At 60.6% G+C, this 54,610-nt stretch carries 54 protein-coding genes; 10 read left to right on the top strand and 44 right to left on the bottom strand.

The features are described 5' to 3' along the window. Positions 1-68 precede the first annotated feature (68 nt). The 3 genes from AC07W4_RS24055 to pap form a co-directional block, all read right to left on the bottom strand. The gene (locus AC07W4_RS24055) at positions 69-1,028 is read right to left on the bottom strand and encodes a DMT family transporter (protein ID WP_495034248.1); all 960 of its coding nucleotides are present in this window, start codon (positions 1,026-1,028) and stop codon (positions 69-71) included. A gap of 247 nt (positions 1,029-1,275) precedes the next feature. Further along, positions 1,276-2,460, bottom strand: a complete 1,185-nt coding sequence (locus AC07W4_RS24050; protein WP_495034247.1) for a thiolase family protein — start codon at positions 2,458-2,460, stop codon at positions 1,276-1,278. A 102-nt stretch (positions 2,461-2,562) separates the two neighbouring features. Beyond that, positions 2,563-4,083: a polyphosphate:AMP phosphotransferase gene (gene pap, locus AC07W4_RS24045; RefSeq protein ID WP_495034246.1), complete on the bottom strand. Its 1,521-nt coding sequence runs from the start codon at positions 4,081-4,083 to the stop codon at positions 2,563-2,565. Positions 4,084-4,236: 153 nt separating this feature from the next. On the opposite strand from pap, the gene mnmC reads away from it, so the two are divergent. The 5 genes from mnmC to AC07W4_RS24020 all read left to right on the top strand — a co-directional run bounded on the left by mnmC (position 4,237) and on the right by AC07W4_RS24020 (position 11,668). Further along, complete coding sequence (gene mnmC, locus AC07W4_RS24040) at positions 4,237-6,216, top strand: bifunctional tRNA (5-methylaminomethyl-2-thiouridine)(34)-methyltransferase MnmC2/FAD-dependent 5-carboxymethylaminomethyl-2-thiouridine(34) oxidoreductase MnmC1 (protein ID WP_495034245.1); 1,980 nt, start codon at positions 4,237-4,239, stop codon at positions 6,214-6,216. A 170-nt stretch (positions 6,217-6,386) separates the two neighbouring features. Further along, positions 6,387-8,159: an N-acetylglutaminylglutamine amidotransferase gene (locus tag AC07W4_RS24035; RefSeq protein WP_495034244.1), complete on the top strand. Its 1,773-nt coding sequence runs from the start codon at positions 6,387-6,389 to the stop codon at positions 8,157-8,159. 3 nt (positions 8,160-8,162) lie between these two features. Beyond that, positions 8,163-9,911, top strand: a complete 1,749-nt coding sequence (gene ngg, locus AC07W4_RS24030; protein ID WP_495034243.1) for an N-acetylglutaminylglutamine synthetase — start codon at positions 8,163-8,165, stop codon at positions 9,909-9,911. Positions 9,912-10,037: 126 nt separating this feature from the next. After that, the gene (locus tag AC07W4_RS24025; RefSeq protein ID WP_495034242.1) at positions 10,038-11,228 is read left to right on the top strand and encodes an osmoprotectant NAGGN system M42 family peptidase; all 1,191 of its coding nucleotides are present in this window, start codon (positions 10,038-10,040) and stop codon (positions 11,226-11,228) included. Between the two features lie 212 nt (positions 11,229-11,440). Continuing rightward, positions 11,441-11,668 carry a YheU family protein gene (locus tag AC07W4_RS24020; RefSeq protein WP_003199186.1) on the top strand — a complete coding sequence of 76 codons (228 nt, stop codon included), beginning with the start codon at positions 11,441-11,443 and terminating at the stop codon, positions 11,666-11,668. 5 nt (positions 11,669-11,673) lie between these two features. Here the strand turns inward: AC07W4_RS24020 and csrA are convergent, their stop codons facing one another. From csrA to AC07W4_RS24005, 3 genes are all read right to left on the bottom strand, one after another. Beyond that, a complete protein-coding gene (gene csrA / locus AC07W4_RS24015) occupies positions 11,674-11,859 on the bottom strand; it encodes a carbon storage regulator CsrA (RefSeq protein WP_008048966.1) in 186 nt (61 codons plus the stop codon). 153 nt (positions 11,860-12,012) lie between these two features. Further along, on the bottom strand, positions 12,013-12,345 hold the full coding sequence (locus tag AC07W4_RS24010; RefSeq protein ID WP_008004345.1) for a YnfA family protein: 333 nt from the start codon (positions 12,343-12,345) through the stop codon (positions 12,013-12,015). 64 nt (positions 12,346-12,409) lie between these two features. Then, complete coding sequence (locus AC07W4_RS24005) at positions 12,410-13,225, bottom strand: SDR family oxidoreductase (RefSeq protein WP_495025950.1); 816 nt, start codon at positions 13,223-13,225, stop codon at positions 12,410-12,412. Between the two features lie 278 nt (positions 13,226-13,503). Between AC07W4_RS24005 and AC07W4_RS24000 the strand changes: the two genes are divergently transcribed. Further along, positions 13,504-13,662 (top strand): DUF3309 family protein, encoded by a 159-nt coding sequence (locus tag AC07W4_RS24000; RefSeq protein ID WP_177318803.1) that lies wholly within the window; start codon positions 13,504-13,506, stop codon positions 13,660-13,662. A 59-nt stretch (positions 13,663-13,721) separates the two neighbouring features. Here the strand turns inward: AC07W4_RS24000 and AC07W4_RS23995 are convergent, their stop codons facing one another. The 10 genes from AC07W4_RS23995 to AC07W4_RS23950 form a co-directional block, all read right to left on the bottom strand. Beyond that, positions 13,722-15,815, bottom strand: a complete 2,094-nt coding sequence (locus tag AC07W4_RS23995; protein WP_495034241.1) for an LTA synthase family protein — start codon at positions 15,813-15,815, stop codon at positions 13,722-13,724. A gap of 470 nt (positions 15,816-16,285) precedes the next feature. After that, on the bottom strand, positions 16,286-16,891 hold the full coding sequence (locus AC07W4_RS23990) for an START domain-containing protein (RefSeq protein WP_008050362.1): 606 nt from the start codon (positions 16,889-16,891) through the stop codon (positions 16,286-16,288). 96 nt (positions 16,892-16,987) lie between these two features. Then, positions 16,988-17,242: a YkgJ family cysteine cluster protein gene (locus AC07W4_RS23985; RefSeq protein WP_008050363.1), complete on the bottom strand. Its 255-nt coding sequence runs from the start codon at positions 17,240-17,242 to the stop codon at positions 16,988-16,990. Positions 17,243-17,408: 166 nt separating this feature from the next. Further along, positions 17,409-17,888, bottom strand: coding sequence for a translation initiation factor 2 (locus AC07W4_RS23980; RefSeq protein WP_495034240.1), 480 nt, complete (start codon positions 17,886-17,888; stop codon positions 17,409-17,411). Positions 17,889-17,968: 80 nt separating this feature from the next. Next, entirely contained in the window at positions 17,969-19,408 is a 1,440-nt protein-coding gene (locus tag AC07W4_RS23975; protein WP_008050371.1) for an aminotransferase-like domain-containing protein, read from the bottom strand. Positions 19,409-19,609: 201 nt separating this feature from the next. Then, on the bottom strand, positions 19,610-20,422 hold the full coding sequence (locus AC07W4_RS23970) for an OmpA family protein (RefSeq protein ID WP_489270986.1): 813 nt from the start codon (positions 20,420-20,422) through the stop codon (positions 19,610-19,612). Continuing rightward, on the bottom strand, positions 20,419-20,775 hold the full coding sequence (locus AC07W4_RS23965; RefSeq protein WP_495034239.1) for a DUF4398 domain-containing protein: 357 nt from the start codon (positions 20,773-20,775) through the stop codon (positions 20,419-20,421). Before AC07W4_RS23965 ends, AC07W4_RS23970 begins: the two co-directional genes overlap by 4 nt. Before the next feature lie 9 nt (positions 20,776-20,784). Then, positions 20,785-21,624: a substrate-binding periplasmic protein gene (locus tag AC07W4_RS23960; protein ID WP_495034238.1), complete on the bottom strand. Its 840-nt coding sequence runs from the start codon at positions 21,622-21,624 to the stop codon at positions 20,785-20,787. 193 nt (positions 21,625-21,817) lie between these two features. Further along, on the bottom strand, positions 21,818-22,747 hold the full coding sequence (locus AC07W4_RS23955) for an electron transfer flavoprotein subunit alpha/FixB family protein (protein WP_495034237.1): 930 nt from the start codon (positions 22,745-22,747) through the stop codon (positions 21,818-21,820). Between the two features lie 2 nt (positions 22,748-22,749). Further along, positions 22,750-23,499: an electron transfer flavoprotein subunit beta/FixA family protein gene (locus tag AC07W4_RS23950; RefSeq protein ID WP_007987229.1), complete on the bottom strand. Its 750-nt coding sequence runs from the start codon at positions 23,497-23,499 to the stop codon at positions 22,750-22,752. 548 nt (positions 23,500-24,047) lie between these two features. Here AC07W4_RS23950 and AC07W4_RS23945 point away from each other — a divergent pair. Next, positions 24,048-25,712 carry an electron transfer flavoprotein-ubiquinone oxidoreductase gene (locus tag AC07W4_RS23945; protein ID WP_008047035.1) on the top strand — a complete coding sequence of 555 codons (1,665 nt, stop codon included), beginning with the start codon at positions 24,048-24,050 and terminating at the stop codon, positions 25,710-25,712. Positions 25,713-25,891: 179 nt separating this feature from the next. Here AC07W4_RS23945 and AC07W4_RS23940 read toward each other — a convergent pair whose 3' ends face one another. The 6 genes from AC07W4_RS23940 to AC07W4_RS23915 all read right to left on the bottom strand — a co-directional run bounded on the left by AC07W4_RS23940 (position 25,892) and on the right by AC07W4_RS23915 (position 31,726). After that, positions 25,892-26,695 (bottom strand): IclR family transcriptional regulator, encoded by an 804-nt coding sequence (locus AC07W4_RS23940; RefSeq protein ID WP_008047037.1) that lies wholly within the window; start codon positions 26,693-26,695, stop codon positions 25,892-25,894. A 60-nt stretch (positions 26,696-26,755) separates the two neighbouring features. Beyond that, entirely contained in the window at positions 26,756-28,066 is a 1,311-nt protein-coding gene (locus tag AC07W4_RS23935) for an MFS transporter (RefSeq protein ID WP_495034236.1), read from the bottom strand. Between the two features lie 203 nt (positions 28,067-28,269). Next, positions 28,270-29,418 carry a galactonate dehydratase gene (dgoD, locus tag AC07W4_RS23930; RefSeq protein ID WP_008047041.1) on the bottom strand — a complete coding sequence of 383 codons (1,149 nt, stop codon included), beginning with the start codon at positions 29,416-29,418 and terminating at the stop codon, positions 28,270-28,272. Positions 29,419-29,465: 47 nt separating this feature from the next. Then, positions 29,466-30,086: a 2-dehydro-3-deoxy-6-phosphogalactonate aldolase gene (locus tag AC07W4_RS23925; protein WP_495034235.1), complete on the bottom strand. Its 621-nt coding sequence runs from the start codon at positions 30,084-30,086 to the stop codon at positions 29,466-29,468. A gap of 19 nt (positions 30,087-30,105) precedes the next feature. Beyond that, positions 30,106-31,098, bottom strand: coding sequence for a 2-dehydro-3-deoxygalactonokinase (locus AC07W4_RS23920; protein ID WP_495034234.1), 993 nt, complete (start codon positions 31,096-31,098; stop codon positions 30,106-30,108). A gap of 145 nt (positions 31,099-31,243) precedes the next feature. Then, positions 31,244-31,726, bottom strand: a complete 483-nt coding sequence (locus AC07W4_RS23915) for a GNAT family N-acetyltransferase (protein WP_008047047.1) — start codon at positions 31,724-31,726, stop codon at positions 31,244-31,246. A gap of 199 nt (positions 31,727-31,925) precedes the next feature. Here AC07W4_RS23915 and AC07W4_RS23910 point away from each other — a divergent pair, with 199 nt between their 5' ends. Together AC07W4_RS23910 and AC07W4_RS23905 are read left to right on the top strand one after the other, a co-directional pair. Then, positions 31,926-33,131, top strand: coding sequence for an MFS transporter (locus AC07W4_RS23910; protein WP_495034233.1), 1,206 nt, complete (start codon positions 31,926-31,928; stop codon positions 33,129-33,131). Between the two features lie 81 nt (positions 33,132-33,212). Beyond that, a complete protein-coding gene (locus AC07W4_RS23905) occupies positions 33,213-33,536 on the top strand; it encodes a hypothetical protein (RefSeq protein WP_493726855.1) in 324 nt (107 codons plus the stop codon). 202 nt (positions 33,537-33,738) lie between these two features. Here the strand turns inward: AC07W4_RS23905 and araH are convergent, their stop codons facing one another. The 22 genes from araH to AC07W4_RS23795 all read right to left on the bottom strand — a co-directional run bounded on the left by araH (position 33,739) and on the right by AC07W4_RS23795 (position 53,725). Next, positions 33,739-34,707, bottom strand: a complete 969-nt coding sequence (gene araH, locus AC07W4_RS23900; protein ID WP_056727447.1) for an L-arabinose ABC transporter permease AraH — start codon at positions 34,705-34,707, stop codon at positions 33,739-33,741. Positions 34,708-34,719: 12 nt separating this feature from the next. After that, entirely contained in the window at positions 34,720-36,258 is a 1,539-nt protein-coding gene (araG, locus tag AC07W4_RS23895) for an L-arabinose ABC transporter ATP-binding protein AraG (protein ID WP_495034232.1), read from the bottom strand. Positions 36,259-36,322: 64 nt separating this feature from the next. Beyond that, positions 36,323-37,327, bottom strand: a complete 1,005-nt coding sequence (locus AC07W4_RS23890; protein WP_495034231.1) for a substrate-binding domain-containing protein — start codon at positions 37,325-37,327, stop codon at positions 36,323-36,325. Between the two features lie 142 nt (positions 37,328-37,469). Next, on the bottom strand, positions 37,470-38,288 hold the full coding sequence (locus AC07W4_RS23885) for an SDR family oxidoreductase (RefSeq protein ID WP_495034230.1): 819 nt from the start codon (positions 38,286-38,288) through the stop codon (positions 37,470-37,472). Positions 38,289-38,561: 273 nt separating this feature from the next. Continuing rightward, positions 38,562-39,437, bottom strand: coding sequence for an SMP-30/gluconolactonase/LRE family protein (locus AC07W4_RS23880; RefSeq protein ID WP_495034229.1), 876 nt, complete (start codon positions 39,435-39,437; stop codon positions 38,562-38,564). A gap of 48 nt (positions 39,438-39,485) precedes the next feature. Then, positions 39,486-40,202: a FadR/GntR family transcriptional regulator gene (locus tag AC07W4_RS23875; RefSeq protein WP_046037461.1), complete on the bottom strand. Its 717-nt coding sequence runs from the start codon at positions 40,200-40,202 to the stop codon at positions 39,486-39,488. A 192-nt stretch (positions 40,203-40,394) separates the two neighbouring features. Beyond that, positions 40,395-40,955 (bottom strand): DUF1285 domain-containing protein, encoded by a 561-nt coding sequence (locus AC07W4_RS23870; RefSeq protein ID WP_495034228.1) that lies wholly within the window; start codon positions 40,953-40,955, stop codon positions 40,395-40,397. A gap of 16 nt (positions 40,956-40,971) precedes the next feature. After that, the gene (locus AC07W4_RS23865; RefSeq protein ID WP_223545539.1) at positions 40,972-41,580 is read right to left on the bottom strand and encodes a DUF4823 domain-containing protein; all 609 of its coding nucleotides are present in this window, start codon (positions 41,578-41,580) and stop codon (positions 40,972-40,974) included. A 171-nt stretch (positions 41,581-41,751) separates the two neighbouring features. Then, on the bottom strand, positions 41,752-42,720 hold the full coding sequence (locus tag AC07W4_RS23860; RefSeq protein WP_008050423.1) for a GTP 3',8-cyclase MoaA: 969 nt from the start codon (positions 42,718-42,720) through the stop codon (positions 41,752-41,754). Positions 42,721-42,857: 137 nt separating this feature from the next. After that, positions 42,858-43,496, bottom strand: coding sequence for a TetR/AcrR family transcriptional regulator (locus AC07W4_RS23855; protein WP_008050425.1), 639 nt, complete (start codon positions 43,494-43,496; stop codon positions 42,858-42,860). A gap of 342 nt (positions 43,497-43,838) precedes the next feature. Further along, positions 43,839-44,624 carry a TatD family hydrolase gene (locus AC07W4_RS23850; protein ID WP_495034227.1) on the bottom strand — a complete coding sequence of 262 codons (786 nt, stop codon included), beginning with the start codon at positions 44,622-44,624 and terminating at the stop codon, positions 43,839-43,841. Positions 44,625-44,696: 72 nt separating this feature from the next. Continuing rightward, complete coding sequence (locus AC07W4_RS23845) at positions 44,697-45,683, bottom strand: DNA polymerase III subunit delta' (protein WP_495034226.1); 987 nt, start codon at positions 45,681-45,683, stop codon at positions 44,697-44,699. After that, on the bottom strand, positions 45,676-46,308 hold the full coding sequence (gene tmk / locus AC07W4_RS23840) for a dTMP kinase (protein WP_495034225.1): 633 nt from the start codon (positions 46,306-46,308) through the stop codon (positions 45,676-45,678). The genes AC07W4_RS23845 and tmk overlap by 8 nt, the downstream gene beginning before the upstream one ends. A gap of 19 nt (positions 46,309-46,327) precedes the next feature. Further along, positions 46,328-47,560: an endolytic transglycosylase MltG gene (mltG, locus tag AC07W4_RS23835; RefSeq protein ID WP_495034224.1), complete on the bottom strand. Its 1,233-nt coding sequence runs from the start codon at positions 47,558-47,560 to the stop codon at positions 46,328-46,330. A 3-nt stretch (positions 47,561-47,563) separates the two neighbouring features. Beyond that, positions 47,564-48,379, bottom strand: coding sequence for an aminodeoxychorismate lyase (gene pabC, locus AC07W4_RS23830; RefSeq protein WP_495034223.1), 816 nt, complete (start codon positions 48,377-48,379; stop codon positions 47,564-47,566). Next, the gene (gene fabF / locus AC07W4_RS23825; RefSeq protein ID WP_008050432.1) at positions 48,379-49,623 is read right to left on the bottom strand and encodes a beta-ketoacyl-ACP synthase II; all 1,245 of its coding nucleotides are present in this window, start codon (positions 49,621-49,623) and stop codon (positions 48,379-48,381) included. The genes pabC and fabF overlap by 1 nt, the downstream gene beginning before the upstream one ends. Before the next feature lie 109 nt (positions 49,624-49,732). After that, positions 49,733-49,969, bottom strand: a complete 237-nt coding sequence (gene acpP, locus AC07W4_RS23820) for an acyl carrier protein (RefSeq protein WP_003175607.1) — start codon at positions 49,967-49,969, stop codon at positions 49,733-49,735. Positions 49,970-50,165: 196 nt separating this feature from the next. After that, complete coding sequence (gene fabG, locus AC07W4_RS23815) at positions 50,166-50,906, bottom strand: 3-oxoacyl-ACP reductase FabG (protein WP_007997043.1); 741 nt, start codon at positions 50,904-50,906, stop codon at positions 50,166-50,168. Positions 50,907-50,922: 16 nt separating this feature from the next. Continuing rightward, positions 50,923-51,861, bottom strand: coding sequence for an ACP S-malonyltransferase (gene fabD / locus AC07W4_RS23810; RefSeq protein WP_495034222.1), 939 nt, complete (start codon positions 51,859-51,861; stop codon positions 50,923-50,925). A gap of 125 nt (positions 51,862-51,986) precedes the next feature. Beyond that, on the bottom strand, positions 51,987-52,997 hold the full coding sequence (plsX, locus tag AC07W4_RS23805; RefSeq protein WP_495034221.1) for a phosphate acyltransferase PlsX: 1,011 nt from the start codon (positions 52,995-52,997) through the stop codon (positions 51,987-51,989). Between the two features lie 4 nt (positions 52,998-53,001). Further along, positions 53,002-53,184 (bottom strand): 50S ribosomal protein L32, encoded by a 183-nt coding sequence (rpmF, locus tag AC07W4_RS23800; RefSeq protein WP_003179396.1) that lies wholly within the window; start codon positions 53,182-53,184, stop codon positions 53,002-53,004. A gap of 13 nt (positions 53,185-53,197) precedes the next feature. Further along, entirely contained in the window at positions 53,198-53,725 is a 528-nt protein-coding gene (locus AC07W4_RS23795; RefSeq protein ID WP_008050439.1) for a YceD family protein, read from the bottom strand. 105 nt (positions 53,726-53,830) lie between these two features. On the opposite strand from AC07W4_RS23795, the gene AC07W4_RS23790 reads away from it, so the two are divergent. Then, a complete protein-coding gene (locus AC07W4_RS23790) occupies positions 53,831-54,409 on the top strand; it encodes a Maf family protein (RefSeq protein ID WP_495034220.1) in 579 nt (192 codons plus the stop codon). Positions 54,410-54,610 lie beyond the last annotated feature (201 nt).

Raw genomic sequence — 54,610 nt, 5'->3', positions numbered from 1 at the left:
TTCACAAAGTTGATGAACGACGCAAAACCTGTGGGAGCGGGCTTGCTCGCGAAGAACGATAACGCGGTCTAACTGGCCGCCATCCTTACTTTGCGAGCCCGCAACCCGGCAATCAACGAAGGCCCCAACGCCACCAACGCCGACCCCAGCACCACCAGCACCGCGCCGCCATACCCCAGGCCATTGATAGTCTCGGCATGCACATAGTCGGGCCACAACCACGCAGCCATGGCAACCGCAGCAAAAGTCACCAACGGCGTGATCGCCAGCGTCGCGCTGACCCGGGAGGCTTCCCAATGGGCCAGGGCCTCGGCAAACGCGCCATAGGCAATCAGGGTGTTGAGGCAGCACGCCAACAGCAACCAACCCTGCATGGGGTTCAATTGCAACGCTTCGAGCGGATGCACCCAAGGCGTCAACAACAATGCGCAAAACAGGTAGATCACCATCATCACCTGCAGCGAATTCCACACCGTCAGCAATTGCTTTTGCCCCAGGGCATAGAAGGTCCAGACCGTGGACGCCAGCAACACCAGCAACACGCCGGCGGTGTAGTCGGTCAGCGACGTGAGCAACTCACTCAAGCGCTGGTTGAAAAACAGCGCAAAGCCGATCAGCAGCACCAGCAAGCCAATCCCCTGCCCCAGGCTGAAACGCTCCTTGAACACAAACAGACTGGCGATCAGCAGCATGATCGGGCCCATCTGCACCACCAGTTGCGCGGTCCCGGGGCTGAGCAGGTCAAGGCCCATCAGATACAACACATAGTTACCGACCAGGCCGAGCACTGCCATCAGCACCAGCCAGCCACCGCGAGGGCCGAGCACTTTACGGCTGGGCAGGCGCCTGGTGGCCGCCAGGTAAATGAACAGGCAGCCGCCGGACACCATCAGACGAAACCAGGTCACCGTCACCGGGTCCATCACCAGCAATACCTGCTTGAGCTTGATCGGCAGGATTCCCCACAACAACGCGGTCAATAAGGCCAGGAACAGACCGTAACCCCAGCGACCCGATGAAATGTGCATGTGAACCCCAACGCCGACTGACAGGAGCCGTCATTCTAGGCCCGCAGCGGTGGCGTACACAGGGACAGTTTCGGACTGGCCGCGATTGAAACTGTGCGGGTCGCAATGTGAAAGACCGCGGCGCCTGCATTCGCGAGCAAGCCCGCTCCCACAGTTGACCGCGTACACCGTTCAATGTGGGAGCGGCGGTGCGACGATTCGACTTGCTCGCGAAAGCTATATGGCAGTCAACACAAAGTGCGGAGACCTAGCGCACTGCTTCAAACAACCCCGTAGCCCCCATCCCGCCACCCACGCACATGGTGACGATGCCGTAACGCAGATTGCGTCGCTGCAACTCACGAACCAGATGCCCGACCTGACGCGAGCCGGTCATGCCGAACGGGTGACCGATGGAAATCGAGCCGCCGTTGACGTTGTAGCGGGCGTTGTCGATTTCCAGACGGTTGCGGCTGTACAGGCACTGCGAGGCGAACGCTTCGTTGAGTTCCCACAGGTCGATGTCGTCAACCCGCAAGCCTTTGGCCTTGAGCAGTTTCGGTACCGAAAACACCGGGCCGATGCCCATTTCGTCCGGCGCGCAACCGGCCACGGTAAACCCGCGGAAGAATGCTTTCGGCTTGAGCCCCAGTTCCAGCGCTTTCGCCAGGCTCATCACCAGGGTCATGGACGCGCCGTCGGACAGCTGCGAAGAGTTGCCCGCCGTGACCGAGCCATCTTCGGCGAACACCGGATTCAATCCCGCCAGGCTTTCCAGGGTGGTGTCCGGGCGGTTGCAGTCATCACGGTCGACAATGCCGTCGAGGATCTTTGCCTGACCGGTAGCCTTGTCTTCGACGCGATACTTCACCGCCATCGGCACGATTTCGTCGGTGAACAATCCGGCGGCCTGAGCCTCTGCGGTACGTTGCTGGCTTTGCAGCGCGTAGAGGTCCTGCTCTTGGCGACTGACGTTGTACCGACGCGCGACGATTTCAGCAGTCTGGCCCATCGGGAAATAGATGCCCGGCACCTGCTCCTTGAGCAGTGGGTTGATCAGGTTGTCGGTGTTGACGCTCTTCATGGTCAGGCTGATGGACTCGACACCGCCGGCGACGATGATGTCGCTGCAACCCGAAGCGATCTGGTTGGCGGCAATGGCGATCGCCTGCAAGCCCGAGGAACAGAACCGGTTGAGGGTCATGCCGGCCGTGCCGATACCCAGGCGCGAGAGCACCGCGACGTTGCGACCGATATTGAAACCCTGGGCGCCCTCGTTGGAGCCCGCACCGACGATGCAGTCCTCGACACTTGCCGGATCGATACCGGTGCGCGCCAACAGTGCATCGACACAGTGTGCCGCCATGTCGTCCGGGCGGGTCATGTTGAATTTACCGCGAAAGGATTTGGCCAGGCCGGTCCGCACGCTATCGACGATCACCACTTCACGCATGGCATACCTCATTGTTGTTATCGGTTGAGAGTGGACCGAGCATAAGTCCAGCCCTTCACCGACCGCGACAATCATTCACCTCGCGTATGCGTAACCATCGCTTCAATCCTTGTCCTTACGTTTGCGTTCATGCCGGTCGGATTTTTCGAACGCTTCTTCCAATGCCCGGTTGATGGTGCGCAGCACCTTGACCCGTGCCCAGCGCTTGTCGTTGGCTTCCACCAGGGTCCATGGCGCAATCTCGGTGCTGGTACGGTCGACCATGTCGCCGACCGCCGCGCGATAGTCATCCCATTTTTCACGGTTGCGCCAGTCGTCTTCAGTGATCTTGAAGCGCTTGAAGGGAATCTTCTCGCGCTCTTCGAAGCGCTCCAGTTGCGTCTGTTTGTCGATGGACAGCCAGAACTTGACCACGATCACACTGGCGTCGGTGAGCTGTTCTTCGAAATCGTTGATTTCACCGTAGGCACGCAGCCAGTCCGCCGGGCTGCAAAAACCTTCGATGCGCTCCACCAACACCCGGCCATACCAGGAGCGGTCGAATACGGTGAACTTGCCCCGGGCCGGCAGGTGCCGCCAGAAACGCCACAGATACGGTTGCGCCCGTTCTTCTTCGGTGGGTGCGGCAATCGGTACGATGCTGTACTGACGTGGGTCCAGTGCCGCCGCTACCCGGCGGATCGCCCCGCCCTTGCCGGCCGCGTCGTTGCCCTCGAATACCGCCACCAGTGCGTGCCGGCGCATGCGTTTGTCACGCATCAGCCCGGAAAACCGCGCCTGCTCGGTGATCAGCTGTTCTTCGTAATCTTCCTTGTCCAGGTGCAGGGCCAGGTCCAGGCTGTCGAGCAAATTCACTTGATCGACACTGGGGAACACTGGCGCGGCGCTGACCTTTTCAGGATGGATCGTCGGCCGCTTCAATGCGCCGTGCAGGCCCGCCAGCAGAATCCGCCCCACGGCCAGGTTGCGATAATGGGCATCCGCCCCGGCGATCACATGCCAGGGTGCATAGTCGCGACTGGTGCGGCGCAAGACTCGCTCACCGTACTTCACGAAGCGGTCGTAGGTTTGCGACTGCTGCCAGTCCAGCGGGCTGATGCGCCAGCTGTGCAGCGGGTCGTCGGCCAATGCCTTGAGGCGCGCCTTCATTTGCTTCTTGGAGAGGTGGAACCAGAACTTGAATATCAGCGCACCTTCGTCACAGAGCATTTTTTCCAGGCGCTCGGCCCCGTTGATCGCCTGGTCGAGCCGCGGGTCCTTGAACTCGCCATGGACCCGTCCCTGCAGCATCTGGCTGTACCAGTTGCCGAAGAAAATCCCCATGCGGCCCTTGGCCGGAAGCATCCGCCAGTACCGCCAGGCCGGTGGCCGTGCCAGCTCTTCGTCGGTTTGCTGATCGAAGGTGCGGACCTCGATCAAGCGCGGGTCCATCCACTCGTTGAGTACCTTGATCGTCTCACCCTTGCCGGCACCTTCGATGCCATTGATCAAAATGATCACCGGGAAGCGGCGTTGCTGCTGCAATTCGAATTGCGCTTCGAGCAACGCTTCGCGCAGTGCCGGGATTTCGGCGTCGTAGGTTTCTTTATCGATGGCGTGATCGATTTCGGCGGATTCAAACATGAGCGGCTCCCTTCCAGATGTGAGCAAGACTAGCGGATTGAACTGAAGGCCAGCAGAGATTCTCCCGGTCTCGGCCAATGCATACCTTGCCACGGATCAAGCACCACGCCGTCGATCGGCTAGAATGGCGGCCTTGCCGTTGCCGAGCCTGCCATGAAACCTGTATTGCCCCACGCCCAGCTCGACTGGGACGACCAAGGTCGCCCGTATTCGCGAGTGTTCGACGATGTGTACTTCTCCGATAAGTCGGGGCTGGACGAAACCCGCTATGTCTTTATTGAGCAGAACCGTCTGGCGGAACGCTTTGCGGCCTTGCCCGATGGCGGGCGGCTGGTCATCGGGGAAACCGGGTTCGGCACCGGGCTGAATTTCTTGTGCGCCTGGCAGGTATTCGAGCAACACGCCGCGGCCGGTGCGCGGCTGCATTTTGTCAGCGTCGAGAAGTACCCGTTGAGCCACGACGACTTGCAACGGGCCCTGGCGCTGTGGCCGGAACTCAAGGTGTTTGCCGATCAACTGCTTGAGCAATACGTGGCCATCCATCAGGGCTTTCAGCGCCTGACGCTGGACCACGGCCGCGTGACCCTGACGCTGCTGATCGGCGATGCACTGGAGCAACTGCCGCAACTCGATGCCCGAATCGACGCCTGGTTCCTCGACGGTTTCGCTCCGGCGAAGAACCCCGACATGTGGACCGCCGAACTGTTTGCCGAACTGGCTCGCCTGGCCGCCGCCGGTGCATCCATCAGCACCTTCACCAGCACCGGCTGGGTGCGGCGCCTACTCAACGCCGCCGGTTTCAAGATGAAACGCACCCCCGGCATCGGCCATAAATGGGAAATTCTGCGCGGCGAGTTCCTCGGCTGGCCCCAGGACGTGCCCGCCCCGGCGCCCGACAAACCCTGGTTTGCCCGACCGGCACCGCCGAGCGACGAACGCCGGGCGCTGGTAATCGGCGCAGGGCTGGCCGGTTGTGCCAGTGCCGCCAGCCTCGCCGCGCGGGGCTGGCAGGTGACTTTGCTGGAGCGCCACGACGCCATCGCCCAGGAAGCCTCGGGCAACCCGCAGGGCGTGCTCTACCTGAAGTTATCCGCCCACGGCACGGCGCTGTCGCAAATGATCGTCAGCGGGTTCGGCTACACCCGACGCCTGCTCGAACACTTGCAACGGGGCCGCGACTGGGACGATTGCGGCGTGTTGCAACTGGCCTTCAATGCCAAGGAAGCCGAACGTCAGGCGCAATTGGCCGCGGCGTTTCCAGCGGACCTGCTGCACCTGCTGGATCAACCCGAGGCACAGGCCGTGGCCGGTATCGGGCTGGCACAGGGAGGGCTGTTCTATCCCGAAGGTGGCTGGGTCCACCCACCGGCGCTGTGCCAGTGGCAGGCTGCACATCCACAGATTCAACTGCTCACCCACCACGATGCGCTGCAACTGCGCAAGATTGAGGGCCAGTGGCAAGCCTGGGACGGCGAACGCTTGCTCGCCGACGCACCTGTGGTGGTGCTCGCCGGTGCGGCTGAAATCCAGCGTTTCCCCGAGAGCGCCGAGTTGCCGCTCAAGCGCATTCGCGGGCAAATCACCCGCCTGGCGCAGACGCCGCAAAGCCAGGCCCTGAGCACCGTGGTGTGCGCCGAAGGCTATGTCGCCCCTGCCCGTTTGGGCGAACACACCCTGGGGGCCAGTTTCGATTTCAAGAGCGATGACCTGACGCCGACCACGGCAGAACACCTGGGTAACATGGCCATGCTCGAAGAGATTTCCCACGATCTGGTGGAGCGTTTACAGGCCGATAAACTTGCGCCTGAAAGTCTCCGGGGGCGCGCTGCATTTCGCTGCACCAGCCCCGACTACCTGCCGATCGTCGGCCCGTTGGCCGACACCCAGGCGTTCACTCAGGCGTATGCGGCACTGGGCAAGGACGCCCGGCAGGTGCCGGATGTCGAATGCCCATGGCTTGACGGTTTGTACATCAACAGCGGTCACGGCTCGCGCGGCCTGATCACCGCGCCGCTGTCCGGAGAACTGCTGGCAGCCTGGCTGGACAACGAACCCCTGCCGTTGCCCAGAAGCGTGGCCGAAGCCTGTCATCCCAATCGGTTTGCCTTGCGGCGTCTTATCCGGGGCAAGTAGTCGATACGGCAGCCGAAGTCGCCCTCACGGGGGGACTCGGCCGTGGTCTGTCGCGCATATAACTCATTGATCTAAAACTCCCCTTACCGAGGAGGGTCACTTTCTGAGTACCCGCTGTTTCGGCGCGGTATCGATCGACCCTCCCCAACGGAAAAACCGGTAAGGAATTTATGTGCGGATTAGCTGGCGAGTTACGTTTTGATCATCAACCTGCAGACCTTGCAGCCATTGAACGAATCACCCATCACCTGGCCCCTCGCGGCCCCGACGCCTGGGGTTTTCATAGCCAGGGACCGATTGCCCTGGGCCACCGGCGCCTGAAAATCATGGACCTGTCGGACGGCTCGGCGCAGCCGATGATAGATCCGCAATTGGGCTTGTCCCTGGCCTTCAACGGGGCGATCTACAACTTTCCGGAGCTGCGCGCGGAACTTGAAAGCCTGGGTTACGCCTTCTATTCCGGTGGCGACACCGAAGTGTTGCTCAAGGGCTATCACGCCTGGGGCGAGGCCTTGCTACCGAAACTCAATGGCATGTTTGCCTTTGCCATCTGGGAGCGCGATGCCCAACGCCTGTTCATCGCCCGCGACCGTCTCGGCGTGAAACCGCTGTACCTGTCGCGCACCGGCCAGCGCCTGCGCTTCGCCTCGGCGCTGCCGGCATTGCTCAAGGGCGGCGACATCAACCCGATCCTCGATCCCGTGGCGCTCAACCACTACCTGAATTTCCACGCTGTGGTCCCGGCACCGCGCACCTTGCTGGCGGGCATTGAAAAACTGCCGCCGGCCACCTGGATGCGCATCGAAGCCAATGGCCGCACCGAGCAGAAAACCTGGTGGACCCTGCCCTATGGCCCTCACCCCGATGAGACGGATCTGACCCTCGAAGACTGGCGCGACCGTGTGCTCGACAGTACCCGCGAAGCAGTCGCCATCCGCCAACGCGCGGCAGTGGATGTCGGCGTGCTGCTATCGGGCGGTGTCGATTCAAGCCTGCTGGTGGGCCTGTTGCGGGAAGTCGGTGTGGACAATCTGTCGACCTTCTCCATCGGCTTTCAGGATGCTGGCGGCGAGCGTGGGGACGAGTTCCAGTATTCGGACCTGATTGCCCGGCACTACGACACGCAGCACCATCAACTGCGCATCGACGAAAAGGAAATCATCGAACAACTGCCCGCCGCGTTCCGCGCCATGAGCGAGCCGATGGTCAGCCATGACTGCATCGCCTTCTACCTGTTGTCCCGGGAAGTGGCCAAACACTGCAAGGTGGTACAAAGCGGCCAGGGCGCCGATGAACTGTTCGCCGGTTACCACTGGTATCCGCAAGTGGATGGCGCGAGTGATCCGTATGCCGCGTACCGCGAGGCGTTTTTCGACCGCAGTTACGACGACTACGCCGCCACCGTGCAACCGAAATGGCTGACCGCCAATGACGCCGCCGGTGACTTCGTCAAAGCCCATTTCGCCCTGCCTGGTGCCGATGCGGCGGTGGACAAGGCCTTGCGTCTGGACAGCACGGTGATGCTGGTGGACGACCCGGTCAAGCGGGTCGACAACATGACCATGGCCTGGGGCCTGGAAGCGCGCACGCCGTTTCTCGACTACCGCCTGGTGGAGCTGTCGGCACGGATTCCGGGGCGTTTCAAACTGCCGGACGGCGGCAAGCACGTCTTGAAAGAAGCGGCGCGACAAGTGATTCCCAGCGAAGTGATCGACCGCAAGAAAGGTTACTTCCCGGTGCCGGGCCTCAAGCATTTGCAAGGCGATACGCTGGAGTGGGTGCGCGAGCTGCTGCTCGATCCCGGACAGGATCGCGGCCTGTTCAACCCCGCGATGCTCGACCGTCTACTGACTGATCCGCAGGGGCAATTGACACCATTGCGCGGCTCGAAGCTGTGGCAACTGGCGGCCCTCAACCTGTGGCTCAGCGAACAAGGAATCTGACCGATGAAACCTCACGCCACGGCTTTCAGCCAACGCCTGTTGCGCGGCCAGTCACCTTCCTACGAACGCTTGCAGGCACGCCTGGCCGAGGATGGCAGTGAACTCGGCGGGGCGCCGATTGCCGTGCATTGCGGCTGGGGACGCTTGCTGATCGGCCACACCTTTGCCGATGCCGCGAGCCTCGCCGGCGAATTGCTCAACGAGCAGCCCGGCGAGCGAGACATTGCCCTGTACGTCGCCGCGCCCCAGCAAGTGCTGGGACTGGAGCCGACGCAGCTGTTCCTCGACCCGTCCGATACCTTGCGCCTGTGGTTCAGCGACTACCGTCAGGCGACCCGGGTGTTTCGTGGTTTTCGTATTCGACGCGCGCAAAGCGATGCCGACTGGCAGGCGATCAACCAGCTGTATCAGGCCCGCGGCATGCTGCCGATCGACGCCACCCTGCTGACGCCGCGTCATCTGGGCGGCCCGGTGTACTGGCTTGCCGAAGATGAGGACAGCGGCGCGGTCATCGGCAGCGTCATGGGCCTCAATCATGAAAAGGCCTTCAACGATCCGGAACACGGCAGCAGCCTGTGGTGCCTGGCGGTCGACCCGCATTGTGCGCGGCCGGGTGTCGGTGAAGTGCTGGTGCGGCATTTGATCGAACACTTCATGAGCCGCGGGCTCGCCTGCCTCGACCTGTCGGTGCTGCACGACAACCGCCAGGCGAAAAGCCTTTACGCCAAGCTCGGTTTTCGCAACCTGACGACCTTCGCCATCAAGCGCAAGAACGGCATCAATCAACCGCTGTTTCTCGGTCCCGGCCCGGAAGCCGCATTCAACCCTTACGCGCGGATCATTGTCGAGGAAGCACACCGTCGCGGCATCGATGTACACGTCGATGACGCCGACGCCGGGATGTTCACCCTCAGCCATGGCGGGCGCCGGGTACGCTGTCGCGAATCCCTGAGTGACCTGACCAGCGCCGTCAGCATGACCCTGTGCCAGGACAAAAGCCTGACCCACAAAGTGCTCAAGGCAGCCGGCTTGAACCTGCCGGCGCAGCAACTGGCGGGTAACGCCGATGACAACCTGGCGTTCCTCGATGAACACCAGCGCGTGGTGGTCAAGCCACTCGATGGTGAACAGGGCCAAGGGGTGGCGGTGGATTTGCGCACCATAGAGGAGGTGCAGCAGGCAATGGAAGCCGCTCGCCACTTCGACAGCCGCGTGCTGCTGGAAAGTTTCCACGAAGGCCTGGACCTGCGCATTGTGGTGATCGGTTTTGAAGTGGTCGCCGCCGCCATTCGCCGGCCGGCCGAAGTGGTGGGCGACGGCCAGCACTCCATCGGTGCATTGATCGAAGCCCAGAGCCGGCGACGACAAGCAGCCACGGGCGGCGAAAGCAAGATCCCGCAGGACCAGGAAACCCAACGCACCTTGCGTGCCGCCGGATACGACTACAGCAGCATTCTGCCGGCCGGTGAGCACCTGTTCGTACGGCGCACGGCGAATCTTCATACCGGCGGCGTGCTTGAAGACGTCACGGAGATCCTGCACCCGACGCTGGTTGACGCCGCCGTGCGGGCCGCGCGGGCGCTGGACATTCCCATGGTCGGCCTCGACCTGATGGTATCCGCCGCTGACCAGCCGGACTATGTGTTTATCGAAGCCAACGAACGGGCCGGGCTGGCCAATCACGAACCGCAACCCACGGCGGAGCGGTTTGTGGATTTGCTGTTTCCGCACAGTCAGCCGGTGGTGCCTTAGTTCTGTGGTGTCTGGACTGGCCCTTTCGCGAGCAAGCCCGCTCCCACTTTTGATCGCATTTCCCTGTGGGAGCGGGCTTGCTCGCGAAGGCGTCCTGAAAGGCGCCTCAACTCATCAGGAGTTTCCATGACCAGTAAAATCCCCGAACCGGACCTCGTCTACCTGCAAAAAGTCCTGCTGGAAATGCTCGCCATTCCCAGCCCCACCGGGTTCACCGACACCATCGTGCGCTACGTCGCCGAACGCCTTGAAGAACTGGGCATTCCCTTCGAGCTGACCCGTCGCGGCACCATCCGCGCCACGCTCAAGGGCAAGAAAAACAGCCCCGACCGCGCCGTTTCCGCCCACCTGGACACCATCGGCGCGGCGGTGCGCGCAGTGAAGGACAACGGCCGCCTGACCCTCGCGCCTGTCGGCTGCTGGTCCAGCCGCTTTGCCGAGGGTAGCCGGGTCAGCCTGTTTACCGACAATGGCGTGATCCGCGGCAGCGTCTTGCCACTGATGGCTTCCGGGCACGCATTCAATACCGCCGTGGATGAGATGCCGATCAGTTGGGATCACATCGAGTTGCGCCTGGACGCCTACTGCGCCACCCGTGCCGACTGCGAGTCGCTGGGCATCAGCGTCGGCGATTTCGTCGCCTTCGACCCATTGCCGGAGTTCACCGAAAGCGGCCACATCAGCGCCCGTCACCTCGACGACAAGGCTGGGGTGGCCGCGCTGCTGGCGGCGCTCAAGGCCATCGTCGACAGTGGCCAAGAGCTGATGATCGACTGCCATCCGTTGTTCACCATCACCGAGGAAACCGGCAGCGGTGCCGCGGCGGCGTTGCCCTGGGACGTCAGTGAATTCGTCGGCATCGACATCGCACCAGTCGCGCCTGGCCAACACTCCAGCGAGCACGCGGTGAGCATCGCGATGCAGGATTCTGGCGGGCCCTATGACTATCACCTGTCGCGCCACCTCCTGCGCCTGGCCAGCGACAACGAGTTGCCGGCACGCCGGGACCTGTTTCGCTACTACTTCAGCGACGCCCATTCGGCGGTGACCGCCGGCCACGACATTCGCACCGCCCTGCTCGCCTTCGGCTGCGACGCCACCCATGGTTACGAGCGCACCCACATCGACAGCCTCGCCGCCCTGAGCCGCCTGCTCGGTGCGTACATCCTCAGCCCACCCGTGTTTGCCAGCGATGCACAGCCGGCCAAGGGCTCACTGGACCGCTTCAGCCATCAGCTCGAACATGACACACAGATGGAAAGCGATACGCGGGTGCCGTCGGTGGACAGCCTGGTGGGGCAGCGGTCGGAGAACTGAGTTGAAACACTGAGATATTCGGTGCCTGGTCTGACGCCTTCGCGAGCAAGCCCGCTCCCACATTATTCGACCGCATTCTCCTGGAGTAACTCGGTCAACTGTGGGAGCGGGCTTGCTCGCGAAGGCGTCAGAGCAGACAACACATCAGCCCAAGGCTAGCCGCAACAGCCCATTCGCCGTAGCATCGCGCCATTGATCCAACCGAGGTGCCTATGCTGATCCCCCACGACCAACTTGAAGTCGACACCCTCACCCGCCTGATCGAGGATTTCGTGACCCGCGACGGCACGGACAATGGTGACGACACCCCCCTGGAAACCCGCGTACTACGCGTGCGCCAGGCGCTGACCAAGGGCCAGGCACTGATTGTCTTCGACCCGGAAAGCGAGCAATGCCAACTGATGCTCAAGCACGACGTGCCCAAGCACCTGTTTGACTGAAGCCTTCAGCGCGCCTTGGTTTTTTCCAGTTTGTTCTGGATCCGTTGGTAGATTTCGCAGCGGTACACACTGACGTCCTGCGGTGCTTCGACGCCAAAGCGTATGTTGTTTCCGTTGATCGCTAATACGCGCACGGTAATGTTGTCACCGATGGAAATGGTTTCGCCCACAACGCGAGTGAGTACGAGCATGAGGAGTGTCCTTCAGGGGTTTCTGGCCCTTGAAGATGCCCGGCCCGCCGTACGCCTACAATGCTCCGACAGCAATCCAGACCGGACTGACAGCCATGACGCACCACGCTTACAGAAAGGTCTGACAGACCGACTGATTGTAGGACCGATCTGTCAGGACGCGGAGAATCGCGGCCCGAACAGGATGATGCTCGCGCCGATCACACACAGCGCCACGCCGAGCCAGTCCGAACCCAGCGGACGAATCCGCTCGACCACGGCCAACCAGCCGATTGAGGCAATGATGTAGATGCCACCGTAAGCGGCGTAGGCGCGGCCGGCGTAGGTGGCTTCGATCCGGGTCAGCAGCAGGGCGAACAGGGTCAGGCTCAGGAGCGCCGGCACCACCCACCACATGCTTTTACCCTGGCGCAGCCACATCCAGAAGGCAAAGCAACCGGCAATTTCGAACAGCGCGGCGAGAAAAAACCACAGGTAATTGAGCATGCAAGCGTCTCGCGAGGATGGCCGATGGCGGCCACCCTAACCACAGCGTCGCCTGCGGGCAAGATCAGCTTGCGGATTGCCTGGCCTTGGCGCGCATTTTGTCAGCCATGACGGTCATTTCGTTGTAGAGCAATTGCGGGTTCTTCTGCTTGATCGCCCAGGCCATGCGTCCCTGTTCGTGGGGCAGGATCATGAACTCGCCGGCGGCGACCTGCCGGTAGATGTAATCGGCAATGTCGGCAGCGCTGATCGGCGAGCTTTCCAGCAACTTGCCAACCTGGGCTTTCATGGCCGGGGTCGGACCACGGAAGGAGTCCAGCAGGTTGGTCTGGAAGAACGACGGGCACACCACATGCACGCCGACTTCCTGATGCGCCAGCTCGATCAGCAGGCTTTCGGACAACGCCACCACGCCCGCCTTGGCCACGTTGTAGTTGCTCATCGCCGGGCCTTGCATCAGCGCGGCCATGGACGCGATGTTGATGATCTTGCCTTTGCTTTTTTCCAGCAGTGGCAGGAACGCCTTGCAGCCCTTGACCACGCCCATCAGGTTGATCGCGATCTGCCAGTCCCAGTCCTCCAGGGACAACTCACTGAAGAACCCGCCAGAGGCTACACCCGCGTTATTGACGATGACATCGATGCCACCGAGCTTGACCTCGCAAGCCTGGGCGAACGCCGTCAACTGGCTGTAATCGCGTACGTCGCAGCGCTGGATAAAACCGTCGCCACCCGCTTCGCGGACCAGCTTCAAGGTTTCCTGCAAGCCGGGCTCGCTGACGTCCGACAAGGCCAGTTGCCAGCCTTCACGCGCCCAGCGCAGCGCGATTTCGCGACCCAGGCCAGAGCCTGCACCAGTGATCATCATGCGATTTTGCATAGCAGACAGCCTTGTTGTTCTCGGAAGATGCATCGAGTGTAGCGAAGGAAACTGCCCGACCCACGCTCCATCAGATTGCTGAATAGCCCGAGCAAACCGCGAGAGCGCCTGTAGCAACCAAGGCAACCACAACAGAAATAAGAGCCCGTCCGAAATACTTCAAAAAAACCTGGAATTTTCCTGCAAGCGCAAGAGTCGGAGTTTTAAGCAGCCCGAATTTACTTCATTCCCGCTGACCTCGATTGGCATGGTCAATCCACTGCATTTTCGACAAGGAAATAGATATGGGCACAATACTGATCATTATTCTGATCCTGTTACTGATCGGTGGTTTACCGGTCTTCCCGCACTCCAGAAGTTGGGGTTACGGCCCGTCTGGAATACTCGGCGTCGTATTGGTGGTGCTGTTGATCCTGCTCTTGCTCGGCCGAATATAAATATCCGACCGGCAAAAAAAAGAGGCCCTTGAGGGGCCTCTTTTCTATTGCGTCACAACTTAGTCCGGCTTGCCATCAACAACACCGGCGGTGTTGTCCAGCAGGCTCTTGGTCGCTGTTTGCAGGAACGCTTCGAGTTTGAGTTTCAAGTCCGCGGTACGCGGCGCATCGGCAATGACTTCGGCGCGAGGGTTGGCACCCAATTCATACTGATACAACTTCGGCGCCATGTCCTTGTCCTTCGGCAAGACCAGAATCTGGTCTGCGGTAAGGATGGCCGTGGTCTGCTCGCTGCCCGACGGCTTGATCACACCAATACCCGCGTCGCCTTGCGGCAGGTTGAGCAGGTCGCGTCCCCAGCACTGATGGCGAACTTCGCCACCGATGCGGCCCATGATGGTCGGCACGATGTCGATCTGAGTGCCCACGGTGTGGTCACGCTGGCCGAATTTTTCCTGGATGCCCGGCGCGATCATCAGCATTGGCACGTTGAAGCGGCCCAGGTCCATTTCGGTGATCTGCTGTTCGTTACCAAAACCATGGTCACCGACGACGACAAACAGGGTTTCCTTGAAGTACGGCTCCTTGCGGGCCTTTTCAAAGAACTGGCCCAGCGCCCAGTCCGAGTAACGCATGGCGGTCAGGTGTTCGTTCAGGTTGCCACGATCGGTCACGCGTTCGACCGGCAATGGCGTCGGCAAGGCGTAAGGCGTGTGGTTGGACAGGGTTTGCAGCAAGGCATAGAACGGCTTGCCGTTTTCCCGTGCCTTGAGCTCGACCAGGCCACGGTCGAACATGTCCTGGTCGGACACGCCCCAGGTCGGATCAGAGAACACCGGATTCACGAAATCGTTACGGCCGATGAAGTTGATCATGCCCTGGTTGCTGAAGAAACCCGACTGGTTGTCCCAGGCGAAATCGCCGTTGTAGACATACACGTCGTCAAAGTCACGGGCGCTGAGCAACTGCGGCAAACCGGACAGCTTATGGCTGCCTTCCGGGGTCTGCATCAGGTATTCGAAACCCGGCAGGTTCGGGAAGCAGGCCATGGTGGCGAACATGCCCTGGTGGGTATGGGTGCCGTTGGAGAAGAAGCGGTCGAACAGCAAGCCTTCCTTCGACAGCTTGTCGAGGTACGGCGTGATGTTGCCCGGCCCACCCAATGCACCCACCGAGTGACCGGCCATGCTTTCCATCAGGATCACGACGACGTTCTTGATCGGCAGGGTCTTGTCGGCTGGCGGGGTGTAATCGCGACGTACCGCCGCGGTGTCGGCATCCACCAGTTTCTCGGCCGGTAGCACCAGCATGTCACGCACCACTTGCTGGGCTTGTGGCTGTGGCAGGGTCGCCTTCCAGATATTGTCGCGATCTGCGGACATCCGGCTCTTGGCTGCGGCTACCAGCGACAGCGTGCCGTTGAGGCCCAACTGGTTGGCGAAATTCGAGTCGGTGGTATAGACGTCACCCCAACGCAACGGCGGGCCCTGGCGCAGGGTGCCACGGGCGGCGACCACGCAAACCAGCAGGCACACCACGAATACCGCGATACGCGCGTACCACGGCGCAACCTGGCGTGTGCCGATGCTGCCGCCACTGAACGGGCCACGAGGACGGGTCGCACGGTCGGCGCCCTTGAATGCCAGGCTCAGGATCCAGGTACCCACGGCCCAGGCCAGCAGGTAACGGACCACCGGGAAACCGTACCAGAGCATGCTCATCACGGTTTTCGGATCTTCCTTGACGTACTGGAAGACCAGGCCGTTGAGGCGCTGGTGGAACTCACGATAGAAGTCCATCTCCATCAGGCCCAGGAACAGCGCAATGCTGGAGACCACCGTCAGCCACAGACGGAACAGCCCGCGTGCCGCCATGGCCCGGGCGCTGAACAGTGCCAGCAGCAGCGGAATGCTGAGATAGACCACCAGACGCAGGTCGAAACGCAGACCGTTGGCGAATGCCTCGAGGAAGGTCGAGGCCGGTGTGTCGAGGATCATCGAGCGGTTGTAAGCCAGCAGCGCGACGCGCAGCAGGCTGAACATGACCATCATGACCAGGGCACACAACAACGTGTAGGCCAGATGCGATTTGACGGTCGGTTGCAGCAGGCGACTAGAAGCTCGCTGCTGATTCAGGGCGTCCGGGATTGCCATGTCGTTTTAGGACCCATTGGAAGTTGAAGTTTCAAAAATACAGCTGCGCCCTGCCCTCTTTTTGGCCAGTACCAGGCCCCGGGGATTGCGCGGTGCGCAAATGTTGCACGATCAACGGCAGCATTGCCATTGATTACTGTCCGCAATGTTGGCGCGGGCGAATTGTCTTGGACACTTTGTGAAAATTTCGTGCAACGCATATCCGGAAACACAATAAACCCCAGGCAAAACACGCTCTTTGTAGCAGCTGGCGAAGCCTGCGTTCGGCTGCGCAGCAGTCGTAAGATCAGCAGGCGCGGTTCTTCAGGAAGACCGGGGGGGGGGTCCGGGTTTTACGACTGCTGCGCAGCCGAACGCAGGCTTCGCCAGCTGCTACAAGCCGCGTGATGGCTTGACTGAGCGGCATTTTCCCTATTGCGCAAAGAAAAACGCCCCGAACAAGTCGGGGCGTTATCAAAAGAGCGACACGGTTACTTCTCGGCGCGTTCCTTGAGGGCTTTCAAGGTATTGAACGGGGCATCCACCACGAACTTGTTGGCTACCATCGACGGCACGCTGCCGCCCGGCTCGGTGTGCACCTGATAGGTCACTTCGATCTGGTCGCCCTTGGGTACGAACTTCCAGAAACCGTCGACCTTGGCGACCCGGACGAAGCCTTTTTCTTCAGGAATGTATTTCGGTACGCCTTCGAGCTTGCGGGTCAGGCTGCCATCGGCGCCCTCGATAGTGGTGACGTGCAAAACCGAATCACGGGGAGTAACCGGCCACGGGGTGTTGAACTGAGTGTAGGTCCAGCTCTGGTCACCTTCGTGCTTGAGCAGCTTCTGGGTTTTGCACTCGTGAATCCAGGCGCAGGCGCCAGGCACGTCTTCCTGCAACGCACGCAGCTTGGCCATGGTGGTCTTCATCAGCGTGACGCCCTGGTAGGCCTTGTAGTCGGAGCCGGCCACTTCACTCAGGGAGATCTTGATGCCGTCTTCGTCTTTCTTGACTTTCCAGTCTTCGGCCTGGGCCGTCGAGGTAGCCAGCACAACCGTCAAACCACACAGCACAGCCATACGATGCAGCGAACCCATAGTCTTATTCCTTATTGTTGAAGTTCCGTTCGTTGGGCTTGCACCTGCGATCACCTTCAGTTCTTTCGCAGGTGATCGCAGGTGCGAGCCCACCCATCACGCCGCCGTCATTTGCTCCCACCAGCCAATCAACCGGATGGCTTCTTCGCTGCTGCTTCCGCACACCTCGGGGTCGGCCTCGAAGGCAGAACACACCGCTGGCCGTTCCGGCTGGCCGAAAATACCGCACAGGTTATCGGAGGAAAGTTGCAGGCAACGTTGCCCCGCGGCCTTGCCATTGGGCATACCGGGAATCGGCGAACTGATGGAAGGGGCAATGCAACAAGCGCCACAGCCCTCACGGCATTTCATGACGACAAGCTCCTCGCGACGAGCAATGTGTTAATGGACGGGGCACAGAGTACCCGCTAAAACAGTTGTTTTAAATTACCTGCGAGCGGGTTTTTCAATGCAAACGTGCATGACCGGCCAGTCTCCGACAATGCGTCTGGCCTGCGGCGCGCGGTTCCTGACGGGGTTACTGCTTGAACTCGAAATCCAGTGCCGCGCCTTCGACCTCGTGACGCACTTCATTTCGCAGTTGCAGCTGCATTTCATTGCTGATCAGGCGGCCGTTGAGTTGGAAATCGCTGCTGCCGCTTTTGTCACCGAACATCTGGGGTAACAACGGTTCGCGCCTGACCAACGGCACCGTTCCGACCGGTTTGAGTTCCTGAACCATATCCTTGGGCAAGCTCAGATCCAGCCTGGCAGATGGAAGCTCGGTCTTTACCACCTCGCTGGCCGGTTTCGATTTTGCGGCAATGGGTGGACGCTTTTTCACGGGGGCAGCCTGCTTACCGGCCACCGGTTTTTTTTTCGCAGGTGCGGCTTCTATCGGTGCGACGTGGAAACTGCCGGTAGTCTGTTCCTGCTCGGTGGCAGCCACGGCGGATGCCGGCTGAATACTCGCAAACAGGCAGAGCAAAAGCCAGGCGGCAGGAAAAGTCGGTTTCATGGATCCAACGGTGGGTGCAAACGGCAGAGGTGCCTATGCTCGCCTGTTGCAGCCCACAAGACAAGCGCAGTCGCAGCCTGTTACAAACCCCCAGCCATCTCCTGGCAGAGTTGGGTGGCCAGCATGCCCAGGGTCATCAATGCGCGCTCGGCTTCACGGTTCCACGGGATGCCGCAGTTGAGCCGGATGCAGTGATTGAATTGCTCGGTATTACTGAAGATCAGCCCCGGCGCGATACTGATGCCCTGCTGCAATGCACGCACGTGCAACTCTTGCGTGTTGACCCGCCCCGGCAGACTGACCCACAGAATGAAGCCGCCGGTAGGCCGGGTCATCTGCGTGCCTTCCGGGAAATACTGCTGCACGGCCAGCTGGAAGGCACTGAGGTTTTTCCGATACTCCTGACGGATGAAGCGCAAATGCCGGTCGTACCCGCCATTTTCCAGGTAAGCGGCAATGCCCATCTGGGTCACGCTGCACGCGGAATGCGTGCTGAAGGTCTGCAAGCGCTGGATTTCCTGCTGATACTTGCCGGCAATCATCCAGCCGATCCGCACGCCGGGCGACAGGGTCTTGGAGAAGCTCGAACAATAGATCACCCGGTCCAACCGATCGTAGGCCTTGAGGGACTTGGTGCGCCCCTGCTCGAACATCAGCTCACCGTAGATATCGTCTTCGACAATCTGGATATCGAAGTCCGACGCCAGACGCAGCAATTGTTTCTGCCGTTCTTCCGGCATGGTGCCGCCCAATGGATTGCTCAGTCGGGTGGTCAGCACCAAAGCCTTGATCGACCATTGATTGGCCGCCAGCTGCAGGGCTTCCAGGCTCATGCCCGTGGCCGGATCGCTGGGGATCTCGATGACCTTGAGGCCCAACAGGTCGGCCAGTTGCAGCAAGCCGTAATAGGTCGGAGACTCGGCCGCGATCAGATCGCCCGGACGGGTCAGCACACGCAAGGACATCTGCAGCGCATCGACGCAACCGTGGGTGATCACCACTTCTGACGGATCGACCACCACGCCGGCATCGCGCATACGGATCGCCACCTGTCGGCGCAACGGCTCGAAACCGGGGCTGAACATGTAGCTGAAGGCCCGCGGACTATGGAAACGGGTGACCTTGGCCAACTGCTGATGCAGTGCCCGCACCGGCAAATAGTCGACACTCGGCACCGCAGCGCCCAGCGGGAAGACACCTTCACGACGGGATTCGACCAGGACTTGCTGAATGATGCTGCTGCGGGTGACCAGGCCGGGGCGCTCGACCCGGGCGATGTCCGGCGTCGGTGCGGTGAGTGCCGGCGTCTGGTGCACGTAGTAACCCGACTGCGGCCGGGCGCGGATTAGCCCCTGATCCTCGAGATTGGCATACGCCTGCAACACCGTCGCATGGCTGACATTGAGCTGCGAGCTCATCTTGCGCACCGAAGGCACGCGCTCTCCCGGCTGATAGACCCCACGGCGGATGTCTTCGGCCAGTTGTTGAGCAATACGTTGATAGAGCAAAAGATTGGTCATGACGCAGCACTCGATTTCACGGGCATTTTATTCTTGTGTGAAACAATACCGGAACAGTTTAGAAGTGTACGGGGACAGTTGCCACAATAGTCGACCGTACAGTGCAGTGTCAGCAAAATCTGTACTGTTTTGTGCGGTAATCGGCAGGCGTAAAAAAACCCGGCGCTGCATGGCAGGCCGGGCTTTCCAGCGACGCAACCCTTAGCGGGCAGCGCCGAGCTGGCCCTTTTCGTCGGAAAACACAATTTCCACCCGACGATTCTGCGCACGGCCCCGTTCCGACGCATTCGCGTCCACAGGATACTCGTCGCCATAACCCTCGACCTGGATGCGCTTGTCGTCGATACCCAGGTCCATCAGCACGTCAGCCACCGATTGCGCACGGTCGCGGGACAGCTTGAGATTTTCCTGCTTGCCCCCGGTACTGTCCGTATAACCTTCGATCCGCACCACCCGCTTGGGGTTGAGTTGCAGGAACTGCACGATCTTCAACACCACACGGTTGGCCGACGGCTTCAATTCCGCTTCGCCGGTGTCGAACAGCATGTCGCCCAATGTCATCACCAGGCCACGGTCGGTCTGGCTGGTGGTCAATGCCAGGATCTGCTCCTCGAGCCATTTGCCTTGCTGCTGCACGCTGAACAGTTTGGATTCACGCAGTGCCAGTTGCAGACGCTGCCGTTCCAGTTCGAGTTTCGCCGCTTGCTCTTCGTTGAGCACCTGATTGGTGTGCTCCCGGGCAATGGCGCTGTAACGCTGGCTCAGGTAGGCGTAATGCACCACGTCCGAACCGCTGCCCCAATAGCTGGACAGGCGATCGGCACGGGCCAGGGATTCACCGGCGCGAATTACGTCCTTGGGGGCGATTCGCAGCACATTGGAGTCTTCCTTGACCTTCTGAAAGTCGGCACCGGCCTGCTGCAATGCAGTCTCGCTGTGCTGGCTGGCGCAGCCAAAGAGGCTCGCGCAGCCTGCCAGGATCAAACCGCCGAGGGCTTTGCTCTTGAGACTCATTGGGCATCTCCCAGTTGCTTGCGCAGGCGGGCGATGCGGGTGTTGAGCACGTTCAACTGCTCCTCGCTCTTGACCGTCAACACCTTGGCTTCAGCCAGGCGCGCATCGAGTTCGGCCTGCTCGGCCCGCATGCGTGCGTTTTTGAAGGATTGATCGGTCATGTTGCCCTTGGCGCGGTTGAACTTGTCTTCAGCCAGTTTCATTTCCGGCACATCGTCGGCCGTGGCGCCCACGGCCTTGGCCTGTTCGAGTGCCTGTTCGGTCAGACGAATCTGTTCATTCGGCGCAGGATCGGTTGCACAACCCGCCAGGGCGGCAAAGGCCACGGCAGCGAAAAGAGGTCGAATACTCACTGAAAATCCTTACTGTTTTGGGGTACTGACGGGTTGTTGCGGGGGGATTGGCTGTGGTTGTGAGCGTTGTGCTTTCCAGCGCTCGATATTGCGCATCAGCACGGCCTCCGTCAGTCCGGACGCAGGCAATTCTGTCATCTTTTTGGCCAACTGTCCGCGCAACCACGGATCGTTGCAGGCCGAGTCATGGGAAATCGCCAGGTACAGGCCAGGCTTGTCGACCGGTTGCGAACGTGCGACCAGGTCAGCGGCCATGCCCAGTGTCTGTGCAGTCGCCATGCCCGAGTAACGCCCTGCGAGTACAAACTCGACCTCGCCCAACAGCAGTTTCTGAAAGGCCTGGGTCAGGTTGGACGTGTGCGTGAGGGTCAGTTGCTGTCCGGCAAAGGTGCTGAATTGCGCGGTCAATCGGGCCTTTTCCGACACGGCACCGGGATGGCCGTGCAGGTCCTGTGCTTCGTTGTAGACCAGGGTCGAGTCCTTGCGAGTCCAGACCAGATAGTCGTTTTCCAGCAAGGGTGGATGGATGTAGTCCAGGGTTTCCAGTTCGCTGACGGTCAACGTCGCGTCCGCCAGCATGTCCATGCGCCCGCTGCGCACTTCGTCCAGGGCCTGGGCGCGTTTGCCGGCATAAAGCAGTTCGACCTTGAGCCCCAGCTCCCCCGCCACCTGTTGCAACAAATCGGCACTGGCACCGATCAGGTATTTGGGATTCTGCGGGTCTTGCCACAGGTATGGCGGCGCGTCCGGGCTGCCGGTGACCACCAGGCGCTCGCATTTACCTGCGGCGACAGACAGTGCCGGCAATAGCGTCAATCCCAGCAAGCTCCACACAAGGCGCAGATCCATGGCTTCACACTCCACTCATACCCAGTTATGCCCCTTGTAGGAGCGAGCTTGCTCGCGATGGACGTTAACGATGACGCGTTCATTCTGGAAAAACGCGGCGCATTGAAGTCCATCGCGAGCAAGCTCGCTCCTACAGAAAAGCAAAAAAAAGCCCGACCAAAAGGCCGGGCTCTTTATAAGTGAAGTAGCCGGATTAGACCAGCTTCTCCAGCTCAGGGATGGCTTCGAAGAGGTCCGCCACCAGGCCGTAATCGGCCACCTGGAAGATCGGCGCTTCTTCGTCCTTGTTGATCGCAACGATCACTTTGGAGTCTTTCATGCCGGCCAGGTGCTGGATCGCGCCGGAGATACCGACGGCGATGTACAGCTGTGGAGCAACGATCTTGCCGGTCTGACCGACCTGCATGTCGTTGGGTACGAAACCTGCGTCGACCGCGGCGCGCGATGCACCGACGGCAGCGCCCAGCTTGTCGGCCAGGGCGTACAGGTGTTTGAAGTTGTCGCCGTTCTGCATGCCGCGGCCGCCGGAAACGACGATCTTGGCAGCGGTCAGTTCCGGACGATCGGACTTGGCCAGTTCTTCGCCGACGAAGCTGGAGATGCCAGCGTCGTGAGCAGCGCCAACGGCTTCAACGGCAGCCGAACCACCAACAGCTGCAACCGGGTCGAAACCGGTGGCACGTACGGTGATCACTTTGACTGCAGCGTTCGATTGCACGGTAGCGATGGCGTTACCGGCGTAGATCGGACGCTTGAAGGTGTCAGCGCTTTCTACCGAGATGATCTCGGAGATCTGGTCAACGTCCAGTGCAGCGGCAACGCGCGGCAGGATGTTTTTGCCGTTGGAAGTGGCTGCAGCCAGGATGTGGCTGTAGCCCTTGCCGAGTTCGACGACCAGAGGAGCAACGTTTTCCGGCAACTGATGCGCGTAAGCGGCGTTGTCAGCGTTCAGGACTTTGCTGACGCCAGCGATTTTCGCAGCGGCTTGCGCCACGGCGCCAGCGCCCTGGCCAGCGACCAGCACGTGGATGTCGCCGCCGATTTTGGCAGCGGCAGCCACGGTGTTCAGCGTGGCCGGGGCCAGCACTTTATTGTCGTGTTCAGCGATTACCAAGATAGTCATGATCAGATTACCTTCGCTTCGTTTTTCAGTTTCTCGACCAGTTCAGCCACCGACTTGACCTTGATACCCGCGCTGCGTGCAGCCGGCGCTTCGACTTTCACAGTCTTGTTGGTGGAGGCGGTGGAAACGCCCAAAGCATCCGGAGTCAGCACTTCGAGAGGCTTCTTCTTGGCTTTCATGATGTTTGGCAGAGACGCGTAGCGCGGCTCGTTCAAACGCAGGTCAGTGGTGACGATAGCCGGCAGTTTCAGGGAAACTGTCTGCGCGCCGCCGTCGATTTCACGGGTTACAGCAACGCTGTCGCCGCTGATTTCGACTTTGGACGCGAACGTGCCCTGACCGTAGCCACTCAATGCCGCGAGCATCTGGCCAGTCTGGTTGTTGTCGCTGTCGATGGCCTGTTTGCCAAGGATCACCAGCTGAGGCTGTTCCTTGTCGACAACAGCTTTCAACAGTTTGGCAACAGCCAGGGAAGTCAGGTCTTCGGCGGACTCGACGAGGATGGCGCGGTCGGCACCCAGAGCCAGCGCGGTGCGCAGTTGCTCTTGAGCGGTGGACGGGCCTACGGAGACGACGACGATTTCAGTCGCAACACCCTTCTCTTTCAGGCGTACGGCTTCTTCCACGGCGATTTCGCAGAACGGGTTCATCGACATCTTGACGTTGGCAAGATCGACGCCGGAATTGTCCGCCTTGACGCGAACCTTGACGTTGTAATCCACAACGCGTTTGACAGCTACAAGAACCTTCATGGATTCCTCGTTACTCTCCGGTGAAAAGAAAGTCGCCTAGGCGAACCTGGCGGTTGATGCTCATCGGGCGCAAGGGCACCTCCAAAAACGCCGGCTAAGGTGTCAAGTGACCATCGCTCATGATCTGGATGACCGTTCGTCAGTGGTGACTGACGAGTCATTCAACATCGCGGCGTGTAGACTGCGTATCAAACCCGCGCAGCGCATCACTCTCTACTGCCATCGCCCTGTCTTTAGAGGTGCTCTTGAAACCAACAGTCAGCCTACGGCGAGCGCAAAACCGCCCGTATCTTGACCGGAACGCCTATTCCGGTCAATACGCCAAAATGGCCGTTCATAAGGCGCGTGACTTTGATTTCTCTGGCTTTGAGCCAATTCAAACAAACGTTTGTATTGGACGCTGAGAGTGGTGTAGATATAATGCGCCACCAAAAGAGAAAGGTGGTCAATCGATTGTCCTCTTCCGGCGTTGCGCCGGGATTCATGGATGCGACACCCGACTTCCAAATTAGAAAAAAAACTGTTGAGCCTTGAGTAGGAGATAACCTGTGGAACGCGAATACATGGAATTCGACGTTGTCATCGTCGGTGCCGGCCCCGCTGGTCTTTCCGCCGCCTGCCGCTTGAAGCAGAAGGCTGCGCAAGCCGGTAAGGAAATCAGCGTCTGCGTGGTCGAAAAAGGCTCCGAAGTCGGTGCTCACATTCTGTCCGGTGCCGTGTTCGAACCACGGGCCCTGAACGAACTGTTCCCGGACTGGAAAGAACTCGGCGCGCCGCTGAACACCCCCGTCACCCGCGACGACATCTTCGTGCTGAAGAACGCTGAAAGCGCGCAGAAAATCCCTGACTTCTTTGTGCCCAAGACCATGCACAACGAAGGCAACTACATCATCTCCCTGGGCAACCTGTGCCGCTGGCTGGCCCAGCAGGCCGAGAACCTGGGTGTGGAAATCTACCCGGGCTTCGCCGCTCAGGAAGCGCTGATCGACGAGAACGGCGTGGTTCGCGGGATCATCACCGGCGATCTGGGCGTCGACCGCGAAGGTAACCCGAAGGAAGGCCTGTACACGCCGGGCATGGAGCTGCGCGGCAAGTACACGCTGTTCGCCGAAGGTTGCCGTGGCCACATCGGCAAGCAGCTGATCAAGCGTTTCAACCTGGACACCGACGCTGATGCCCAGCACTACGGCATCGGCCTGAAAGAAATCTGGGAAGTCGATCCGGCCAAGCACCAGCCTGGCCTGGTGGTGCACACCGCCGGTTGGCCGATGGACATCATGGGCACCGAGAACACCGGTGGTTCGTTCCTCTATCACCTGGAAAACAACCAGGTCGTGGTTGGCCTGATCGTCGACCTGTCCTACAGCAATACCTACCTGTCGCCGTTCGACGAGTTCCAGCGCCTCAAGCATCACCCGGTGCTTGCTCAGTACCTGGAAGGCGGCAAGCGCATCAGCTACGGCGCCCGCGCCATCTGCAAGGGCGGCCTGAACTCGCTGCCGAAAATGGTGTTCAAGGGCGGCGCGCTGATCGGTTGCGACCTCGGCACCCTGAACTTCGCCAAGATCAAGGGCAGCCACACCGCGATGAAGTCCGGCATGCTCGCCGCTGAATCCGTGGCTGAAGCCCTGTTCGCCGAGAAGGACAGCAGCGAAGAGCTGACCACCTACGTCGACGCGTTCAAGAACAGCTGGCTCTACGAAGAACTGTTCGCCAGCCGCAACTTCGGCCCGGCGATCCACAAGTTCGGCGCCATCGTCGGCGGCGGTTTCAACTGGCTGGACCAGAACATCTTCGGCGGCAAACTGCCGTTCACCCTGCACGACACCAAGCCGGATTACGCCTGCCTCAAGCTCGCGGCGGACTGCAAGAAGATCGACTACCCGAAACCGGACGGCAAGATCAGCTTCGACAAATTGAGCTCGGTGTTCATCTCCGGTACCAACCACGAAGAAGAACAACCATGCCACCTGAAGCTGGCCGATCCGAGCATCCCGATCAGCAAGAACCTGCCGCTGTACGATGAGCCGGCACAACGTTACTGCCCGGCTGGCGTGTATGAAGTGATCACCAAGGAAGACGGCGAGAAGCGCTTCCAGATCAACGCCCAGAACTGCGTTCACTGCAAGACCTGCGACATCAAGGACCCTGCACAGAACATCACCTGGGTGACACCGGAAGGCTCAGGCGGCCCGACTTACCCGAACATGTAAGCCGAACCGCTGAACATCAAGGCTCCCTAAATGGGGGCCTTTTTGTTGCCCGCAATTTGAGCCACACAACAAAGCCAGTGTGGGAGCGGGCTTGCTCGCGAATACGGTTGATCCTTCACCATTTTTATTGACTGACACACCGCTTTCGCGAGCAAGCCCGCTCCCACAAGGGGGTCGAATCAGACCTTGAGACCCAGCTCCGCCGACAGCCGGGCCGTGACCCCTTTGATCAGGGGAATCAGCTCGGCCATTTTTTCCAGCGGCATGTACGGGACGGTACTGGCGATGCTGATGCCGGCGACGATGCGTTTGCTGGCATCGCGGATCGGCGCGGCCACGCAGCGGATCGACGGTTCGTTGTCTTCCAGGTCGAAGGCATAACCGCCGGCCACGTACTCGACCATGCGCTGCTCGAACTGCTCCCAGGATTGCTCCGGGTGCTGCGGCCAGAACTGGTTTTTCCCACCCACCGGCAGGCTGACTTCGTACAGGCGCTGCCACTCTTGCGGCGAATCATCGAGCATCAGCGCCTTGCCGATCCCGGTGCGCGCCAACGGCATGCGATGGCCGACCCGCGAACGCATTTCCGGGCCATTGCGCCCCGGATTCTTGTGCAGGTACAGCACTTCGTCGCCTTCACGAATCGCCAAGTGAATGGTGTCGCCGGTCAACGCCGACAACTCATCCAGATACGGCCCGGCCAGGGTCACCAACGGCAACTCTTCACGGGCCTGAAAGCCCAGTTCGATCAGTTTCGGCCCCAGTAGATAACCGACTTGCGGCACCACCCGCAGATAACGCTCGTCCACCAGGCAACTGGCCAGGCGATGGGTGGTGCTGCGCGTGGTGCCGATCAGCCGGGCGATTTCCTTGAGATCGCGGGCGCCGCTGGCCACGGCATGAACCACACCCAGACCGCGAAGCAGTGTCTGAGTGCCGGTCGGTGCGGCGTCCTTGGCGACTTTTGGGGCGTCTTCCTGCATATCCAGCCTTTACCGTTGAGCGAGTGAACGGGCGGCATTATGGTCGCCCGCGTGCCACGACTACAACTTGATACGCTCGACCTTGCCCACCAGCAAGATGTAGGACAGTGCGCCAATCAATGCCAGCACCGAGATGTAGGTGATTGCCGGGGCAAAAGAATCACCCGTCGCGAGGAAGCCGATCACGATAGGCGTGGCAATCGCCGACAGGTTGCCGATGAAGTTGAACACCCCGCCGGTCAGCCCGAGCAAGCGTGCCGGAGCCAGGGTCGACACCAGCGACCAGGTGATCGAAGCCAGGCCATTGCCGAAGAATGCCAGCGCGAGGAAGGCAATGACCAGCGGCGTCGACTCGACAAAGTTGGCGCCGATGATCGAGGTTGAAATCAGCAAGCCGCTGATGATCGGCAGCTTGCGGGCGAAACCTACCGTGTAACCGCGACGGATCAAAAAGTCCGAGAAAAAACCTGAACACAGTACGCCGACAAAGGCCGCGAGAAACGGCAGCGATGCCAACAGGCCGGACTTGATGAAGTCCATGCCACGGTATTTCACCAGGTAGGTCGGGAACCAGGTGAGGAAGAACCACAGGGTCGAGTTAAGGCAGAACTGCCCGAGGTAGATGCCCCAGAGCTTGCGCTTGGTCAGGACGATGCCCAGGTCGGTCCAGCTGAATTTGGCTTTGACCCTGGCCTGTTCGGCCTGGATATCCACCAGCCCACCACCCTCGCGGATCAGATCAATCTCTGCGTCATTGGCGCCTTTGAAATCCCGAGGCTCGCGATACACCGCGTACCAGATCACCGCCCACACAATGCCTACCGCGCCGGTGGTGACGAACACCATGTGCCAGCCGAACTCATGCTGCAGCCAGGCCAGCACCGGCGTCAGGAAGGCCAGGCCGACGAACTGCCCGGAGGTGTAGAAACCGATGGCCGTGGCGCGCTCGCGCTCGGGGAACCAGGTGGTGACCACGCGGCTGTTGATCGGATACGCCGGCGCTTCCAGGGCACCGACTGCCATGCGAAGGACGAACAGCGCGATGAAGCTGGCGGCGAAGCCGAGCATCACCGTGGCCACCGACCACAGCAGCAAGGCGACGCTGTACAGAATCCGTGGCGGTACGCGATCCACCAGCCAGCCGCCGGGGATCTGCATGGCAGCGTAGGTCCAGCCAAACGCGGAGAAGATCAGGCCGACGTGGATCGGGTCGATGCCCAGGTCACTGGTCAATGCCGGGGCGGCAATCGACAGGTTGCTGCGGTCCAGGTAATTGATCACCACGGTGATGAACAACAGCACCATGATGAAAAAACGCTTGCGGCTGGGCGTCACCAACGACGCCTGCCCGGTGAGGGTTTGCGGTTGCATGGGGGGGGTGCCTCTTCTTATGGTTATTGAGGTCGATTCAAGTCTTGTGTGTGTGTGTACTCGGATCCACTGCCGATGGAGATCGAGTGTGGGAGCGGGCTTGCTCGCGAAAGCGGAGTGTCAGTCAACATCTATGTTGAATGTGCCGCCCTCTTCGCGAGCGAGCCCGCTCCCACAGGGATAGGTGGTGGATCAGAGATCACTCACCACTCGGCAAAACTGCCATCGGCATGGCGCCAGATCGGGTTGCGCCAGCGGTGGCCGATGGCGGCGCGTTCGATCACGTATTCCTCGTTGATCTCGATGCCCAGGCCCGGGCCGTTCGGGATCTTCACGAAGCCTTTGTCGTAGTCGAACACCCTTGGGTCTTTGACGTAGTCGAGCAGGTCGTTGCTCTCGTTGTAATGGATGCCCAGGCTCTGCTCCTGGATGAACGCGTTGTAGCAAGCCGCGTCCAGTTGCAGGCACGCCGCCAGGGCAATCGGGCCCAGCGGGCAATGCAACGCCAGCGCCACGTCGTAGGCTTCGGCCATGTTGGCGATCTTGCGGGTTTCAGTGATACCGCCGGCGTGGGAGGCATCCGGCTGGATGATGTCGACGTAGCCTTCGCTGAGCACGCGCTTGAAATCCCAACGCGAGAACAAGCGCTCACCCAGGGCGATCGGCGTGCTGGTCAGCGGCGCCAGCTCTTTGAGCGCTTCGTAGTTTTCGCTCAGCACCGGCTCTTCGATGAACATCAGCTTGTACGGATCAAGCTCCTTCATCAGCACCTTGGCCATGGGCTTGTGCACCCGGCCATGGAAGTCCACGCCGATGCCGACGTTCGGGCCGACGGCATCGCGCACGGCAGCGACGTTGGCCAGGGCCTGGTCGACCTTGTCGAAGGTATCGAGGAATTGCAGTTCTTCGGTGCCGTTCATTTTCACCGCGGTGAAACCACGCTCGACCGCTTCTTTCGCCGCCCGCGCGGTATCCGCCGGACGGTCGCCGCCGATCCACGAATACACACGAATCTTGTCCCGCACCTGGCCACCCAACAGATCGCTGACCGACACGCCCAGTGCCTTGCCCTTGATGTCCCACAAGGCCTGGTCGATACCGGCCAGGGCGCTCATGTGGATCGCGCCGCCACGGTAGAAGCCGCCGCGATAGAGCACGGTCCAGATGTCTTCGATGTTGCGCGGGTCTTTGCCAATCAGGTAATCGGACAATTCTTCAACGGCAGCGGCAACAGTGTGGGCGCGGCCTTCGACCACGGGCTCGCCCCAACCGGTGACGCCCTCGTCGGTTTCGACCTTGAGGAAGCACCAGCGCGGCGGAACGATGAAGGTGGTCAGTTTGGTGATTTTCATCTGCTTGTCTCTCTTATTGGATGCAGCGCTCGCAGCGCCAAAAAGTCTTAGCGAAGGGCTTTCCAGGCAGTGACATAGGCCTTGGCATTGGCCGCCACTTGCGCAGGCGTCATGCCCGGTTTGAACAGGCCGGAACCGAGGCCGAAACCTTTGACACCGGCGTCGATGAACGACTGCATGTTGTCCGGGGTGATGCCGCCGACCGGCACAAGAATGGTTCCGGCGGGCAGCACCGCGAGCCAGGCTTTGACGACTGCCGGGCCCATCTGCTCGGCCGGGAACATCTTCAGCACATCCGCGCCTTCGGCCAGTGCCGCGAAGGCTTCGGTCGGCGTGGCGACACCGGGCGACAGATACAGCCCCGCCGCTTTCGCCGCGCGCAGCACCTTCGGATCGCTATGGGGCATGACGATCACCTGGCCGCCCGCGGCTTTCACTTGCTCGACCTGCTCCGGGGTCAACACCGTGCCGGCACCGATCAGGCAATCGGCGGGCAAGGTACTGCGCAGGATGCGGATACTTTCGTACGGCTCGGGGGAATTGAGCGGCACTTCGATCACACGAAATCCGGCGGCGTACAGCACTTCGCCGATGGCCGCCGCTTCCTGCGGGCGCAGGCCACGCAAGATCGCGATCAGGCCGTTTTGCGCCAGGGCTTGTTTGAGCATGTCAGGACTCCAGTCAGGTTTAACGGGATGCGGTGCACGTGACCAGGCCGGCAGCCAGTGCCAGTTGCCACAATCCGCGTTCGGTGGCCTGTTCGGCCAGGGTCACCCGGACAAAACCGCAGGCGTCGAGCGCACGGCTGTAGCGGGCACAGAGTTGGGTGTTGCCGATGAGGATGATCGACGGCAGATGCACGCTGTTGCGCCGACGCCGTTGAACGCAGGCCAAGGCCACCAACTCGTGGCCGATCAGCAGGCCGGACAGATAGTCCGCTTGCGCCGCAGCGCTCAGTTCACCGGTCAGCCCGAGACTGCGGGCACTGAACATGGTCGACAGCGGACCGATTTCACCGTCCGCCGACAACGCGACCCGCACGCCGCGATCAAACGCATCGCCATCGAAAGACCCGCCACATTGTTGGGTGCGTCCGAGAATGCTGTGTTGACTGAGCACGGCGAAGACTTCGCCGGTCATGAAAGTGTCGAAGTGCATGATGCAGCCGTCGGCCACTTCCACCCATTTCGAATGGCTGCCCGGAAGGCCGATCAGCAGATCAGCACCCGCCCCGCTCGCCAGGTTTTGCAGCACGCCGAGCACCTGGGTTTCTTCACCGCGCATCACGTTCGGCAAAGGCGAACGCTCGATGACGCCGGGCACGATGTGCACGTCGACGCCGCGCAGGCTGCGCACGGTTTGCAAGGAAGTACCGAGCGTGGCGACGTTCGCCGGCGTGTCGCGGTAGGGCGCTTCGCGCCAGCCCTGAGCGCTGCCGACCATGCCGCAGGCAATCACCGGTAAATGCGGCTGGGCATCGAGCCAGTCGCCGCAAGCCTCATCGAAGGCCAGTTCGAAACCATCGACGCATTCCCGACCGCCAATGATTCGCGGCGCTTTCGGCAGCTGCATGATCCCCGAAGACAGCGAACGCTGTTCGAGCACTTGCCCGCCTTCAGCCAGTTTGTAAGCACGTAATGAGGTTGTCCCCCAGTCGAGCGCGATCAATTGCGCCTGCATCGCTTCACCTGTTTTGGTTTTTGGCAGTGAGTGAGCGGGACTATAAACCTGAGACGGGGCAAATCTCAATATATAAATATCAATCCCATATTATGAGACAAGACAAAAAAAACGCAGCCCGATGGCTGCGATCTTTTAAAAGCAATCAGTTACCCGCTGCGAAATCCCGCAACACCGCCCCATCCATCCGATAGCGCACCCACTCCTCCTGCGGCTGCGCGCCCAGGGATTTGTAGAAATCGATGGCCGGCGTATTCCACTCCAGCACGCTCCACTCGAAACGGCCGCAGTCATTGGCGCAGGCGATTTTCGCCAGATGCCGCAGCAGGGTCTTGCCCGCACCGCCGCCGCGCTGTTCCGGGGTGATGTAGAGGTCTTCGAGGTACAGGCAGTTGCTGCCAAGCCAGGTGGAATAACTGAAGAAGAACACCGCGAAACCGATGGGTGCGCCGTCGCGCAGGCAGATCAGGCCATGGGCGGTGGCGCCTTCGCTGAACAGGCTGCGCTCGATATCGGCAACGCTGGCGATGACTTCATGGCGGGCACGTTCGTAGTCGGCCAGTTCAGTGATGAACGCGAGGATTTGCGGTGCGTCACTGGGGGTCGCCGGGCGGATTTCGATCGTCATGGACGTGCCTTGTCAAAAGTGGAAAACGCCATACTAAGGCGGCGCGTGGCCTGTGGCGAGGGAGCTTGCTTGCTCACCACAAAAACCGTCGTTACTCCGGTCGCCACTAACCCTGGAATCGATAACCTTGGACCTGACATTCGGGCACTGCGTGGTTAGATAGCGGCGCTGCTCACTTATCCGGTCAAGGAACCGCGTCATGTCTACCGCAACACCCCCTGTCTCAAGCAAGTTGTTCGGCCTGTTTTGCCTCGCCAGTTACCTGTTGTCGTTGTCCTACGGCTCGACCTTCCTGCTGTCGCTGTTGATCAGCGCGCGTGGCGGCAACGAACACGATGCCGGCAGTGTGATTTCGGCGGCGATGCTCAGCACCTTTGCAGCGGTGATCGTTTCCGGCCATCTGTCCGACCTGCTCGGTGCTGCCCGGTCGGTGGCGCTGTTCGGTGTGTTGCTGGTAGCGGCCAGCCTGGGCTTCGCCCTGACCCCGGGCTTCGGCCCTCTGCTGTTGTTTTTTGGCCTGCTGCTGGGCCTGGGTTGGGGCGTGTTCTACACCCTCGGGCCGATCATCGTGGCAAGCCTGGTGACACCCGCACAGCGCGCCAGATACTTCGCCCTGCTGTCGGGCAGCATGATGACCGGGATCGGCAGTGGCCCACTGCTCGGCCGCGCGGCGAGTGCCCTCGGTTATCCGGTGAGCGCTGCGTTTTATCTGGCGGCGCTGGCCAGCCTGGTCGGTGTGCTGCTGTTCTGGCGGCTGCAGCGAAAATTGAATCAGGCCTCCCTGCCATCGGGCAGCGTGTCGCGGATTTCGTGGCGTGCCGCGGGTCAGGTGCTGTCGTCCAGGGCTGTCTTCCCGATCATCATGGTCGGTCTTGGCGGCTGCGTGTTCGGCGGGCTGTCGAGCTTTCAAACCAGTTATGCCGCAGCGCGCTCGCTCGACTACTCGCTGTTCTTCCTCGGCTTCATGAGCGCGGCGATCAGTGGCCGAATGTTGGTTGCCGGGTTCGTGGTCAAGCGCGATCCATTGCGTGCCTCGTGCCTGCTTTCGGGGCTGATGCTGGCATCGATCGTCATGTTCGGTTTTGTCGTCGACAACAGCTTCAGCTACGTGCTCGCGGCGGCGACGCTCGGGATCGGTTACGGCCTGACCTACTCGGTGATCAACGGCCTGGCCGCCAATGAAGCGCCGACCGGCACCACCGCGCAATCCTTGCTGCTGTTCAGCCTGTCGTACTTCATCGGAGTGTTCGGCTTCCCCTTACTGGCCGGGAAAATCATCGTCGAGCAAGGCATGGCCACACTGCTGCTCACCGTGCTGGCGGTCGCTGCGCTCAACTGGTTGATCACTGCAGGCCGATTGATCTGGCGAAGAGTTGCAGCCGTCAGGGCATTGGCGCAGGCCTGAGCCGTTCGTCGCTAACAATGCACCCATCCGGATCGAGGGCGGACTAATCAGGTAAGGACTCTACCCGTTGGAGACAACACCATGATCCTGTCCAGGTTGACCGCCCTCGCCCTCACTGCCCTGCTGTCTTGCGCCTCGTTCGCCGGGACCCTCGGCTCGAGCACCGGCCCGACCAATCCGGTGGAAAAACCCAGGGCGCCGGCCATCCAGAGTGCCCCCGGCATGAACACCGATGGCACGACAATTGACCACAACCTGCCTCCGTCCACCGGCACCGACCCGCGCATCCAGGGCAATGACATGGGGCGTCAGGGCGGGGCGGATTTGCCGGACAAAAAAACGCCCGGCAGCGGTGGTCTCGGCTCAAGCACCACCGAAGACGAGGACAGCAATATCAGCCAATAGTGAAGCCAGGAGAAATGTACTGAAGCTAATGGCCCCTTCGCGAGCAAGCCCGCTCCCACAGGATCCATGCCACACCACCACTCAATGTGTGAAGGCAGAACCCTGTGGGAGCGGGCTTGCCCGCGAAGGCGTCTTCATATCCAACATTTACATTTCAGACAGACCTTCGCGGGCAAGCCCGCTCCTACAGAAAAAATGAGTGTCAGCGTTGCTTGAGGCGGTCAATAACCACCGCCAGCAGCAAGATCGAACCGCGAATCACATACTGATAAAACGTATCGATGTTCTTCAGGTTCATCGCATTCTCGATGATCGCCAGAATCAACACCCCGGCGATCACGTGCCGGATCATGCCGATCCCGCCACTCAACGACACCCCGCCCAGCACGCAGGCCGAGATCACCGTCAGTTCGAAACCCTGGCCGATCATTGGCTGGCCGGAGGTCATTCGCGAAGCCAGGATCACCCCCGCCAGCGCACCGATCACGCCGTGCACGGCGAAGATGATGATCTTGGTGCGATCGACATTCACACCGGCCAGCAGCGCCGCTTCCTGGTTGCCGCCGATGGCCATGGTGTTGCGCCCGTAGGTGGTGTAGTTCAGCAGCCAGCCAAAGAACAGGAAGCAGACGATGGTGATCAGGATCGGTACCGGCACGCCAAACATCTGGCCGTTACCGAACACAAAAAATGATTCCTGGGACACCCCCACCGCTTTGCCGTTAGCGAAGATGTAGGCCAGCCCGCGCACGATCTGCATGGTTGCCAGCGTGGTGATCAGCGCGTTGACCCGCAGCTTGGCGATCACTATGCCGTTGATCAGCCCGACGATCAGGCCCATCACCAGCGCCGCACAGACACCGAGAAACACGCTGTTGGTGTCGCGCATCACCACCGCCGCGACCACCCCGGCGCAGGCAATCACCGAGCCCACCGACAAGTCGAAATGCCCGGACGCCAGGCAATACAACATGGTGCACGCAGCGATCCCGGTGGTGGAAATCGCCAGGCCCAGGCCACGCATGTTCAGCGGTGAAAGGAAGTTGTCGATCAGCAAGGTACAGGCGACAAAGATGCCGACCGCCGCCAGCAGCATCACCCAGTCGTCGAGGAAGCGCCGCAGGTCCAGCGGTTTGCGCGTGGTTGGCAGGGTGTTGTTTTGGGTTGTCATCATAGTCACCTCTCAGTTCGCCACGCCGTCGGCGCGTTGGCGCGGCAAAGCCAGTTGCAGCAGGTTGGATTCGTTGGCCTGTTCGCGGCTCAACTCGCCACGCAGGGCGCCTTCGCACAGCACCAGGATGCGGTCGGAAATGCCCATGACTTCCATCAAGTCGCTGGACACCACAATCACCGCGATCCCCTCGACGGCCAGGTTATGGATGATCTGGTAGATCTCGGCCTTGGCACCGATGTCGATGCCGCGGGTGGGTTCGTCGAGCAGCAGCACTTTCATCGGCATCGACAGCCAGCGGCCGAGAATGGCCTTCTGCTGATTGCCACCGGACAGGTACATGATTTTCTGCGCCGCGTTGGGCGTCTTCACTTTCAGCGCCTTGATCTGTTGCTCGGCGTTGTCCTTCTCCCACAGGCCGCGCAACAGGCAACCGAAGGTGGAGTGGGCGCCGCGAGCGCTGATGTTGATGTTCTCGGCGACGCTGGCCAGCGGCAGGATGCCTTCCTTCTTGCGGTCCTCGGGGCACAACAGGATCCCGGCGGCAATCGCGTCCCGGGGTGAACGAAGCATCAGTTCATGGCCACGAAGTTTCAGCTGTCCGGCGCTGTTGCGCGCCAGGCCGCTGAGCAGGCGCAACAGCTCGGTGCGACCGGCACCGACCAGCCCGAACAACCCGAGGATTTCGCCTTTGTGCACCTCGAAACTCACCGGCTCACGCAACCCCGGCCCGAGCAGACCATCGACCTTGAGTGCCACCGCGCCGCGCTGGCGCGGGCGGTAATCGTAGATGTCCTGGATGTCGCGCCCGACCATGCAGGTGACCAATTGATCGTGGGTCAACTGGCTCATGTCGTCGAACGTGCGTACGTAACGCCCGTCCTTGAACACCGTCACCGCGTTGCAGATGCGGAACACTTCTTCCATGCGGTGGGAGACATAGAGCACCACTTTGCCCTCGTCCCGCAGCCGGCCGATGATCGCCATCAAGCGGTCGATCTCCCGTGCCGAAAGGCTGCTGGTGGGTTCGTCGAAGGCAATCACGTGGGCGCCACGGGACAACGCCTTGGCGATTTCCACCAGTTGTCGCTGGCCGAGGGACAGGCGCCCGACTTTCTCCTGCGGGTCGATTTCATCGGCCAGGCCCTTGAGACAGGTCAGTGCCTGCTGACGCAAGGTGCTGCGATTGATCAGGCCGAAACTGGCTGGCAGATGCCCGAGAAACAGGTTTTCGGCCACGGTCATTTCCGGCACCAGATGCAGTTCCTGATGGATCACCGCGACGCCACTGCCGATGCTGTCGGCGGTGGACTTGAAGTCCATCGTCCGCTCGCCGATCTGCAAGGCGCCACTGCAAGGCGTGTAGGCCCCGCCGAGGATTTTCAGCAGCGTCGACTTGCCGGCGCCGTTCTCGCCCATCAAGGCGTGAACCTGCCCCGGATGGGCGACGAAGCTGATGTTGTCCAGCGCCTTCGCCCCGGGAAAGGTCTTGCCGATCCCGTTGAAGCGCAAGCTGCCGCTGTATTGTTGTGTATGTGTTTGCGCGTGCATAACCCACCTCTTCAAACCGGACAGGCAGCCCCGTCGCCAAGGCCGCCGCTGAAATCAATGGCCATCAGTTCCACAGGCCGATCTTTTCCAGTTCCTGCTTGAAGTTGTCGCGGGTGATCAGCGTCACGTCGTCCATGGCGGTGTACTTCGCAGGTTCTTTGCCGGTGGTGACCCACTCGTACATCATGCTGGCGGTGTTGTAGCCCTCGATGTGCGGGCTCGGCAGCATCGAGCCGTAGAAGCCGCTGTCGGGTTTCTTCAGCTCGCCGATGGCGTCGGTACCGTTGATGCCGATGCCGATCACGTTGGCCGCCGCGAAACCGGCGCTCTCGGTAGCGCGCACACCGCCGAGCACGGTGTTGTCGTTCATGCCGCCGATGATCAGGTTCTTCGCCGCCGCCGGCAGCTTCACCAGGGCCGAGTTGGTGGCGTCCATGCTGCCCGGCACGTCGAGGGTCTTGAGGGCCGCGAACAGGATGTGGTCTTTCGGCATGCCGGCATCTTCCAGCGCTTTGACCGAACCGTCGGTGCGCTTCTTGCCGGTGTCGAGTTCGTTGTAGGTATTGATCACCGCATAGGTGTCTTTCCAGTCCCAGCCGCGTTTCTTCGCTTCGGTCGCCATGGCATTGCCTTGTTTCTGGCCGACTTCGAAAGCAGCCATGCCAAGGTACGGCACGTCCTCCATGAACTTGCCGCCGGCATCGACGAAACGGTCATCGACGGCGATCACTTTCAACCCGTTGAGCTTGGCCTTGGCCATGATTGCCGGGCCGAGGGACACGTCCGGCGGGCAGATCACAAAGCCCTTGGCGCCGTTGGCCGCGAGGCTGTCGATGGCAGAAAGGGTTTTCTCACCGTCGGGTACGGCTATCTTGATCAGGGTGAAGCCCTTCTCTTTCCCGGCCTTTTCCGCAAAGGCCCACTCGGTCTGGAACCAGGGTTCTTCCGCCTGCTTGACCAGGAAACCGATCTTCACTTCCTCGGCTGCCAGCAGCGTGCTGTTCAGGCTGAACGCCGAGACCGCCAACGCGGCACAGCACAGGGAACGGATAGCATGACGACGATTCATAAGCTGACTCCTTGTTATTTTTCTTGAGCGTTCTTTGAAAGCGTTCTTTGTTAACCAACGGGCGGTAAAACCATACCGTCAATAGTCATATCGTATGATGATTGGATTTCGGACGTAGCAAGACGCCTGAAAGCCCGATCACTCAGTCGTGGTACATCACCGAGCGGCCACCATCGATGGTGATGCACGAGGCATTGATGAACGGCGCTTCATCACTGGCCAGGAACACGGCGGTCATTGCCACTTCGATCGGCTGCCCGATGCGGCGCGGCGGGTGCAGGTCAAACGCACGCTGGCGTTCGGCGTGAGGGTCGGCAAAACCGTTCCAGTAATCGACGTTCAACTGGGTTTCGATGTAGCCCGGCGCAATCGCGTTGACGCGCACACCCTTGGGCGCATATTCGATGCCCAAAGCGCGGGTCAGGCCGAGCAGGCCATGCTTGGCCACCGGGTACGGGAAGCAGCCAGGGATGATGTGGGTGGAATGGGTGGACGCGATATTGATGATGCTGCCGATGCCCTGCTCGATCATCTGCGGCAGCACCGCCTTGCAACCGTACCAGGCACCATCGAGGTCGATGGCGAAGCAGCGACGCCAGTCTTCCTCGGTCATTTCCAGCGGATCACGAAACACGTTGACCCCGGCGCAGTTGACCAGCACATCGATCCGGCCGTGCAGGTCGATCGCCAGCCGGGCCATGGCGTGCAGATCCTGCTGACGCGACACGTCAGCCTTGATCGCCACTACATCGGCGCCCTGGTCCCGCCAGTGCGCCGCGACCTTCTCGACTTTCTCGGCCTGAATGTCGCTGATGATCAGCCTGGCCTGCTGGGACGCGAAGGTCGCCACAATCGCTTCGCCGATACCCTGGGCGGCACCGGTGAGCAATACGACCTTGTTTTTCAGGCGTTCGCCCTTGGGCGGTTCGGGCACCGGTGGCAATGACAGTGGTTCAACCATGGATCAAGACTCCTGTTCGAAGACACGACGAAAACCGGGCATCTGTCGATGTCCGGTCAAAAGGCGCTGGGCAGGAAACAGGTGAGTGCGAAAACGTTTCAGCCCGGAAACGTTCTGAGGCACTGGCTCCGCAAGGGAACACGGGGAAACTTCGCTGCATCACTTCACCTGTTTTGTTTTTTTAAGTGTGAGTGCATGTAACTCGTGAGGCCGACTATAAACCCGGCTCGCGACAAATCTCAATATATATATTTACATCCCATATTTTGGGATTTATCCAACAAACCGCATGCAATGCTTTCCAGGCACATCCACTGCAATCGACAACACCGCCCCATCCAACGGATGGCCCAGCGGACTCGCCGCGCTGGTGATGTACAGGGTTTTCAGGTCTCCACCGCCAAAAACACAGCTGGTGGGGCGACTGATCGGTAGCTCGATGATCCGATCGACTTTGCCGTCCGGGCTCAACCTGAGCAGGCAGCTGCCATCCCAACGGGCATTCCAGATAAAACCTTCGGCATCCATCGCCGAACCGTCCGGGCCGCCACGTCCGTGCGGACCAAACCAGACCTGCGGCGCATCGAGGGCTCCGTCGGTACGGATGAAATGTCGATACAAGGTGCCGTCGAGGCTGTCGCCGAAATACACGCGGGTAGCGTCATCGCTCCACAGCAGCGTGTTGGGAATGCCCAGGTTGCGCAGCAACGGCGCAACCCGCCCGGCGCGATCGATGCGGAACAGCCCGCCGGAACGACGGACGATGGGCAGGTCCTCGCCGTGTTCGCCGATATTGTTTTGCATGGTGCCGAGCCAGAGCCGGCCCTGGGCGTCGCAACGGGCTTCGTTGGGGCGATTGCCCGGTTGCGGATCTACCACGCAGAACAATGTCAGGCGCGGCGCCAGGCCGGGTGAATCGAGATCGAGGCGATACACGCCGCTGCTCAATGTCACCAGCGCGTCGCCGCTTTCACAGGGAATGAACGCCGACACGTGCTCCGGCATCTGCCAGATCTGCACGTTGGCGCCGATCAATCGCAGCGCCTGTTTACCAGCGATATCCACCCAATACAGGGCTCGGGTGGGCGCATCCCAGAACGGGCCTTCGCCCAGTTGTGCCCGATGTTCGGTCACCGCAGTCCACGCCATGAAACCTCCTGCATTGTTGTTGTTTTTTTGTGGGGAGCGTCTTCATTATCAGCTGGCTTTTTTATCGGCCATGACTTGCGGGTAGTAACGCTTGATCGCAAGGTCTGCGTTATCGATCAGGGTCATGCAGGCCCAGACACCCCGGGCGGTATCACGGGCCGCGATAGCCTCGGCCAGGTCCCGGTGAATCGGCAGGGTGCGACGCAGTTCATCCGGGTCGGCGGCGGACACTTCAAAGGCCACCGCCAGCAACGCGCCGAGGGCAGGAACCATTTGTTCGATGAATTGATTGTGGCTGGCGGCGAGGATGCACTCGTGGAAGAGCTGGTCGGCACGGTTGTAATCGATGCCGCTGTCCACCGCCCGCTCCAGCGCGTTGCAGGCCAACAGGATCGCGTTCACCTGTTCGCCGGTGGCGCGCTCGCAAGCCCAGCGCACGGCCATCGGTTCGATGGTGCGGCGCAGGTCGAGCAGATCGTCGACGAAGTTTTCCGGTAAGCCGCTGCGCGACAACCAGCCGACGACTTGTGGATCGAAGAGATTCCAGCGCCGTACCGGCAACACCCGCGTGCCGACTTTCGGCCCGACCTCGAGCATGCCTTTGGCAACCAGGGTCTTGATGGCTTCACGGATAACCGTGCGGCTCACGCCGAGTTGTTCGCCGAGGTCGGCTTCGACCTTGAGTGACTCACCCGGCTTGACCTGCCCCGTGGCGAGCCAGCAGCCCAGCCAGTCAACCGTCGATGCATGAAAGCTGCTGGACATGGACACCTCAAAGCCGTTCGCAATGGAGGCCCACGCTAATCATCATACGATTGGATGTCAATTTGATTTTTTGAAGAAATCAGAAATCTAATGTGGGAGCAGGCTTGCTCGCGAAGACGGAGTCACATCCGACAAAGATGTCGGCTGACCCAGCGCTTTCGCGAGCAAGCCCGCTCCCACAGGGTTTTTGCGTCAGGGTTCGAGGCCGATGGGGAAAAACTCGCCGCCACTCCATACACCGAGCCAGCGCTGGCCATCGATCTCGCGACTCACCGCCAGCTCCACCAACTGATAGAACACGTTGCGATGGATCAACGCCTCAAGATTGCTGCGCACATGCACGTAAGGGGCTGGCTCTTGCGTTACCGGGTCGATGACCACGCGCATCGGATGATCGGCGCCGGCCTCGGTGGTTTCATCGACGTTGGTGGTAAAGCGCAACAGCTGCGCCTCACCCTCGCCCTCCACGTCCACCGCAATCGCCACGAACGGCGCATCGTCGACTTTGATGCCGACCTTTTCCACCGGGGTAATCAGGAAATAATCATCGCCGTCGCGGCGAATGATGGTGGAGAACAGTTTGACCATCGGCTTGCGCCCGATCGGCGTACCCAGGTAATACCAGGTGCCGTCCCGGGCGATGCGCATGTCGATGTCGCCGCAGAAATCGGGGTTCCACAGGTGCACCGGCGGCAAGCCTTGGGTCTTGGGGATTTGCCCCAGCAGGTCGTTGGCTTTTTGCGGGCCACTCATGGCGTTCTCCTCGGGATTACTGGTCGCTGAGCCCCAGCAGGCTGCGCGCGTATTGCTCCAGCGGCGGGCCCATCAGGTCTTCGGGTTTTTTATCGTGGAACGTCAGTAAACCGCCACGACTCTTGATGGTTGCAGTATCAATCAAATACTGGGTGCTGGTCTCGATCAACATGATCTGAATCATACCGCTGTCGATGCCGAGACGATCCAGGGCTTCCTGATCCAGCCACTCGTCCGAGTTGCCGATACGGTCGTCGGACTTGGCAAACCGGGTGTAGAGCAGATAGTGCGCACCGGCGGCACGGGCCTCGCCCATGGCCTGGTCGAGGCCTTCCGGTGTACGGGCACGGCGGACCATCGGGAAGTATTCGACGAAGCCATCGAACGCGACTTCGGCAATCACGTTCGGCCGCGGGTAAACGTCGCTGCCTGGGGGCATGAAAGCACCTTGGGCGATATAGACGAACGAGTCCGGCTGAATGCGCAGGTTGTTTACGCGACGGCTGTCACTGTGGTCGAGCAACCCCGCATCGCTCATATGGTAACGAGTCCCTTCGGCCATATCGCTGACGTTCATGCAGCCACCAAGTGCCAAAACGGCCAGCAGCAAAACCAGGCTACGCATCCTATCCTCCAGGGGCCGGTGTCGGAAAACCGGCGAATGGCCGTAGGATGCAGCTTCCGCGCCAGCTCAAGTTGCGCGTTGCCTGATCAAACGCAATCGCGGGCAAGCCACGCTCCCACAGGGTTTACGCAAAACCCTGTGAGAGCGTGGCTTGCCCGCGATGAGGCCCGATCAGCCGCCGATGATCTTCATGACAGTCGCCCCACCAGAGAACGCCACTTCCTGCTTGTCCCCCAAGGCTTTCACCAGCAGCCGCTGCAAGGCCGGCAGCGCCTGGTGGCGCGGCTTGTCCAGCAGGTCGCCGATGTAATGGCGATTGCTCGACGACAGGCAGCCATGCAGCCACCCGGTAGAAGACAAACGAAGGCGCGAGCAGGTACGGCAGAACGGCACACTTTCGTTGGCGATCACGCCGAAATGGCCTTGCCCCGGAATTTCATAGCGCACCGCTGTCGCATCGACGGGTGCATCGGCCTGCAGATATTCGTAGCGCTCGCCGATCAGGCTCAGCAATTGCTGGAGGCTGACGAACTGTTGCAGAAAGGCATTGGAGTCGTTGGCCAGGTGGCCCATGCGCATCAGCTCGATGAAGCGCAGTTCATATCCACGTTCCAGGCAGTAATCGAGCAGCGGCATCACTTGGTCAAGGTTCTGCCCGCGCAGCGGCACCATGTTGACCTTGATCTTCATGCCGGCCGCACTGGCCTCGCTCATGCCGTTGAGCACAGTGGCCAGATCGCCGCCCCGGGCAATGCTGCGGAACGCACTCGCATCGAGGGTATCGAGGGAAACGTTGAGACGCCGAATGCCGGCGTTCACCAGCAGCGGCAGTTTCTTCGCCAGTAACTGGCCATTGGTGGTCAGGCTGATGTCTTCCAGGCCCATCTGACCGACCGCTGTCATGAACGCTTCGAGTTTCGGGCTGACCAGCGGCTCGCCGCCGGTAATGCGCAGACGCTCGATACCCGCCGCTTCAATCAGATAAGCCACGCCGCGCGCCATGGCTTCGGCCGACAATTCATCCTGCGCAGCCACCAGCCGCTTGCCGTTGGGCACGCAGTAGGTACAGGCGTAATTGCAGGCTGAGGTCAGACTGATTCGCAAGTTGCGAAAACGCCTGCCTTGACGGTCAACGATCATGGTCACTCCGGCGGAAGAATATCGGGCCGCTAAAACTTGACTCAGAAATCAAGTTTTAGCAAGTCCTCTACCTGAGTATATTCCTGCGGTACTGCGCCAAGTAGCGAAATCATGGCGCAATAAGGCAACTGAATGGCTCAGCTGCCGGAAGTGTCGGTGTCACGCTTGCGCTTGTTGCCCATGCGCACGCCGATGTCCATCAGGAACTGGAAGAAACCTTCCTGATCTTCCAGCACATTGCTCCAGAACGGCGAGTGATACAGCGCGACGGCACCGTGCACCAGCGCCCAGGACGCGCAGTAATGGAAGTAAGGTGGCACGTCTTCCAGCTTGCCTTCGCTGATCCGGCCCTTGATCAGCAAGGTCAGGCGTTCAAAGTTCGAGGCACGGATCTTGTGCAGCTCCTCGATCATCTCCGGCACCTGATTGCCCTTGACCACTTTCTCTTCGAGCCGATCGAACAGACGATAGCGTTGTGGATCGCGCATGCGGAATTCGAAATAGGCGCGGGACAGGGCTTCCTTGTCCTTGTCGACGTCGGCGGAGTGTAACAGCTCGTTCAAATCGCGCTCGTAGTCGAGCATCAGGCGCAGATAGATCTCGGCCTTGGACTTGAAGTGCTTGTAGATCGTGCCTTTACCGATACCGACGGCATCAGCAATCATCTCGACGGTGACACTGTCTTCACCTTGTTCGAGGAACAGCTTGAGCGCGGTATCGAGAATTTCCTGCTCACGGCGACGGAATTCACGGACCTTACGAGGTTCTTTATGCATAAGAAAAGGTCTGTCGGGGTCAAAATTCGAAGCCGCGTATTATGCCTAACTTACGCAAAAATGCACGGATCATCCGACCATATCTGCGCTTTCTGGTCATTCCGCGTACGTTTACAGGGTGATGAGAACTCTTCCGAAGCGCACGTATTCCAAATTTGTTTAAAAACCCGTGCCGCTAAACTGGACGAGGCGCAATCCTGATCAATACTTGAACTGTCGGCGGGGCATCTCCCCCAAGTGTCACGCCGATATTGGTACCAACGGACCGCGTGCCATTGTTTTACTCCTAATGGTCTTAACCCGGATTCACCCCCCAGAACCCGGGTTTTTTTTGCCTGCGATTTAACCTTTCACGTGCGCCTGCGGGAACAGTCGCTTGAAATTCGCCGTGGTTTGTTCGGCAAACCGCTCGTAGGGCTCACCACGCAACATTGCCAGAAATTCCGCAACCTCACGCACGTACTGCGGCAGGTTTGGCTTGCCGCGATAGGGAATCGGCGCCAGGTACGGCGAGTCGGTTTCCACCAGCAACCGGTCGGCGGGCACCTTGCTGGCCACATCGCGCAACGCGTCGGCATTACGGAAAGTGACAATCCCGGACAGGGAAATGTAATAGCCCATGTCCAGCGCGACCTTCGCCATCTCCCAGTCTTCGGTAAAGCAATGCAATACGCCCGCCTGGGGCAGCGCCGCTTCTCGCAGCAAGTCCAGGGTATCGGCGCGGGCGCCACGGGTATGGATGATCACCGGTTTGCCGGTCTGTTGCGCCGCCTGCAGGTGCAGACGGAAGGACTCCTGCTGCAACTCTGCCGCTTCCGGCTCGTAGTGATAGTCCAGGCCTGTTTCGCCAATCGCCACCACGCGCGGGTGGTTGAGTTCGTGCAACAACCAGTCCAGCGCCGGCGCGGCACCCGGTTGCACATCCAGAGGGTGCACGCCCACCGAGCAGTCGACGTCGTCATAACGTTCGGCCAGGGCCTTGACGTCGGCCGCGTTGTCCGCGCTGACACCAATACACAGAAAGTGCCCTACCCCGCGCTGCCGGGCCGCATCCAGGGCAGCATCCAGGGAGCCGTCGTGGGCGGCCAGGTCGAGGCGATCAAGGTGGCAATGGGAATCTACGAGCATAAAGGGCTGCAACTTGTATCGAATGGGTGGGACGGTCGGATGTACCGATACTCAGAGTTTAGGCGCAGTCAGTCATCGTTGGGCAGGCAACGACGCCCATTGCACCAGCAATGCCTCCAGCAGCAAGGCCGGATTGAGGTTGGCCTTGCTCAGGACTTTCTGTCGCTGGGCGAGGATCCAGTCCTGGATATCGAGGACTTTGCCCTGGGCGCTTTTCTGCGCCAGGTATTGCACGACCTTGCGCATGTCGGCAAGGCCGAGCCCGGCTTCATCCTGGGTCAACTGATAGCGCAGGATCAGGCTCGACCAATCGCAGAACCAGTCGAACAGGCGCAACATCGGAATGTTTTTCCATTCTTCGGCCAGTTGCGTCGGCGACTGCTGTTGCTTGAGGAGTTTTTTCACCCCTTCCACCACTTGCGCGCGCTGTTCGCGTACGCCTTGGCCCTGGAGATTGACCGCCGCCAGCGGCGAACCGGCGGCCAGGGTCAGCAGTTCGACGCGCTCGTCTTCGGAACACTCCGGTAACGCCTGGGCCAGCCACTTCAAGCTCATGGCCTCGCCCGGCAGCGGACAGGCCTGCTGCACGCAACGACTCTTGATGGTTGGCAACAAGCGGCTCGGCTGATGGCTGACCAGCAACAGAACGGTATCGCCGGACGGCTCTTCAAGACTTTTGAGCAAGGCATTGGCAGCGTTGATGTTCATCGACTCGGCCGGCTCGATCAGCACCACTTTGCGCCCGCCCAACTGCGCGGTCTGCACCACGAAACCGACCAGGTCGCGAACCTGGTCGACCTTGATCGCCTTGTCGGCTTCTTCCGGTTCCAGGATGTAGTTATCCGGGTGGCTGCCAGCCTTGAGCAGCAGGCAGGATTTGCATTCGCCACAGGCTTGCAGCGCGTTCGGGCGCTGGCACAGCAAGCTGGCCATCAAGCGCTCGGCCAGTGCCCGCTTGCCGATCCCGGCGGGGCCATGCAGCAGGTAGGCGTGCGCATGCTGGGCGCGACCGGCCAGTTGCTGCCAGAGGTTTTCCTGCCACGGGTAGGCCTCAGCCACGGTTCAACTCCAGCAGGCGCGGCAGCAAGGCATCCAGCGATTGCTGGACCTGTGCCAACGGCCGGGCAGCGTCGACCAGCACATAACGTGCCGGATCCGCCTTGGCCCGCTTGAGGAAGGCACTGCGTACGGCATCGAAAAAGGTCCGGCCTTCGAGCTCGAAGCGATCCAGGCGACCACGAGCGCTGGCGCGGGCCAGGCCGACCTCGACAGGCAGATCGAAAATCAGCGTCAGGTCCGGGCGCAGATCTCCCTGGACGAAGGTTTCCAGGGTCGCAATGCGCTCCAGCGACAAGCCGCGACCGCCACCCTGGTAGGCGTATGTCGAATCTGTGAAACGATCACACAAGACCACGGCGCCGCGGGCAAGCGCCGGACGAATCACCTCGGCCAGGTGCTGGGCACGCGCCGCGAACACCAGCAGCAACTCGGTATCCGGGTTCATGACTTCATCGACAGGGGCCAGCAGCACTTCACGGATGCGCTCGGCCAGCGGCGTGCCACCCGGCTCGCGGGTCAGCACCACCTCGATGCCGGCGGCGCGCAGGCGCTCGGCCAGGTATTCGCGATTGGTGCTCTTGCCGGCGCCTTCGGGGCCTTCCAGAGTAATAAACAAACCGGTCACAGGCAGTCCTTAGTCAGAGTCATTGCGAGCTTTTCGGTGCGTTGGCATCGAGTTCGGGCGTTTCAGGGGCTGGCGCAGGATCTTGCGCCGGCACCTGCGGCAGCGCCTCGGGAGCCGTGTTCGGTGAAGCGGCCGGGATCGGCGCCTGCTCCTGCGAAGCCTGAGCGTCCTGCGTACCGTTTTGTTCAGTCTGGGTCTGCGCCGTCTCTGGCGTGGCAGTGGGTGCCGGGCTGGAACGGTAATCGGTGCGACGCTTGAGCTGGAACTCCCTCACGGCATTGTTGTGGGCATCCAGGTCGTCGGAGAACACGTGAGTGCCATCGCCACGCGCCACGAAGTAAAGGCTGTTGCCCTCCACCGGATTGAGCGCCGCATGGATGGCTTCGCGACCGACCATGGAAATCGGCGTCGGCGGCAGGCCCGCATTCATGTAGGTGTTATAGGGCGTCGATTCCTTGAGGTGAGCCCGGGTCAGCTTGCCGCTGTAGCGGTCGCCGAGGCCGTAGATCACCGTCGGGTCAGTCTGCAGCAGCATGCCAATCGCCATGCGTCGCACAAACACACCGGCAATCTGCCCGCGCTCCTGCGGTACGCCGGTTTCCTTTTCCACCAGCGAAGCCATGATCAGCGCCTGGTAGGGCTCGGTGTACGGCACATCGGAAGAGCGCTGCTCCCACTCCTTGGCCAGCACTTCGTCGAGGCGCTCGTAAGCGGTTTTCAGCAGCTCGACATCGGACATGCCCCGTACGTAACGATAGGTGTCAGGGAAGAAGCGCCCTTCCGGAAAAATCCCGGTGTGGCCGAGCTTGTCCATGACCTGGCTGTCGCTCAAACCGTCGAGGCTATGGTCGAGCCTCTCTTCCTTGGCCAGCGCTGCACGGACCTGACGGAAATTCCAGCCTTCGACCAGGGTCAGGCTGTACTGAACCATTTCCCCGCGTTTCCACAGGTCGATCAGGCCTTCGACGGTCATGCCCGGTTTCATGCGGTATTCACCGCTGTGCAGGGGTTGTTTGGCGAGGTTGAAGCGCCAGTACACCCGCAGCCAGAATGCGTCCTTGATGACGCCATTGGCTTCGAGTCGGTAGAAGGTGCGGGTCGGCGTGGTGCCCTTGGGCACATCCAGCAATTGTTCCTGGGCAATGTTCAGCGGCTGTACCAGCGCCGAATGAATTTTCCAGGCTGAAGCACCCATCAGCAGCCCTGCCAGAACCACTCCGGTTTCCAGCAGCAGCAAGAGTTTACGTCTCACGTATCAAGCATCCAGTAGCGCACGGGCAATGGTTTGGAGTTTACGGGTGAGCGGCCCAACCGGCCAGTGAAGAGCAGCATAGGCGCGCACCGGCCAGATACCATACACGCTGTTGCAGACAAAGACTTCGTCAGCCCATTGCAGCTGTTCGAGGGGGATATCGGTGATTTGCGTGGGGATTCCCAGCGACCTGGCTTGAAACAATATTTCGGCACGCATCACGCCTTCCACGCCGCAGCGCTTGAGGTCAGCGGTGACGAGCACGCCATCACGCACCAGGAACAGGTTGCTGAACACACCTTCAATCACGCGCCCGGCCTGATCGAGCATCAAGCCTTCGGCATGCTCGGTGTCCTGCCATTCGGCACGGGCGAGGACTTGTTCAAGACGATTGAGGTGCTTGAGACCGGCCAGTAATGGCTGCCTGGACAATCGCGTGACGCAAGGAAACAGACGAACACCCTGCTCACCATGCGCAGCAGGATAAGCCGCCGGTGGATTGCCTTGCAGAATGCGTCGGGCCTGAGCCGAAGGATCGGGGGCGTAACCGCGCAGGCCGTCGCCACGGGTGAGAATGAGCTTGAGCACCCCGTCACCCAGAGCCGCTGCGTAGGCCAGCAGTTCGCTACGGATCAGCTCATGCCCGGTGGTTATCGCCAGGCGCGAACAGCCGTCCGCCAAACGCGACAGATGCCGGTCCAGCAACACGGGCTGCCCGCTGCGCACGGCGATGGTCTCGAACAGACCATCGCCGTAAGCCAGGCCGCGATCCTTCAGCGACAAAGCGTCAGCCGGCTGACCGTCGACCCAGCTGTCCATCAGCCTGCGAACCGGCGGAACACCAGCGAGCCGTTGGTGCCGCCAAAACCGAAGGAGTTGGAAACGACCACATCGATATCCATGTTGCGCGCCGTGTGCGGCACGAAATCGAGGTCGCAGCCTTCGTCCGGCTCATCGAGGTTGATGGTCGGCGGGGCTACCTGACTGTTGATTGCCAGCACGCTGAAGATCGCCTCGACCGCGCCGGCCGCACCCAGCAGGTGGCCGGTCATGGACTTGGTGGAACTGACGGCCAGCTTGTAGGCGTGCTCGCCGAACACCGACTTGATCGCATTGACTTCGGCCAGGTCGCCTGCGGGTGTCGAAGTGCCGTGGGCGTTGATGTACTGCACTTGATCGCCGTTGATTCTGGCATCGCGCAGCGCATTGGTGATGCAGCGCGCTGCACCTGCGCCATCGGCTGGCGGCGAGGTCATGTGGTAGGCATCGCCACTGGTGCCGAAGCCGATCAGCTCGGCGTAGATGGTCGCGCCACGCGCCTTGGCGTGCTCGAGTTCTTCCAGCACCAGCGCACCGGCACCATTGGACAATACAAAGCCATCGCGGCCCTTGTCCCATGGACGGCTGGCGCGGGTCGGCTCGTCGTTGCGGGTCGACAGCGCACGGGAGGCACCGAAGCCGCCCATGCCCAGACCGCAGGCCGCCATCTCGGCGCCGCCGGCAATCATCACGTCGGCTTCGTCGTACATGATGTTGCGGGCCGCCATGCCAATGCAGTGTGTGCCAGTGGTACAGGCCGTGGCGATGGCGTAGTTAGGTCCCTGTGCACCGAGGTGGATGGACAGGAAACCGGAAATCATATTGATGATCGAGCCTGGCACGAAGAACGGTGAGATCCGTCGTGGGCCGGTCTCGTGCAGCGTACGGGCAGTTTCTTCGATATTGGTCAGACCGCCAATACCCGAGCCCATGGCCACGCCGATACGCTCACGGTTGGCGTCGGTGACTTCCAGACCGGCATTGCGTACCGCCTGAAAACCTGCGGCCAGACCGTATTGAATGAACAGGTCGAGCTTGCGGGCTTCCTTGACCGACAGGTATTCCTCGACATTGAAGTCCTTTACCGAGCCGCCAAAACGGGTGGAATAGGCAGAAAGGTCGGCGTGTTCGATCAGACCAATGCCACTGCGGCCAGCCAGAATGCCCTGCCAGCTGCTCGGCACATCCGTACCCAGTGGCGACAACATACCCATACCGGTGACTACGACGCGTCTACGCGACACAGCACTCTCCTTTTTTCAAATGACGACTTTGCATCAGGCCTAAAGAAAAAACCGCACGCCATGATGGCAGTGCGGTTTTTCCATGACAGCGAGCAACGATTACAAACTATTACGCCTGGTGGCTAGTAACGTAGTCGATTGCAGCTTGTACAGTAGTGATCTTCTCGGCTTCTTCGTCAGGGATTTCGGTCTCGAATTCCTCTTCCAGAGCCATCACCAGCTCAACGGTGTCAAGGGAGTCGGCACCCAGGTCTTCAACGAAGGAAGCAGTGTTGACCACTTCTTCTTCTTTAACGCCCAGTTGCTCAGCAACGATTTTCTTGACGCGCTCTTCGATGGTGCTCATACCTTGTTTTCACTCCTAATGGACAAATTCAGGCAGCTGGCCAGTGGGTAAGTGTATAGAAAGGCTTTTCAGCTTTTCAACTGAAAGCTTCACTCCTCGAACCCGGTGACCCTCTGCCTATAAATAGATTGCAGCTTTATAACGGATTTTAGACAGCTCGTATGACATTTTTTTGAAGCAATCCGTCACATTTGAATTACATGTACATCCCGCCGTTCACCGGGATTGTAGCTCCGGTAACGTAAGCCGCACCGTCCGACGCAAGAAAAGCGACCACGGACGCGATCTCTTGAGCCTGCCCCAGACGACCCAGCGGAATCTGCGTCTGCAAGGCTTCACGCTGTGCCTCGGGCAGTTCACGGGTCATATCGGTATCGATGAACCCAGGGGCCACCGAGTTTACCGTAATCGAACGCGAACCGACTTCTCGCGCCAGTGCACGGCTGAAACCTTCCAGACCGGCCTTGGCGGCAGCGTAGTTTACTTGGCCTGCGTTGCCCATGGCACCCACAACCGAGCCAATACTGATAATTCGGCCCCAACGGGCTTTGGTCATGCCGCGCAAAACGCCCTTGGACAGGCGGAACAGACTGTTCAGATTGGTATCGACAACGTCGTGCCACTCGTCGTCTTTCATGCGCATCATCAGGTTATCGCGGGTGATACCGGCATTATTGACCAGAATTGCCGGCGCACCGAACTGCTCCTGGATGCTCGCCAGGACCGCCGCAACGGACTCGTCGCTGGTGACATTGAGTTCCAGGCCAGTGCCCTGAATACCGTTTTCCTTCAGGGTCGCGGCAATGCGCTCGGCACCCGACGCGGAGGTCGCGGTACCCACAACGATGGCCCCCTGACGACCCAGCTCCAGGGCGATAGCCTGGCCGATGCCACGGCTGGCACCGGTGACCAGTGCAACTTTACCTTGCAGACTCATGCAAGCTTCTCCTGATTCAGGCCAACGCTGCACGGGCGGCAGCGAAAGCGTCTGGGGTATTGAGGTTGGATGTCGACACGCCTTCGGCGCAACGTTTGTTCAGACCGGCCAGCACTTTGCCCGGGCCACACTCGACCAGATCGGTCGCGCCCTTGGCGGCCAGCGCCTGGACGGATTCAACCCAGCGTACTGGCTTGTACAGTTGCTCGAGCAGATCGCGCTTGAGGGTTTCCAGATCGGCCGGCACCTGGGCACTGACGTTCTGCACCACGGGAATCTGCGGCGCCTGCCAGTCGATCGCCGCGATCGATTCAGCGAAACGCTCGGCTGCCGGACGCATCAGCTCACAGTGCGACGGCACGCTGACCGGCAGTGGCATGGCGCGCTTGGCACCACGCGCCTTGCAACCTTCGATGGCGCGCTCGACGGCAGCCTTGGCACCGGCGATGACCACCTGGCCCGGCGAGTTGAAATTGACTGCGCTGACCACTTCGCCTTGCGCCGCTTCGGCACAAGCTGCCAGTACGTCGGCGTCATCCAGACCCAGGATAGCAGCCATGCCGCCCTGCCCGGCCGGAACGGCTTCCTGCATCAACTGGCCACGACGCTCGACGAGCTTCACCGCATCGCCCAGGCTCAGACTGCCTGCCGCGACCAGCGCGCTGTATTCACCCAGGCTGTGCCCGGCAACATAAGCCGGACGCGCGCCACCTTCGGCCAGCCACAGACGCCACAGGGCGATAGAGGCGGTCAGAATGGCCGGCTGAGTTTTATCGGTTTGATTGAGTTGCTCTTCCGGCCCTTGCTGGGTCAGTGCCCACAGGTCGTAACCCAGAGCATCGGAAGCTTCTTTGAATGTTTCAAGGACAACCGGATGTTGCGCGCCCAGCTCGGCCAGCATGCCGAGGGACTGCGAACCCTGTCCTGGAAAGACGAATGCGAGGGAAGCAGACATGTAACAAGCCCCTAATGATCTTGTCGTCGGAGAGTTGGCGCCCCGCTTTGGAGACGCAAGAAACTGACAGTTGGATGGCCCATCGAACCAAGCGGTCACATTTAAGCATTGTCCGACGAAAACGCCTAAAGCAACAAATCCTCCAGACGACCATGCAGGCGCTCGGGAAGATTCTCCTGAATCTCGATCAAGGCGCGCTCAATGGCACTTTGAAACCCCTGGACCCCGGCAGAACCGTGGCTTTTCACCACAATACCCTGCAAGCCGAGAAAGCTCGCGCCGTTATGCCGGGCAGGCGCCAGATCGGCCTGCAGGCGCTTCATCAAGGGCAGCGCCAGCGCGCCGATCACGCGAGAGGCCACGCCCTTCCTGAACAACGCTTCGATGCGCCCGGCAATCATGGTCGCCAGACCCTCGCTGGATTTGAGCAGGATGTTGCCGACAAAACCGTCACACACCACCACATCCGCTTCGCCACGGTACAAACCGTCGCCCTCGATAAAGCCGATGTAATTGATGCCACGGGCGCCTTGCAACAAAGTCGCCGCCAACTTGACCTGTTGATTGCCCTTGATGTCTTCGGTGCCGATGTTCAGCAACGCCACACGAGGACGCGCTATGCCCAGGGTTTCAGCTGCAACCGAACCCATGACCGCAAACTGCAACAGATGCTCGGCACTGCAATCAACGTTGGCGCCCAGATCGAGCAATTGGCAGTAACCTTTTTGTGTCGGAATCGCCGCCACCATGGCCGGACGGTCTATGCCCGGCAGAGTCTTGAGCACGAACCGCGACAACGCCATCAGCGCGCCGGTATTGCCCGCACTGACACAGGCCTGGACCTTGCCGTCACGCAACAACTCAAGCGCCACGCGCATCGACGAGTCGGGTTTACCGCGCAGGGCCTGGGCAGGCTTTTCGTCCATGGTGATGACTTCGGACGCCGGAGTAATCGACAGGCGCGCGCGATCCACAGCCGGATGGCCAGCAATCAATTCTTCAAGAAGGGAAGGTTGACCGACGAGGGTCAGGTGCAGCGAGGGTGTAGCAAACAGGCAGGCAAGGCTGGCCTGGACAATGCTGCGGGGACCGAAGTCCCCGCCCATTGCGTCAATCGCGATGACTTGAGCGGACAAGTGATTACTCGTCAGCGCCCTTGTCGATCACTTTACGGCCACGGTATACGCCTTCTGGCGATACGTGGTGACGCAGGTGAACTTCACCGGTGGTTTTTTCTACAGACAGGGTGCTAGCCTCGAGAGCGTCGTGCGAACGGCGCATGTCACGGGCAGAGCGGGATTTTTTGTTCTGCTGAACAGCCATAATTGATTAACTCCTAAACGTTTGGGTCACGCTTTAACTGCGCCAATACACTGAACGGGTTGGACCGCGTTACCTCGTCCTCGCTCGGTTCGGGCTCATCGAGACCCGCCGGCTGCTGGCATTCTTCCGGATGATGAGCAGGCACAATGGGCAAGGCGAGCAGAAGCTCCTCCTCGATCAGTGACTGCAGATCCAAAGGATCTTCGCCCAGTTCCAGCACGTCATAACCTTTCGGCAACGACTGGGTATTCGCACCCTCCTTCACCACAGCGTAACTGCATTCGCTATGGATCGGCAGGGTGACCAGCTCAAGACAACGCTGGCAAACCATTTTGACTTCAGTGTCGATAAAGCTGTGGATGACCACAGATTTACGTTCATCTCGTTCAAAAACGAATTTAGCCTGCACCGTACCGACATTGTCGGAAAGCGGGTCGCAGAGTCTCTCCAAATCGGCCAGCAGCATTTCACCTTGAAGGGTGGTGCCACGATCAGCCAATTTGCGCGGGTCAACGTGAGGTGGAATCGGGTCATTCAACATAGGCGCAGCATTATAGGGATGCACCCGCCCATGTCAAAGGAAATTCAGCCCTGTCCGTCACTTGGAAGCCTCGCTAGAATTCGCGCACGCCTTATGGAGTTGCGCATGCTGCCTTTATTACTCGCTTCCAGCTCGGCCTATCGCCGGGAATTGCTGACCCGCCTGCAGCTGCCATTCACTTGCAGCTCGCCGGATATCGACGAAAGCCATCGCCCGGGCGAATCCGCCATCGAGCTGGTCAAACGCCTCGCCGAAGAGAAAGCCCGCGCCCTGGCCGACAGCCATACCACTCATCTGATAATCGGCTCCGACCAGGTCGCCGTGCTGGGAGGCCGGATAATCGGCAAGCCCCACACGTTCGAAAAAGCCCGCGAACAACTGCTGGCCGCCAGCGGTGCCAGCGTGACATTCCTGACCGGCCTGGCCCTGCTCAACAGCCAGACCGGGCACTGCCAGGTCGATTGCGTGCCGTTCACCGTACACATGCGCACACTCGACGCACCCCGCATCGAACGCTACCTGCACGCCGAGCAACCCTACGACTGCGCTGGCAGCTTCAAGGCCGAAGGCCTGGGGGTAAGCCTGTTTCAAAGCACCGAAGGTCCGGACGCTACCAGCCTCGTCGGCCTGCCCTTGATTCGCCTCGTGGACATGCTGCTCGCCGAAGGCGTACGAATCCCCTGATTACGACAAGCATGTAGCAGCTGGCGAAGCCTGCGTTCGAGTCCGCAGCACTCGCCAAGACGTCCACCGCGACCTTACAGGCAAATCGCGCACCGGAATTGCGAGCGCTGCGCACTCGAACGCGGGCTTCGCCAGCTGCTACAGAGACTGCGTTCAAACGCAAAAAACCGGCCACCTGGGCTAATGCCGATCAGTTAGGCG

The sequence above is a fragment of the Pseudomonas sp. GW821-FHT02A08 genome, from assembly GCF_059422045.1.
This window is presented reverse-complemented; position numbering and strand designations above follow the sequence as displayed.

What these genes read in the sequence shown, in the direction of transcription:
- AC07W4_RS24055 (WP_495034248.1), bottom strand. Translation starts at nt 1,028, where the DNA reads ATGCACATTTCATCGGGTCGCTGGGGTTACGGTCTGTTCCTGGCCTTA.
- AC07W4_RS24050 (WP_495034247.1), bottom strand. Translation starts at nt 2,460, where the DNA reads ATGCGTGAAGTGGTGATCGTCGATAGCGTGCGGACCGGCCTGGCCAAA.
- pap (WP_495034246.1), bottom strand. Translation starts at nt 4,083, where the DNA reads ATGTTTGAATCCGCCGAAATCGATCACGCCATCGATAAAGAAACCTAC.
- mnmC (WP_495034245.1), top strand. Translation starts at nt 4,237, where the DNA reads ATGAAACCTGTATTGCCCCACGCCCAGCTCGACTGGGACGACCAAGGT.
- AC07W4_RS24035 (WP_495034244.1), top strand. Translation starts at nt 6,387, where the DNA reads ATGTGCGGATTAGCTGGCGAGTTACGTTTTGATCATCAACCTGCAGAC.
- ngg (WP_495034243.1), top strand. Translation starts at nt 8,163, where the DNA reads ATGAAACCTCACGCCACGGCTTTCAGCCAACGCCTGTTGCGCGGCCAG.
- AC07W4_RS24025 (WP_495034242.1), top strand. Translation starts at nt 10,038, where the DNA reads ATGACCAGTAAAATCCCCGAACCGGACCTCGTCTACCTGCAAAAAGTC.
- AC07W4_RS24020 (WP_003199186.1), top strand. Translation starts at nt 11,441, where the DNA reads ATGCTGATCCCCCACGACCAACTTGAAGTCGACACCCTCACCCGCCTG.
- csrA (WP_008048966.1), bottom strand. Translation starts at nt 11,859, where the DNA reads ATGCTCGTACTCACTCGCGTTGTGGGCGAAACCATTTCCATCGGTGAC.
- AC07W4_RS24010 (WP_008004345.1), bottom strand. Translation starts at nt 12,345, where the DNA reads ATGCTCAATTACCTGTGGTTTTTTCTCGCCGCGCTGTTCGAAATTGCC.
- AC07W4_RS24005 (WP_495025950.1), bottom strand. Translation starts at nt 13,225, where the DNA reads ATGCAAAATCGCATGATGATCACTGGTGCAGGCTCTGGCCTGGGTCGC.
- AC07W4_RS23995 (WP_495034241.1), bottom strand. Translation starts at nt 15,815, where the DNA reads ATGGCAATCCCGGACGCCCTGAATCAGCAGCGAGCTTCTAGTCGCCTG.
- AC07W4_RS23990 (WP_008050362.1), bottom strand. Translation starts at nt 16,891, where the DNA reads ATGGGTTCGCTGCATCGTATGGCTGTGCTGTGTGGTTTGACGGTTGTG.
- AC07W4_RS23985 (WP_008050363.1), bottom strand. Translation starts at nt 17,242, where the DNA reads ATGAAATGCCGTGAGGGCTGTGGCGCTTGTTGCATTGCCCCTTCCATC.
- AC07W4_RS23980 (WP_495034240.1), bottom strand. Translation starts at nt 17,888, where the DNA reads ATGAAACCGACTTTTCCTGCCGCCTGGCTTTTGCTCTGCCTGTTTGCG.
- AC07W4_RS23975 (WP_008050371.1), bottom strand. Translation starts at nt 19,408, where the DNA reads ATGACCAATCTTTTGCTCTATCAACGTATTGCTCAACAACTGGCCGAA.
- AC07W4_RS23970 (WP_489270986.1), bottom strand. Translation starts at nt 20,422, where the DNA reads ATGAGTCTCAAGAGCAAAGCCCTCGGCGGTTTGATCCTGGCAGGCTGC.
- AC07W4_RS23960 (WP_495034238.1), bottom strand. Translation starts at nt 21,624, where the DNA reads ATGGATCTGCGCCTTGTGTGGAGCTTGCTGGGATTGACGCTATTGCCG.
- AC07W4_RS23955 (WP_495034237.1), bottom strand. Translation starts at nt 22,747, where the DNA reads ATGACTATCTTGGTAATCGCTGAACACGACAATAAAGTGCTGGCCCCG.
- AC07W4_RS23950 (WP_007987229.1), bottom strand. Translation starts at nt 23,499, where the DNA reads ATGAAGGTTCTTGTAGCTGTCAAACGCGTTGTGGATTACAACGTCAAG.
- AC07W4_RS23940 (WP_008047037.1), bottom strand. Translation starts at nt 26,695, where the DNA reads ATGCAGGAAGACGCCCCAAAAGTCGCCAAGGACGCCGCACCGACCGGC.
- AC07W4_RS23935 (WP_495034236.1), bottom strand. Translation starts at nt 28,066, where the DNA reads ATGCAACCGCAAACCCTCACCGGGCAGGCGTCGTTGGTGACGCCCAGC.
- dgoD (WP_008047041.1), bottom strand. Translation starts at nt 29,418, where the DNA reads ATGAAAATCACCAAACTGACCACCTTCATCGTTCCGCCGCGCTGGTGC.
- AC07W4_RS23925 (WP_495034235.1), bottom strand. Translation starts at nt 30,086, where the DNA reads ATGCTCAAACAAGCCCTGGCGCAAAACGGCCTGATCGCGATCTTGCGT.
- AC07W4_RS23920 (WP_495034234.1), bottom strand. Translation starts at nt 31,098, where the DNA reads ATGCAGGCGCAATTGATCGCGCTCGACTGGGGGACAACCTCATTACGT.
- AC07W4_RS23915 (WP_008047047.1), bottom strand. Translation starts at nt 31,726, where the DNA reads ATGACGATCGAAATCCGCCCGGCGACCCCCAGTGACGCACCGCAAATC.
- AC07W4_RS23910 (WP_495034233.1), top strand. Translation starts at nt 31,926, where the DNA reads ATGTCTACCGCAACACCCCCTGTCTCAAGCAAGTTGTTCGGCCTGTTT.
- AC07W4_RS23905 (WP_493726855.1), top strand. Translation starts at nt 33,213, where the DNA reads ATGATCCTGTCCAGGTTGACCGCCCTCGCCCTCACTGCCCTGCTGTCT.
- araH (WP_056727447.1), bottom strand. Translation starts at nt 34,707, where the DNA reads ATGACAACCCAAAACAACACCCTGCCAACCACGCGCAAACCGCTGGAC.
- araG (WP_495034232.1), bottom strand. Translation starts at nt 36,258, where the DNA reads ATGCACGCGCAAACACATACACAACAATACAGCGGCAGCTTGCGCTTC.
- AC07W4_RS23890 (WP_495034231.1), bottom strand. Translation starts at nt 37,327, where the DNA reads ATGAATCGTCGTCATGCTATCCGTTCCCTGTGCTGTGCCGCGTTGGCG.
- AC07W4_RS23885 (WP_495034230.1), bottom strand. Translation starts at nt 38,288, where the DNA reads ATGGTTGAACCACTGTCATTGCCACCGGTGCCCGAACCGCCCAAGGGC.
- AC07W4_RS23880 (WP_495034229.1), bottom strand. Translation starts at nt 39,437, where the DNA reads ATGGCGTGGACTGCGGTGACCGAACATCGGGCACAACTGGGCGAAGGC.
- AC07W4_RS23875 (WP_046037461.1), bottom strand. Translation starts at nt 40,202, where the DNA reads ATGTCCAGCAGCTTTCATGCATCGACGGTTGACTGGCTGGGCTGCTGG.
- AC07W4_RS23870 (WP_495034228.1), bottom strand. Translation starts at nt 40,955, where the DNA reads ATGAGTGGCCCGCAAAAAGCCAACGACCTGCTGGGGCAAATCCCCAAG.
- AC07W4_RS23865 (WP_223545539.1), bottom strand. Translation starts at nt 41,580, where the DNA reads ATGCGTAGCCTGGTTTTGCTGCTGGCCGTTTTGGCACTTGGTGGCTGC.
- AC07W4_RS23860 (WP_008050423.1), bottom strand. Translation starts at nt 42,720, where the DNA reads ATGATCGTTGACCGTCAAGGCAGGCGTTTTCGCAACTTGCGAATCAGT.
- AC07W4_RS23855 (WP_008050425.1), bottom strand. Translation starts at nt 43,496, where the DNA reads ATGCATAAAGAACCTCGTAAGGTCCGTGAATTCCGTCGCCGTGAGCAG.
- AC07W4_RS23850 (WP_495034227.1), bottom strand. Translation starts at nt 44,624, where the DNA reads ATGCTCGTAGATTCCCATTGCCACCTTGATCGCCTCGACCTGGCCGCC.
- pabC (WP_495034223.1), bottom strand. Translation starts at nt 48,379, where the DNA reads ATGGACAGCTGGGTCGACGGTCAGCCGGCTGACGCTTTGTCGCTGAAG.
- acpP (WP_003175607.1), bottom strand. Translation starts at nt 49,969, where the DNA reads ATGAGCACCATCGAAGAGCGCGTCAAGAAAATCGTTGCTGAGCAACTG.
- fabG (WP_007997043.1), bottom strand. Translation starts at nt 50,906, where the DNA reads ATGAGTCTGCAAGGTAAAGTTGCACTGGTCACCGGTGCCAGCCGTGGC.
- fabD (WP_495034222.1), bottom strand. Translation starts at nt 51,861, where the DNA reads ATGTCTGCTTCCCTCGCATTCGTCTTTCCAGGACAGGGTTCGCAGTCC.
- rpmF (WP_003179396.1), bottom strand. Translation starts at nt 53,184, where the DNA reads ATGGCTGTTCAGCAGAACAAAAAATCCCGCTCTGCCCGTGACATGCGC.
- AC07W4_RS23795 (WP_008050439.1), bottom strand. Translation starts at nt 53,725, where the DNA reads ATGTTGAATGACCCGATTCCACCTCACGTTGACCCGCGCAAATTGGCT.
- AC07W4_RS23790 (WP_495034220.1), top strand. Translation starts at nt 53,831, where the DNA reads ATGCTGCCTTTATTACTCGCTTCCAGCTCGGCCTATCGCCGGGAATTG.